This window comes from Lamprobacter modestohalophilus (genome assembly GCF_016583905.1).
Classification (GTDB): domain Bacteria; phylum Pseudomonadota; class Gammaproteobacteria; order Chromatiales; family Chromatiaceae; genus Lamprobacter; species Lamprobacter modestohalophilus.
Genome location: NZ_NRRY01000010.1, coordinates 56,414 through 113,010, shown reverse-complemented (window position 1 = coordinate 113,010; position 56,597 = coordinate 56,414). Strand labels below are relative to the sequence as shown.

Here is a 56,597-nt window from a genome sequence, read left to right as displayed (position 1 = left end):
GCGTTGTACTCTGGGAAGGCGGCGACTTCGACCCGAATGCCACGTCGGCGCAGTTCCAGGATGACGGGAATGAAGTCCTTGTCACCCGATATCAGCACGATGATGTCGGGCTTGGCGATCTCAGCGGTGCGCATGAGTTCCAAGGTGATCTCCACATCCAAGTTGCACCGGTAGCCATCGCCGACGAGGTTGCCGATCTTGTCGTGCACCAAGTAACCGAGTTGCCAAAGACGCTCAATCACGGCGGCGCGCGCATGCGGATTGCGCGGATCGATGGGAACAAACGCGTGTGCCTCGACCAAGAAGCGTCCTTCGCTCAGGTAATCGAGCAGATCCTGCTCGTCGAGCGCGACGTCAAGTTGCCCGAAGGCAGCCTCAATGTTGGCGTAGTCGTTGAAGATGATGAGCCGTTCCATGATCGTTCTCCGGGGGCAAAGGTGCGCTTGGTCGGTGCGAGTCGAATCGGGCCTGATGAGTGCTCTGCGGCGCCTTCGCCGCAGAATGAATCCAGCCTTGCTAAGAGCTGAGCAGCCACACCAAGCTGATGCCGCCGATCACGGCCGCCCAGGGGCCTCCGACGAGGTAGAGCACGCCAAGCCCGGCCAAGGTCGCAGCGACAAACCAGCCAGAGCCGGTTGCCGTCGCATCTTGCTGAGCCGGTTGTGCTGTCGCAGACCCTGTTGTCCTGCGACCTCTTTTGTGGCTGCCTCTGTCGTAACGTCTCGCGTTGGGAATGCTCGCCATCTGTCGTCTCCTTCGGGTTGGTGAGTGGTTAACGCTGACTGGTTTTGACTTGCTGTGGACTTCCTTGTCCCTTGTGGCTGCCGACCATCCTTGCCTGCGCCTTCTTCACGGCATCAACGCTACGCTGCTGCCAATTTTCAATGCCATCCTTGGCAGGCCTGCCTTGGCCAATGTTCCTGCGGGCCATCCTGGCTTTCCGCTTTCTACTGAAGTCAACGTCATGCTGCTGTCGATTTTCAATGCCTTCCTTGGCCAGTGTTCCCTCAGACCATCCTGGTTTATCGCTCTCTACTACATCAACGCTAGGCCGTGGCTGGTTTTTAATGCGATCCAAAATTTGGTGGTGTTCTAGATCTGGATGTCTTCCGAAGTCATGGCGCGATGATCCAGTCACTGGAACAGTGTCATCTACTCGAGACCAACATATCTGTAGCACTACTTGCACCTGCTCAGTGCGCTCAGGCGCGCGGGGACTCCATTGCCGTCGTCTGCGCCGCGAACAAAACAAGCCATTCACGCACCCGCAAGATCGTCCGCTGCCGCGTATCGGCGTTTTGTTGTTGCGCCTGTTGGGCATCACGCAACGGTGCGAGCAGCTGCGTATCGACCTCGGCGAGGGCCTGCTTCAGTGCATCCTGTACGGCTTCGATGAGGGAGCTGGCGATCTCCTCAATCCATTGTTGACGCTGCATGGCAACACGCCGGCGCTCGGTATTTTCCTTGTGTTGCTCATACTCGGCTAAGCCGATCTCCAGAACCAATCTACCGACCTGAATCCAGGGCATGGCTTTCCCAGCCCAGTTGTTCAGCGTGCGTTCCCAGCGGCCTTTGAGCCAGGGGATCTTGGCCGCCCGGCCGGCTTTCAGCAACATCAAAATATGGTCCTTGTCGATGGCTTGGATGCCGTTGCTGGCTATCTGACCGACGGCGGCGGTGAATGAATGGCCGGACGCTTGTTGCCGGTGTTTGAACGCGTCACCCATCCATGGATTCGGGCGATAGCGCTCCAGTAAGACATCCGCGTCGGCATACAGAGGGGCAAGCTCCTCTGCGAGCCAGCCCGACAGTTCGTCCGCCACGTTCGTGCCTAACTCGGTTAAGCTTGCGCTCAGGACATCGGCTTGCCCCTGGCTCTGATCCAATGCCGCGCCAATGTCCGGAAGTAAGGCGGTCACCCTGGCAACCAGTCGATGATATGCGCGTTCGGACAGCCAACGCAGGCGCTGTTGCAGTTGCGTCAGTGCTTCAGCCTCGTGGGCCAAGCCATCGTGAAACGCGTCCTGTGTATCATCAAGCTGCTCAAGTAATGGCTGCAGCAGTTCACGCGCGATTGCGCCCTGGAGTTGCTCCAGCTGTGAATGTTGCTGTTCGCAGCGGTTCAGCCACTGCTCCAAGCGCGCGCTGACATCCTCGAAACCGGATTCGCGCAAACAGGCCGGACTTGGCTGCAAGCGACCACGCAGCGCCAGGTTCGCATTCAGCAGGAGCACCGGTAATGCCTCAACGAGCGTCTCGGCGAGACCCCGCTCGGTCGCTTGGCTTAACAGGAGATCTAACACACGTTGGCGTAAGGCCTCGGCCTCTTCGATCTTGGTGTACTGATGATTGATCAGCAACATCACCGGACGCTGTTCGCTCAGCAGTGCGAACAGCCGCGTATAGACATCGGCACAGTCTTGGTCGCCTTCGCGCACCACCAAGAGGATGTTCTGAGCCGCACGCAGCGTCTCGGTGGCGACCGCCTCATGTTGGTCGGGTGCATTCACGCCAGGGGTATCGACCAGTATCCGCGCGCCCCAGTCATATTCGGCGCTACGCTGCGTCGTGGGTGAATCACCCATCGCAGCGCTAACGCGCCCGAGCAGCGCATTCACGAACGTACTCTTACCCGCGTTGTAGGCACCAAAGACCAGCACACGTGCACGCTGATCCTGTACTGCTTGGTTGAGTTGCTCCCAGGTTTGCAAGCGCTGCGGTAAAAACGCCTGTAACAGCGGTTTCAGTTCAGTCAGTACGCTGTCCATTAAGACGGTGTTCATACGGCCAAGTCTCTCTTATGGGTTAGGGTAACGGCCGTCTTACCGGCGGTTGTAAAGGCCTTGATGAGCGATGCCAGGCGCTCTAAGCGCTGATCGAGATCCTTCAAGCCACGACAGACACGGGTGACCTGGTTCCCTATGATCTTGCGGATGTCGGTCTGCAGTGAATCCTCGATCCGTGTCTGCAACTCGGAGTAATCGATACCGACGGGTATCCTGACCGACTCTTCACTTAAGGCCAGACTCCCAACGGCCGATCCCACCAAGCCGCCGATGAGACCGCCAATCGCTATACCTAGCGGACCAGCGAGGGCACCACCGGCACTTCCCAAGGCTGTCCCTCCGGAAGTGGCGGCCGCCATCAGGCCCGCGCCCCGTGTCTTCGTGATATCCACGAACCGCTTCGAATAAGCACCGAATTGCGCCGCGTCGAGATCGATCAGAATGGCCTGTGTTTGTGTCTCGTAATCAGCGAGGGCTGCGTGCAAGTGTGCTTCGCTGGTCTGTTTGAGCAGTTGCGAGAGATCCCTCGCCACCGTCTGCACATCCTGGTGTTCTTGATGGCGACGCAACAGTGCGGGCAGGGCCTCGATCATCTCTGCAAGCACCTGTTCGCTGATCACCTGCGTTTGCTGCGTCAACGCTGTTACGGCTTGCCGCCCCGCCTCACGGAATGCCTCGAGGGGTGGGAGCACCTGCGCATGCAGTCGGGGATAGAGCACGTTGTTGAGGTAGTCTTGGTAGATGGTCAGCGGCTTTTCGCGTTTGTACTCCAATGCGCGTTGCGCCAACTGAGACAGGTGTTGGTAGAGGCGTTCAAACCCACTTTCCTCCAAGCTTTTAGACGTGCTACCGGCCTCACGCGCACACTTCACCGAGATCGAGACCGGCGCCCATAGACGCTCTGAGGGGGTTTCGTCACCCAGCGTCTGACGTGCCCGTTTCAAGACGTCTTCCTCCTGTCCCTGGCGCCGTGCTGGGTCCTTGTTCACCCAACAATCGCGGATCTCGTCGTCCTCTTCCACGGGTTCGTTGACATCGCTTTGCGTCAACACGATCTGAATCGGCTTGCCACTCTCAGTGGCAGTACGCAGTAGATCCAGTTCCTGTGTTTGGCCAGGTGCGCCTGAGTTGGTTAATAGAAGCGCACCATCGGCCGCCACTTTGAACCGCTCGGTCAGCGCATGGTTTTCGTGCGTCACCGACAACAAACCAGGGGTATCGAGGACAACCAAAGTGTCGCCCAGCGTCACCCCCTGGACATGCGCTGTGTTTTCCGTGCAAGCCGTTGCGAAGGGCGTCTCGAGCGGGACTTCTTGGCCGTTTTCCAAGCGGAAGCGCTGCGTGGGCAGGCCATGCGCGGCAAAACGCTCAACGAGAAAGTTGAGCAAAGTGCTTTTGCCAGCATTGACCTTGCCATAGATGAGCAGAATCAATTGATCAGACTTGGATGCGCTGAACTGTCGTCCCAGTTCACCGTCTTTCCAGGTTTGGGCCGCTTGCGCAATCGCCGTGGCAAGTGCGGCTTCAAGTTGCTGGATGCCGTCCGTGAGCATCCGGCCGTTGCGTGGAAGTGTTGAGATGTCCTGGTGCAATTGCTGTTGCAACGTGTCGGTTCGATGACAAAGCGCATCGAGCTGTGCCTGCATCGCTTCGCTGACACAGACAAAGCCTCCGGTCGCATCGATAAAACGGGTTTCTGCCGTGGATTCCATCGTGTTCATATCCTGATAATGCTATTTGCCGTGGGCACCTGAGTGCGTGCTGTGAATCTGTGCGTGCAAGACATCGAGCAGTGCTGTGTACTCGTCAATCTGCCTCGCTTCAGTGGTCTGCGCGGTCTGCGCGCGCTGAATGGTCGGTGCGGCATGCTGGAGAGCCTCCCATACCGACGCATCCGGCGTTTCACCCGCTTGCAACTGCTGCAGCAGCCTGTCATCCATCTCTGGAACAAGATGGATCTGCTGGCCTTTCAACCAGGCGTCCATTTCTGCCTTAATCTGCTTGCGAATGAACGCGTCTTGCGCTTGACGCTGGTGGCGCTGCGCATCCTGATCGTCACTGGATGAGGACGCTTGTTCGTTGTTGAACTGGCTAAGGCCGTAAGCGGTCACAGCGGAGGCAACCACCGTGCCAGCGGCGATACCTGCCCAAATCAGAATAGGAATTGGCATTCGAAAATCTCCTAGCGGTCAGCATCAGTAAAAAGCGCGCCCTTCCTTTTTATCACCGAATCTCGCTTTCAATCCGATGTTGCAAGGTTGCAAAGCGATCTCTTAATGTTTGTTGTGCAGCCTGTTTTTGGTTTTTTGCCCGCTGGTATCGGGCACGCGCCTGTTGCATTTTAAGATTGACTTCCTGCGCCAGTGTGTTCATGATCAGTCGGCGTTCATCCTGTCGAACTTGGTCGACATTGAACACCGCCTTACGAATAAAAAGATGCAGTTCATTGAGGTTACCAAGCCGAACCAGTGCGGGCCGTTTATGCTCAAGGCCACGTTGATGACTGCTGGCAGAGACGGCGATACATGCTGCATCTGGAACCTGCTGAGCAATCACTTTCAACATCTGTTCACGCTCGGTTGAACTACGGTTAGTGATACGGGTGACGACGAGAAGCGTCTGGCGGCCTGTTGCAGACTGCTCATCAAGCAGGGTGCGCAGCAAAGAGACTTCGCGGGCATCCAATTCGCCCATGTCGAGTGCATGCACGAACAGGCGAACATCGCACTGATGGTGCGCTGCTTGCATGGCGCATCGATCATCATCGCCCGCCACATCGGCATTGAGCCCGAGTGTATCCATCCATTGCAGGCCATGATGGATCTGTACAGAGGTCTGCCGCGTCTCACGGTGATCCGAGACCGCGAAACACTCCTTTCCGATAAGGGCATTGAGCAGTGAACTCTTACCATGATTGTAATGACCTAACACCGCAACCGTGGGCAGTGAGGTTTTATCCAATTCACCAAGACGCTCCAGCTCCATGCGGCACTGTGGTGCAAAGGTGTGCAGACGGGCAACGGTTGCAGGTGTCAGTGTTTGCATGTGAGTCCAATTCCTATTTGTAATGTTACGAGCTGATCAAAAATCGGTAGTGCTACAGATATGTTGGTATCGGGCAGATGACGCTATCCCAGTAACCTGATCACTGTTCAATGATTTTGGAAGACATCCAGATCTAGAACACCACCGAGTTCTGCAATGGTGTCTGAGGTGTTTGGTTATACCAACAGTGCAGGTGGAGCAGTTTCGCACTGGCTTTTCGTGACTGACGTTGGCGATCACACGAGTCTTGAGTCCATCCTTGGCCGCCATCCCTGGCGAGATATCCGTTTCCCTCACACAGCCAACGCGCTGTCGAGCAAATTTTTTAAACACTTTGATGAGGAGAACGAATCTGCATGCCGGCATGCCGGTCAGTTCGTATTCGATGCCACTTGGGCCGAGAAACGCGATCGGAGAGAATGAATACAGATCGAGTTCTTAGGAGGTCGGATGAGCAGCGTGAGCCGTTTACGATAGGAGTCGGTATATGGAGAAGAGCTGGACGGGATCTCGCGCGAGGGTGGGAGAGTCAGCTCAAGACGACCGACAAGGGGTAGGCGATCCTGCTGCAGAAGCCCAACCCGCAGGTGTATAAGAAGAACCGTAGCTTGGCGACGGACTGACTCCGACGCCTGAGCCTGCTCAAGCCTCCTGCGCCACCCGTGCCGTCCCCACCCGCAAGCGCCCGAACAAGACCGACTTTACCCCGACAAATTAGCCCATTTTTCGCCGCCAGGCCGCGTGGTTGCTGACTTTCTCGCCGAGGGATTTTTCCAAATTGTAGCCATGCATTTGAAACATCAGTGCTTGCCATTTCAGGGTTAATGAGCCTAGACTGAGCCATGCAGACCGCGCATGGTAAGTTGCACCTGGAAATCCAAACCACCCGCAAGAGCCCGGTGGGCCTCTTGCGCACCTCCTTTCGCGACAACGGCAAGATGTGCCACACCCAGCACGGGCGCATCACCGGCTGCTCACTGGAGCAACTCAAACTCCTGCAGTTGGCGTTCCGCGAGCGCGTGGTTCCCGTCGATGACCCGCAGGCTTTCCAGATTCTCAACAGCCGCGAATACGGTGCCAGCCATGCGATCCTGGCCGTTGCCAAGCAACTGGGCTTGCCTCGCATCCTCTACTCGCGGGCCGAACCCTGGGTCAGCAGCGCACTGGCGATGATCGTCGGTCGCTTGGTCTATGCCGGCAGCAAGCTCGCCTTATGCAACCATCGTCCCAATACCTGTCTGTGGGAGCTGTGCGGAATCGATGGAACCCCCGAGGTTGAGGCGCACTGCTATGCGCCCATGGATAGGCTGTTACAGCGTCAAAAGGCGATCCAGAAAGCCCTGGCCGGGCGTCATTTGCGCAATGGCCAGGTGATCCTCTATGACATCACCAGTGTCTATTTTGAAGGCGATTACAAAGACAGCGAGTTGGTCGCCTTCGGCTATAACCGCGACGGCAAGAAAAGCCGTGAGCAAGTGGTCGTCGGGCTGATCTGCAATGCCGAAGGTTGTCCGGTCGGTGTGGAGGTCTATGCGGGCAACACCAAGGACGAGACCACCGTGGTCGATAAGGTGCATGAGATCAAGCAAGACTATGGCGTTGAGCAGCTCATCTTTGTCGGTGATCGCGGGATGGTCACCCGAAGCACCATTGACGCCCTGAAAGACGAGGCGGACTTGCAGACCATCGGCGCCCTGACCCATGGCGAGATGATGACCTTGCTGAAGAACAAGGTGATCAGCCTCGACCTGTTCGACGAGCGCAACATCCATGAAGTCAGCGACCCTGACGACCCAACCCGCCGCTATTGCCTCTGTCGCAACCCACAGACGACCGTGCGTGAGTCGCAGACGCGCCAACGGCTGCTTGATCTCACCACCAAGGCCCTGGCTGAGATCGCGGCCTACAAGCGCGCGACGACCGTTGAGAAGCTCGGTGCGCGTGTCGGCAAGGTGTTGGCCAAGTACAAGATGGGCAAATTCATCCAATGGGCGATCGAGGCCGATCCGCAACGGCAAACCTCTGGCCAGCATCGTCTCCTCTGGTCGATTGATGCCGAGAAGCTAGAGCACGAGAAGCGCTTCGATGGCTGCTATGTCATCACCAGCGATGTTGACCAGGAGCAGATGAAGACCTTGGATGTGGTGCGTGCCTATAAAAGTCTGGCCTTTGTTGAGCGCGCCTTTCGTAATCTTAAGACCGTGCAACTGGAGATCCGTCCGGTTTATCACAAGACCGATGACCGGATTCGCAGCCACGTCTTTCTCTGTCTGCTGGCCTATTACCTGCAATGGCAGATGGAACAACGGCTCGCCCCCTTGTTTGCCAACGATGGCAAGGGCGAAGATCGACGCTGGACCTTCCGCGGGGTGATCGATTGCTTGGCGCAGATCACGCGCAACAGAGTCGCGGTCAACGGCGCTGAGTTCGATCAGAACAGCACCCCAACACCGGAGCAAGAACAGATACTGGACCTCCTGCAAGTCACCATGTTGCCACCCGCGTGAAATCCGAAATTGCCCGCCAGCCCAGTCGTGGCGGGGGATTTCGGCGGTTCCGTCAAGGGAAAATCAGCCTTGCCTGCGGATCGGCCCAGACCAGCTGACGAAAGCGCGGCCAGAAGGCGCCCGCGCAGACCTGCTCGGCGGCCTCGCGCAGCCGCTCATTGCGTGGCTCCTGACCCATAGTGGCGATCATCGAGAGGATCATGGCCAGCAGTGCCAGGATCAGCACCACCAGCACCAGGCGCTCAGCACTGTACGGACGGGATAGATGCCACAGAAGCCATGGCTGATCCTGACAATCGCGCTGATCCTCGGCCTCAGCAGCATGGAACCGGCCCAGGCGAGCCTGTGGACGCCGGTCAAGGCCGCCGGCGGGTGAAGTCCGTGCTGGTGCAGACCCCTGCTGTCGCACAGTCCGCCAAGTCGATGCGGCGTCAGCACTACAGCCTGCAGTTGCGCAAGAACATGACCTCCGCGAACAAGGCCTGCGCCGTTGCTTGGCAGGCCCATCACATCATCCCGGTCGCGCTCGCCTCGCATCGTGCCATCAGAAGTGCGGCGTCGATATCAACGCGGCGGCCAATGGGCTGTGCATGCCTGGAGCCAAGGCGAAGGCCCAGGGCCGCATCCAGCCGCATCATGGTTACCATGCCGGCTACAACCGTGCGGTGCAACAGGCCCTCGATGGCATCCCCCGCGTGCTGTCGAAGGCGAAAACCTGTCAACGCATCGAGCAGATCCAAACCTACTTCTGACGGGGACTCCAACGCGGCACGCCTCTGTACGGTGAGAACGTCGCCAAGGCCTGGGGCCAGTGCCAACGCTAAGACTCCACGCCAAGGCGGACTCGTGGACAGGCTCGCCAGGCCTCGACTTGACGCTCCTAGATGGACGCTCTAACCTTCGCTTCCGGGCTCCTCCGTGATCGGCGTCGGTTCCGCAAAGCTGGGGCCGAAAAAGTTATCCATAGATGTGTTCCGGACTTTGACCCGACTTAAGGGGATTGAGACGAGAGTTGAGTTTTCTTCAGGAAGAAATTTTGGCATCCAGTGATTTTCGGCGTTGGGCTTCAGAACAGAGTACACTTCTATGAATATTATACAAAGCCTTCGACCTGTTCATCGAGAAGATGATATGGAGTGGCAAGAGTTGGTTCGTGACATCAATGGGAGTACACCGCCTTTGTTTTGGTATGGAGGGGCGGCCTTCGACAGTAAACCTATTGTCGCACTGTTCAATGGTTCGCTGCCTAAAAATGCTCAGGAATTTATGTCCCCGGATATTTTCCCTGTGCTCACCGACTATGATTTAAACATTTTAAAGGCAATCAAATACATATACGAAAATTTCAACAAGGAAGACTTTTCTTTTGACAGCCAAAGTGAAAATTGGTTTACTTACCAATTTTCAGACATTAAAATATTGCAGATGATTCCGCTGACTTTATTTGATTACAGTACATTAGTTAGAATCAGGAAGGAATACCAAAATTCTCATCCAAGTGCTACCTCTTCGGTTGTTCCGGACGATGAATGGCATTTTGTGTTTATCAACACAGAATTAAATGGGAAAGAATTTAGTTTCGTGTATGGGCTAATCGAAAATCTGACTTTCTGGAAAGAAGTGATAGAGGTATATGCTCTCAATATCGAGGCATTTTGTGCCCTGAGAGTCGGTGGTAAATCTGGAAGCTGGGATCACACCCATAATCCAAAGAAAGGAAAGATATTCGATTCCATTCGTACAAGTAAGTTAAACAAGCCGAGATTGTGGATTGCTGATGACTGTTCGGAATTGAGAAATATTTGGCGAGAAATCAATCCTCATGAGGACGGTTTTTATGGTCAAATGCATTTTTTTGAGGCGATTTGGAACAAGTAATAGATTAAGCCTCCTTAACAGGCTCAGACTCAACCTGAACCCGCAGCGCATCAAGCTCCCGCCGGAGTGCCTTCTCTGCATCCACAGCCGTCTGCACCTGCTGCAGCGCCTGATCCCGCTGCGCCACCGCCACCTGCTCCCTGACCCGCACCTCAGCCAAGCTCCGCGCGCCCTTCGCGACCTCCCCGCGCAAGCGCGCCTGCTCAGCCTGCGCCACCTCGAGCTCGGCCTCCGTGCGCATGGTCTGACGCTGCTGCTCGGCCAACGCCTTGTTCAGTGCCTGCAGCCGCTGTTCATATTCTCGTGCCTGGGCCTCGAGCCGCTGCTTCAGCGCATCGCGCTCGCTGCGCACCTCCTCGATCACCCGCAGACACTGCTGCTCTTGGCCGGCCTGGTAGTCCCGCTCACGGGCTAACTCCACGCGCAGGTCCTCCGCTTGCCCCCGGCTCTCCTCGAGCTGTTGGCGCAGGCCGTTGCGCTCGGCGCCATGGGCGGACTGCAGGGTCTGGCGTAGGGTCTCCTGAGCGCGTTGGGCCTCGCGGATCTCCTCGCGTGCCTGATCCCGCTCCCCGCGCAGGGTCTCGTTCAAGACGCGGCGCTCCTCCGCGACGGCGGTGATCTGATCGCGTGCCTGTGCGGCCTGACGGGCCTGTTGCTCGGCGGCGGCTTGCGCCCTCTGCGCGTCGCTGATCTGGCGCTGGGCCTCGGTCCGCTCCTCGCCCAGGCGGGCAAAGGCGACTTCCTGGGCCGTCTGCCACAAGCTCGCCATCGGCGCCTGCAAGGCCTCCGGCATCCCGGTGGGGAGCGACGAGCCCTTCAACTGATCGCGGATCTCCTCGATCACCGCATCGCGCAGCCGCAGGATGGTGGTGTTGGAGCCTCGCCCCAGGTGGCTACGCAAGCGATCGACCGAGGGCGCTTCGCACTGACTCAGACACTCGTAGATGGCGGCGCGGACATCCTCCGCTGAAATCGAGCTGGGACGGGGCATTCAGTCTGTTTCCATGGGGTAACGTGACGGTTGTACAGTATAAAGCAGAACGAAATCACAAAAGATTGCAACAGAACCCCCCCTCTGTTGCAATCTTTTGCAAAACCGCCGTTTTGACCGTGAGCAGACCCCGCTGGGCCGTGGAACAGGCTCCAGAAAACGCCGGGGAAATTGCGATAAACGGTGTTTTGTCAGAGACTTAATCGATCGTCACGAAGCCCTTGAGACATCCGTGGAACATGCTAAAGATGGTGACAACGTCGTGGCGGCCCCGATGCTGAGGACCAGCACCTTCCTGGCGACCTGTCTGCTCATGGGATGTGCCATCGATGGCCCCCAGCACCTCAACCCCTACACCACGCCTGCTGTGCCCGCTTGGGAGCGTTCTGCAGGTCGGGTGATGTCGGCTTCTGGGGTTCCTGTCAGCCACAATTTCTCGTGGACTGAGGAGGTTGGCCTCGAGCGGGGTCTGCCCATTGGTCCAGTGATGGCACCCCACCCGTGACGAGGGCGCGCCCTGACGGCCTGGCGTCTGCGCATCTTCAGCGCGTTCCCGGCGCGTGCTGCAGGCAGGCGCTCCTTGAGGCCAGTCATCATTGTAAAAATCACATCATGATGCTAATTTTACAAGGATGTTAGACCGTCGCCTGACTGCTATCCTGTACGAACGCCTCGAGCAGTTTCCAGCGGTGGCCCTGCTCGGCCCTCGGCAGGTGGGCAAGACCACCCTGGCACAGGCGGTTGGGGATCAGCGCCCGAGTCTGTATCTGGATCTCGAATCGCCGCCCGATCGCGACAAACTCTCCGACCCGATCGATTACCTCTCCAGCCATGCCGGTAAGCTCGTCATCCTCGATGAGATTCAGCGGGTGCCGGCGCTCTTCCAATCGCTGCGTGGATTGATCGATCAGGGGCGACGCCAGGGGCGTACGGCCGGACAGTTTCTGCTGCTCGGCTCGGCCTCGATCGATCTGCTCGCCCAGTCCAGCGAGACGCTGGCCGGGCGGATCGCTTATGTTGAGCTGGCTCCCTTTGACGTGTTGGAGGTCGCCGCGGAGTCCAGCGAGACGCTCTGGGTCCGTGGCGGTCTCCCGGAGAGCTTCCTCGCCCGCAGCGATCGGGCGAGCATGATCTGGCGCGAGCAGTTCATTCGCACCTATCTGGAGCGGGACATCCCGCAGTTCGACGCCCGCACGCCGGCCGAAACCTTGCGCCGGTTGTGGACCATGCTGGCCCATCATCAAGGCGGCTTGCTCAATACCGCGCAGCTGGCCCGCGGGCTCGCGCTGGACGGTCGCACGGTGAATCGGTATCTCGATCTGTTGGTGGATCTGTTGCTGGTGCGGCGTTTGGCGCCCTACCACGTCAATGTCGGCAAACGCCTGGTGCGCTCGCCTAAGCTCTATCTCCGTGACGCCGGTTTGGTCCATGCGCTGCTGCGCTTGCCTACCCGCGAAGCGCTGCTCGGCCATCCGGTAGTCGGTGCCAGTTGGGAAGGGTTTGTGATCGAGAACCTGATCGGCTGCGCCCCGGATGGCACACAGGCGAGCTTCTATCGCACCGCCGTCGGTGCCGAGATCGATCTGCTGCTGGAGCTGCCGAACGGCGAGACCTGGGCGGTCGAGATCAAGCGCGGTCTCGCACCAACTCCGGACCGCGGCTTCCATCAGGCACTGGAGGATCTCAGGCCAGATCAGGCCTGGATCGTCTACAGTGGCGAGGAGCGTTACCGCAAACCGGGGGGGATCACGGTCATTGGTCTGCGCGAACTCTGTTCGACCCTCCAGGCGTGCGCCTGAATCAGGACGCTGTTGCTGATGAAGCCTGACCCCCTGCTTCCCGTCTCTGAACCGCCCCCGATCGACTGGCTGCCCTGGTGCCTGAGCGACGCAGCGGACACATCTCCGCATCCCGGCGCCCTGCCCCCGGTCCCGGCCGGTGGCTCGGGTTGGCTGATCGCCCCTGAGCGTGGCCATCTGGCCGACTGCCAAACCGATCTGGAAGCGGTTAGCCGCTGGCTTGCGCGGCAGAAGGACAACCCGCTGACGCTCGAGGCCTACCGCCATGAGCTCGAGCGCTTCTTGCTCTGGCTTGGTCTTGAGCGCGGCAAGGCGCTGTCGGAGGCCACCGGCGAGGACATCAGTCTGTTCGATGATCTGCTGCAGTACCCCGAACGTTGGCCGCAGTGGTACGGCGAGCGCCATCCGCGCGCTGATCCGCGCTGGCGGCCTTGGACCCGCAAGCTCAGTGCGCGCTCGCGCCATGAGGCGTTGACCACGGTCGAGCGCTGCTATGCCTGGCTGCTCAAACAGGGCTATCTGCGCTACAACCCATTCGAGGCCGCGGCCGTGCGCTTACGCGCGCCGCGCCTGGCGGCGGTGCAGGCGCGCTATCTGGATGAGCGATTGTGGCAGGCCGTCTTGGCTCAGGTGCAGGCGATGCCGCAGACCACGGCCACCCAGCGCGCGCGGTATGAGCGCACGCGCTGGGTGGTGATGGCGCTCTATGCGCTGCTCGCCCGGGCCTCGGAGTTCTGCAACGCGCGCATGGGCGATCTGGTGCCGCTGCGCCGGCCCTCCGGGGTGCAATGGTGGTGGCAGGTGCGCGGCAAGCATCGCACCGAGGCCGATGCCCCGGATGAGGTACCGATCCCGCCAGCGCTGATCGAGGCGTTGAGTCGGTACCGCAGCCATCTCGGCCTGAATCCACTACCAGAGCCCGGTGAGCCGACGCCGATGGTGTTGAGCCTCTATCCCAAGCGCGACGGCTGGGCGCCGGTGAATCGCTCGACCCTGTGGCGGCTGATCAAGCAGGTGTTCACCGCCACCGCGGATCAACTCGAGGCCGATGATCCCGATGGTGCTGCCCATCTGCGCGCCGCTTCGCCGCATTGGCTGCGCCATACCGGTATCACCCATCGGCTCGATGATGGCCTGGGGCTGAAGGAGGCGCAGGCGCTCTCAAGGCATCGCTCGCTGAAGGATCTGGGCACCTATGCGCATGCCGATCGCGATGCCTTGTATGCGCGGGTCGCGGGTTGGCGGGGGTTGGAGACCTCACCCTGAACGGGAATTGCGGCAACGGGCTCAGCGCAGACGGGGCTCGGCCGGCGTCGGCTCCGCTCGGGCCTCAATCCGCAGTCGCCATTCGCCCCGGACCTGCCTGAGACGGCAGTCGCCGACCAACCAGTTCGTGGTCTTGAAGCGGGTCCGCTTGCGCTCGACCAGCCAATCGACGATGACCCGGGTTGCAGGATTGAGGTTGGACGGATCGCGGAGTTGCTCCAGGTAGTGGGGCTGGCCACCAATATCGGCAAACACGACGGCATTCCAGACCATCCAGCAGGTCTTCAGCAACGTTTCCCCCTCCCGGCTATTTGGCTCGATGCCCATACGATCAAACGCGGGTTTTGCAAAGTCGAGGAAGGTGGCGGAGAATTTTTTTGGTGGCTTCTTGCGCAGTGCCATGGTGGTTGATGGGCGTTCGTCTTTAGCGGTTGGTGTTACGAGGTCGTTGGCCCCTGTTGGCGGCGATGGCGCGGATCTCAGCTAAAGCTCATCCGCATCCAGGCGACGCAGACCGATCAGGGTGCCGATCGCATTGCCCAGATGGAGATCCCCACTCATCAGCAGCCGCGTTGAGAGCGAGGCGACGAAGGCCTGGGCGCGGGCGTCGTCACTCGGCGCAAAGGCCGCCTCGGCAAAGGCCTGGTGAATGAGTTGCTCGAGGCCGGCTGGATCATCTGGCCCGTTTCGATGGCGCAGGTGCTGAGTGGTCATCTCGCTACCTCCTGATCGGCCTGGTCCCAGCGCATCTGTGCCCCGTTCCGAGCCTGGCTGTCGGATCGATGGGGCCATGATTACGCTATGATGACGCCCTATCCTGTCTGTCTTGCCGCGCCTTGTCCATGATCCGCTCCGAGCTCATCACCGTCCTCGCCCTTCACCAGAGGCACCTCGCGTCCGAAGACATCGACTTGGCGGTCAAGGCGCTGATCAACCTGCTGCGCGAGACCCTCGCTGCCGGTGAGCGCATCGAGATCCGTGGCTTTGGCAGCTTCGATCTGCGCCACTATCCACCTCGAGTGGGCCGCAATCCGAAGACCGGGGAGTCCGTGACCTTGCCGGTACGCCATCGGGTGCATTTCAAGCCGGGCAAGGAGCTACGCGAGCGGGTCGATACGGGGATGGCCGACAATGCCGATAACGGAGCAGCGAATGACTGAGCCGCGCATGTCGATCCGGCGTGGTGAGCAGCTCGGCTGGCTCTTCGGCTGGGCCGGCGGTTTCCTGTGGATCGTTGCCCTGGCGCTGTTGTTTCTATGGCGCGGGCAGGGGCTGGTTGGACTCTTGGGACTGGCCTTGGCGGGGCTGGGCTATGCCGCGGTAGTCTTCTTTCGACCCTGGCGCTCTCCGCGAACGCGCTACTGGCGGCTGATGTTGCTGCCCTATGTGGCGATGCTCGGTGGCGTGCCCTGGGCGATCTGGGGCTTTGGTCCCGATCAGGCCGAGTCGTTGAACGCCTGGCAAGCGCTGATCATCTTGCCGGTGCTCTCACCCTTCATCTCCATCGGCTGGCGTTGCTGGCAGGTCGGCGACTGCCGGTGAGCCATCCCGTGCTGCAGGGTCCTCCCGCAGGCGCTCGACATCGAGACCGCGCGCTTGCAGATGTGCGATCAGGCTGTCGAAGCCGCTGTCCTTGGAGAGGATGCGGTAGCGGGCCTGTGGATCAGCCGCCGCAAGTTCGCCGAGGTAGAACGCCAGATGGAAGTCGAGCGCATTCTTGCCAGCGCGCTCGATCTTGACATAGCGACCGCGCTCGCCGAGCGCCTGCATCCGCATCACCAGATCGATCGGTAGCCGATGCTGTTGGGGACCAACGAACAGCGTGATGCTCGTCTCGTTCGCGAGCCAGCCCTCCAGTTGCTTAGGCTGGATGCTTTCATAGTCGATCAGGTAATGTGTTGTCATTGCATCTTGTTCCGAGTGGCTGTCCCAACCGGCGGCTCAGATGATCGACAAGGAGGCCATCATGAGCTTTCGTTTCTGGCGCCGGGTTCAGCTCTTCCCTGGCGTGAGCCTGAACCTGAGCAAATCCGGTGCTTCCCTCTCGTTGGGACCCCGCGGCGCCAAGTACACCATCGGCTCACGCGGCACCCGCGCTACCGTCGGGCTGCCCGGTACCGGCCTGTTCTACAGCGTCCAGAACCCCGGTCAAACCCATCGCACGGCATCACACGCCCCCGTGCCTCCCGCCCCCTTGCCGGTGGCGGTCAAGGACCGGCTCTCGCTCGGCTTCTTCCAGCGTCTGGTCACCCCCGCCGATGAGCAAGCCTTCGTCGCTGGGCTGCGCGCCCTGCACAGTGGTGACGAGACCGAGGCCCTGGCGCAGCTGGAGTCGGCGTCTGAGCAGGCCGATGCCGCTTGGACCGCCGGTCTGCTGCGGCTCAAGCGCCACGAGCTCGAGGCGGCGCATGTACTGCTGAATAGCGCCCTGCAGCGCCAGGCGACCTTGGGTCAGCTCTACGCCAAGTATGAGGTCAATGCGACCACCAGCTTTTCGGTCACCCCGGAGGTCACCGCCCACATCGGCCCGCGCGAGCGCGGTACCCGGTTGGCCCTGGCCGAGCTGCATCAGCTGCGCGATGAGCACGCGCTGGCCGCCGAGCATCTGCGCCTGATCCTCGTCGAGACCTCGGAGGATGTGGTGGTCAAGGCGGCGCTGGCCGAGCTGCTGCTCGATGTCGAGCCGATCCCACGCGCGAACGCTGATCAGGTGGTGCAGCTGAGTGCGGGACTGGAGAACGAGACCCCGGTGCATGCCGCGCTGCTGCTCTACAAGGCGCGGGCGTTGCGGGCGCTGGGGTTGGATGAGGTGGCGGTGAGCACGCTGACCCAAGCCTATCGGCGCAAGAAGGATCGGCCCGAGGCGCTGCTGCGCCAGATCCGTTATGAGCGGGCGCTGGCCTATGCGGATGTGGGACGGCGCGGGGATAGCCGACGGGAGTTGTCGGCGATCTATGCCGAAGATCCGGGGTTTGAGGATGTGGCGGAGCGGTTGGGGGTGCGGTGAGTTTGGCTGAGGCCGGATAAACGCGTCGAGCAAGTCCAAAACTTGTGAACGAGTTCACGGTTCAGCTGAGCCGATAGCCTGTTTGGCAGCAGATTGCTAACACTGTCAGTGATACGCGCTAAACTCGGCCACGGGTGTGCGTGCGCTCAGGGGGCTGGAAACTGGTGGAGGATCACCGACAACCGTGGACGTATCGATATCTCTGATCGGTGGGCGCCGATCGGATTTCTACTTACCACCAATGACGAGAACCGTTCTGCGTTTGCAGTTTGTAACGGGGTTTTCGTGTGGGCGTGTGTTTTTTTGTCGACGCGTTGAGAGCGCTAGGCGGATTCCACCTATTCTCCCTTAGCGCAGAATCTGCCTAGCACACTCGACCGACATTCTGTCTACTTAACTGCTAGAGAAGGGAAACGGAGACAATTTATGGCCATAGCGGTCAGTTTCATCAACATGAAGGGCGGGGTCGGCAAGACAACGCTTTCTGCCCAGGTTGCCCACGCCGCCGACAAGAAAGGGTTTCGGACGCTTGTCGTAGACCTCGATCCCCAGGCGAACCTTAGTCAAACTCTCCTTAGCCCAGAAAAGTATGTCCAGCACCTTCGCTACAAGAAGCCAACGGTTGTCCAAGTTTTTGATCGGTACTTTCCAGCATCGGATGGTAACGCAGCCCCTCAACAGGTTGATATTCACAGCGTAATAATTGAAAAGGTCGGCTATTGGCATAATACGTCGTTGGATTTGATTCCCAGCCGCCTTGAACTATCGCATTCGCTAAAAAATCCAACAGGATAAGAAAGGCGCCTTGCGAAGGCATTGGCACAAATTTCTGATGAATACGACTTAATTATTATCGATTGTGCGCCAACAGAATCGATTCTTACAGAAGCCGCATATTTTTCTAGCCGCTACGTCTTGGTCCCGGTTAAGCCCGAATTCATGGCAACAATCGGTTTGCCGCTTCTGGCGCGTTCCGTCGATGAGTTCAATCTCGAAAATGACGACCACAGCCTAGATATTTGCGGCATAGTGTTCAACCATTCATCTGCCTACTCCGAAGGACCTGAAGGGCAGCAGTCGATAGAGGAGGTGGAAGAGGAAGCGCGGCGTAGAGGCTGGCACATTTTTGAAACTCACGTTCGTTATTCCGCATCCTACCCAAAGTCAGCACGAGAAGGGGCGCCACTCAGTAGTACCAGTTACGTTCGATGGAGCGTCACTACCGAACTGGAGAGATTCTGCGGCGAGTTTTTTGATTGCATTGGCCTAAAGGCAGCAGATGACGATGAAGACTGAACTTCTAGAGCTTGAAATGCAGCTTCTACTTCTGAGGTATTCAGAAGATCAAGTTCTTAGGGCGCTTGCGGAAGCTCAAAGTAAACCTCTGGAGGAGATTCAGAGAAAGGTCACCTCACTACGGGAGAAAAAGCATACAGCCAAGACTACAAAGCCAGCAAAGAAAAGCATTTCGGAAACGGTGGAAGAGCTAGCCGCCGAATCACCAAATAGGGACCTTTTGATCGAGCTTGCTGCGAAGTACGAAAACAAGCGATTTCTCCCTGAACTGAAAGATGTAAAGCGCTTTGCGGAGAAAAGCGGCATCAGTGGATCAATGCCCACGCGAGAATCAAGCGCTAAACGCTTGTTCACTGCGCTGCTGGGTTTCGAGCGGAACCAACTTGAAGGTATCCTCAGTGAGTCACCAGGAAGCGGGGAATCAGCATTTTCTCAGCTCTCAAGGCAGCTTATTGAAGGCAGTAGCGAATAATTCTCTAACGACTGCACCAGCCCGAGCGCATGCTGCCGAGCTGTGCTTAACGTTGGGCGGCAATGCGAGCAAGTGCCGCCTGATCATTTTAGGCTACATGAGATAATCGCTCTAGTTGAGTTACGTTCTGGGAGGCAAGTGTGAGTTACGACGATGATTACTTCCGGAAATTTCTGGAAGAACAAAGACGCATAGATAGATTGGTAAACGACGCTTTTGGCGTCGGCGCAGTTCGAAACTTGTTAGCTGACTTAGATCCTATTCGGCGATATGAGGATCAGATTTCGAAATCAATTTTTACGGACGCCGCTAATTCGTCAGCCGTCCAAGCGGCAATCGATGCTGCAAACGGATTTGGCGCATCAGCACTCGACCAGGTCCGTCGAGATATAGAGAATCAACAAAGTTTGATCGATCAAGCTCGTGGGGTATGGCCAGAGCAGCTTGAACATTTTGGAATCACCGACCGGGCGGTTCAAAGGTATTTAGAACAAGAGAGCTTGCTGATAACTTCACAGGCGAGCGCAATTCAGGATTATTTCGAGCCCTACAGTGCAATCCAGGATTCAATAAAAGAAGCGATAAATTTCGCGCGGAACATCGATGTTGATTCGTTGCTGGGGCTAAACGTCGATGCCCTGATGCAAAAGCTCGATCCGTTGCGGCAACACTTAGATTTGCTGGAGGAAACGTTTCAAGAAGCAGACATTCCAGTAGAGGAAAGTGGAGCTGCGCGAGAGCCGACATTTGATCGTGCCAGGATCATTGTGGGGCTGAAGATTCTCGATGCGCTTATATTTGATCGCATATACAAAATTGTAATTCTCTGGATTGCACTCAACAGCACAAGCAGCATCGACCCGGATCAGCTAAACCGAGTTGAGGCAGCCGTTGTTCAATTGGCCGAGCAACAGCAGTCTGTGTCGGCGCTGCACGTCGACTTGTCTGAGGGGTATGAATTAGTTGAAGCTCTGACTACTACCAAGGTTTACCTGCGTACCGGGCCATCGCAGGAGAACGATGACATCCTCTTGCTACCGCCGGGCAGCCGCTTTTTAATCACTCGTGAACGAGATGGGTGGTCAGCAGGTTTGGCTTACGTTGAAGAATCCAATCCAATTCCCGGCTGGGTTAGTTCCGACTTTCTTGTCCCATCGCCGGTGGATAATGGCGAGTAGAAATAATTGGTGTTCAGCCGTGTTGCCGCCCAACAAATCGTTAAACTACAAATCCCGTTATCTCGTCACATACGAATTCTTCACCCCCTGCAGCCGCACAATCCGCCAATCCGCCCCTGCCGCTCCTAAGCATCCACCGGATCAAGCCGATCCCAAGCCGCAAACAACCGCGTATCCTGCCGCGACAACCGAAACCCATAGGTATCGCGCATGTACAGCATGATCCGCGCGATATCACCCCGCCGCAGCGCATGGGAGCCGGGACCGGCTCGCTGGATCTGGATCTCTATCTGCTTATGGACCACGCCGAGATCCACAGCGAAGAAGACATGGCGCTGTTACAAGCGGCGGTGGCTGTGTGGGCGGATGTGATTCCATGAACGAGCGTGACCAACAGATCCGCTTAACCGCCTTCCATCACTGCGGACAATTGCTGAAGGTGCATACGGGCGCCGTGCCTTGGGCGGCGATTCAGCCGGGATTCCGCTTTGAGGGCGAGCAGGTCTTTCTCGGCAGCACACCGCGCGGTATCCACCGCCCGGCGCAGATGCAGCGTGGCATCCTCAGCATCAAGACCACCAAGCCCAAGCAAGGCCGCACCGCCCGCTACGACGACGCGCTGGGCGATGACGGAGACTTCAGCTATGCCTTCCAGGGCACGGACCCCGGCAACCGCGACAACACCGCCTTGCGCCAAGCGTTCGAGGACCAGACGCCTTTCCTGTACTTCTACGGCTTAGTACCAGGCGTCTACGAGATCCTGTTTCCCTGCTACCTCACTGACTGGGATGCGCAAGCACTGCGCTGCACTGTGGCAGTCGGCAATGCTCGTGAGCTTGCGAGGCCGACAAAGCCAGCAGATGACCCAGTATTGGCGATGCCGATCGATCGCCGGTACTCGACGGTGGAGGCCAAGGTCCGGCTGCATCAGGCAGAGTTTCGGGAGCTGGTGCTCGGCGCCTATGAGCGGCGCTGTGCGATTACGGGGCTGCCGGTGCTGGGGCTGCTGGAGGCGGCGCACATCATCCCGGATCGCGACGAGCGCGGCCGGCCCGAGGTCAGTAACGGGCTCTGTCTATCAGCGCTGCATCACACCGCCTACGATCACAACCTGCTGGGGATCGATCCGGACGGGAAGGTCCATATCGCTGATGCGGTGCTTGAGCAGCACGATGGACCGACGCTGGAGCAGGCGATCAAGGGATACAACGGGCAGCGTATCCGGTTGCCTCGGCATCTGGAGGATCGGCCGGACCGGGAGGCGTTGGAAGTGCGGTTTGGGGAGTTTTTGGGAGTCTGAGCAAGCGCTCGCTGAAATGCTATCCCTGTGCAGCGCTAACACCTACAGTGGTGGGCACGCGTTATACTGGCTGCAGACTTCAAGTGCCGCCTTGGCTCAAGGAGAACTGATTCAGGAACATGGCTTGATGGTTAGGATCGCAAGGACAAAGACCGACATAAGTGATGTCATGCTCGGCTGCTTGTTGCAGCGCGTCTATCTGCAACGGAGCGCAGCCTGATGACCGACGCCATCGGCCGCAGCGTCCGCCTGTTCCTCGTCGAGGGCAAATCCACCGGTCTGATCACCGCCGAGATCATGAACTGGACCGGCCACGTCCTGACCGGTCCACGCACCGAACTGCTGAATCCTTGTTCATCGGTCCTTAGATCGCAGTCGGTAAGGCCGGGACCGCCCGTCGCCTGCAGCACGCCATGACGACGGCCTACCACGCCAAATACTACGCCCACGAGTTGACCCGCCAAGCCGCCGGCGGTGACGTGGACCGCCTCTCCACGTCGCTGTTCGATGCCAGTGTTGATCTCAATCCGCACCAGATCGAAGCGGCGCTGTTCGCGTTGCGCTCGCCACTCTCCAAAGGCGTCGTCCTCGCTGATGAGGTGGGACTCGGCAAGACCATCGAAGCCGGGCTTGTACTCTGTCAATACTGGGCTGAGCGCAAACGGCGCTTGATCGTGATTTGCCCGGCCTCGCTGCGCCGTCAATGGGCCGCCGAGCTGTCCGAAAAGTTCAACCTACCGACCCTGGTCCTAGACGCCCAAGCCGTTCGCAAGCTTCGCAAGGAGGGAACCCATCGGCCCTTCGAGCAGCGCGCCGTCGTCATGCTCTCCTATCACTACGCCAATCGCGTCGAAGACGACCTGCGCGCGGTAGCCTGGGATCTGGTCGTCATGGACGAAGCGCACAAGCTGCGCAATGCCCATCAACCCAGCAATCGCATGGGGAAGACTCTAAGACGGACCTTCGATGGCCGGCGCAAGCTGCTGCTGACCGCAACCCCCCTGCAGAACAGCTTGATGGAGCTCTTTGGGCTGTCCAGCCTCATCGACGAACACCTTTTCGGTGACGACAAAGCCTTCCGCAAGCAGTACATGCAGGCCGGCGCCGACCTCCCCGAGCTGCGGGCGCGGCTCACCGGCTTCGTTAAGCGCACCCTGCGCAAGCAGGTTCTGGAATACGTCCGCTACACAGCGCGCCGTGCAATCACACAACCGTTCACGCCGAGCGAAGACGAGCAGCGCCTCTATGAAGCCGTGTCCGCCTACATGCTGCGTGATGATGCCTTCGCGCTCCCCAGCAGCCAGCGTCACCTGACAACGCTGATCCTGCGCAAGCTCCTCGCCTCCAGCTCAACTGCGGTTGCCGGAACGCTTGAGCGCATGCACAAGCGCTTGGTCGCCTTGCGCGAGGGGCAGCAGGCCGACGAAAACATCATCGACGCACTGATCGACGAAGATGATCTCGATGACGACTATCGCGAGGCCATGGAAGAGGAGTCCGAAGAGGCCGAGGACGCGGGTTCCAACAACGCAGAGGCCCTCGAGCGCGAACGTCTCGAGACCGAGATCGCCGAGCTTGCTCAATATATCGACTGGGCCAAAGCGATCAAAACCGACGGCAAGACCACCCAGCTGCTCACCGCCCTTGAGACCGGCTTCAGCTCCATGGCCGAAACCGGCGCCGCGCGCAAAGCACTCATCTTTACCGAGTCGCGCCGCACGCAGGCCTATCTGCGCCAGTTCCTGAGCGCCAACGGCTTTGCAGGTAAGCTCGTCACCTTCAACGGCTCAAACACTGATCCCGAGTCCACTGCCATCTACCAAGACTGGCTCGCCGCAAACCAGGGTGCCGACAAGGTCACCGGCTCCAAGCCCGTCGACCGCCGCACCGCGCTCATCGACCACTTTCGCGACACCGCCGAGATCATGATCGCCACTGAGGCTGCGGCCGAAGGCGTCAACCTGCAATTCTGCTCCCTCGTCGTCAACTACGACCTCCCCTGGAATCCTCAGCGCATCGAACAGCGCATCGGCCGCTGTCATCGCTACGGCCAAAAGCACGATGTTGTCGTGGTCAACTTCGTCAACACCCGCAATCACGCCGATCAGCGCGTGCTGGAGTTGCTGACGGACAAGTTCCGCCTATTCGATGGGATCTTCGGCGCCTCCGACGAAGTGCTTGGCCGCATTGAAAGCGGCATCGACTTTGAGAAGCGAATTCTTGACATCGTCCAGTCCTGCCGCACCGAAGCCGAGATTCAACAAGCCTTCACCAAGCTGCAACAGGATCTCGAGGCCGACATCGCCACGCGTATGGACGAGACCCAGCAGTTGCTGATCGAGCACTTCGACGAAGACATTCACGATCTGCTACGCATCCAGCTTGACCGCGCGCGCGAACGGCTCGATCACGTCGGCCGACTATTCTGGACGCTGACGCGTTTCGTGCTGGCCGACCATGCCGCTTTCGACACCGAGGCACCGCGCTTCACACTACACAACCCACCAGCTTCGTCCATCCCGGGCGGACGTTATCGGCTCGTGCGGGATGTCTCGAACACCGCAGTTGTTGGATCAGAGCATATTTATCGGTTGACGCACCCACTCGGTGAGCGCGTGCTGGACGCTGGAAAAACCGCTGAGACGCCGCTCGCCGAGCTCCGGTTCGACATCACCCATCACCCAACCAGGCTCTCGATCGTCGAGGCCCTCAAGGGCGAGCGCGGCTGGCTGACCCTCGATCTACTGGCCGTCGAGACCCTGCAGCTGGAGGAGCACCTGATCTTCACCGCTTTATCGGATGATGGTAGATCCCTCGACCAGGAAACCTGCGAGAAACTGTTCCTCTGCCAAGCGGATCGTGCCCCAACCCCGTCGACGGGCATTGAGCCACCGATCGAGCTGAACGCGAACGCCCAACGTCACTGTGAGGCCGCCATCAGCCGCATCGTCGAGGCCAACAACCGGTTCTTCCAAGACGAGCGCGAGAAGCTGGAGAAATGGGCCGAGGACAAGATCCTCGCGGCCGAGCAGGCTCTTCATGACACCAAGGCCAAGCTGCGCGCCCTCAAGCGCGAATCCCGCCAAGCAACATCAACGAACGAGCAGCACAAACTGCAAGTCCGCATTCGCGAAGTTGAGCGTGATCAGCGCAGGCAGCGCCAGGCTATCTTCGACGTTGAAGACGAGATCATCGAGAAGCGCGATACCTTGATCGACGCACTCGAGCAGCGCCTACAACAGCACACCGCGATACAGCGCCTTTTTTCCATACGCTGGACAATCGTCTAACGGAAAGAACACCCTCACTTAGGAAACACCCATGAGCGAAGCCTACAAGAAACTGATCAAGACTCTGCGCACCCTGTTCGAGATGGACAAGGCCGACCTGGACTTCGGCATCTATCGCATCCTCAACCAGAAGCGCGACGAGATCGACCGGTTCCTTGAGCACGACTTGCTGCCCCAGGTGAAGGAGGCCTTCGCCGACTATGCCGGGGGGACCAAGACCGAAATCCTGGCCGAACTCGATACGCTCATCAAGACCTTGGCCGACGCTGGCATGGACCCCGAGCAGTCACCCAAGGTCGCCGATCTCAGGGCGAAAGCAGCGGGCTCGGTCGACATGACAGCCGTTGAGAACGAGATTTACTCCCACCTACATACCTTCTTCAGTCGCTATTACGACAAGGGTGACTTCATCTCCCAGCGCCGCTACAAGGCGGACACCTACGCGATCCCTTACGAAGGCGAGGAGGTCAAGCTCTACTGGGCCAACCATGACCAGTACTACGTCAAGTCCTCCGAGCACCTGCGCGACTACGCCTTCACGGTGCAAGGCGAAGACGGCAAGACAGTGCGGATCAAGCTTGTCGAAGCCGACATGGAGAAGGACAACGTCAAGGCCTCAGTAGACCAGGAGCGCCGCTTTGTGCTGGACACCGACCAACCGCTTGTTCTGGATATCGACGAGTTGCAAATCCGCTTCCATTACGTGCCCGCTGGCAAGAAGAAGCAGGACAAGCTGAACGCTGAGGCCGTCACGGCGATCTTCGCACAGCAAGGCTACGATGACTGGCTAGACCTGCTGCGTAAGCCCGCGCCGACTGAGGCAAATCCTAAGCGCACTCTGCTCGAAAAGCATCTCAACGACTACACAGCACGCAACACATTTGATTACTTCATTCACAAAGACCTAGGCGGCTTTCTGCGTCGCGAGCTGGATTTCTACATCAAGAACGAGGTGTTCTATCTCGATGACATTGATGAAGCCAGCTTAAATATCACTCAAACGCATCTGCGCAAGATTAAGATCCTTCGTTCTATCGCCAAAAAGATCATCCGCATGTTGGCGCAGGTTGAGGATTTTCAGAAGAAGCTGTGGCTGAAGAAGAAGTTTGTAGTGGAAGTTGGTTACTGCATAACCTTGGATCAGGTGCCAGAGTCTCTGTATCCAAAAATAGCAGAAAACGAGATGCAAATAGAAAACTGGATCAATCTAGGTCTTGCCGAACCTAAAGACTTTTGTGCCCCTGGAGGTCTTGAGCAGGTTAAATCATCTAAAGTAGATTTTCTAAAAGAAAACCAAAAGCTTGCATTGGATACGCGTTTCTTTGATGCATCTTTTCAAGAAGAGTTGCTTGCGTCTATCGTTAGCGTTGATAATCAATGCGATGGATTGCTAATAAACTCAGACAACATGCAAGCATTAAATTTAATCGGTACTAAATATCAAAATAATATTGATTGCGTTTATATTGACCCTCCTTACAACTCAAAGTCAACAGAAATTCTCTATAAGAACGAATATAAGCATTCTTCTTGGATGAGTCTGGTTGCAAACAGGATTGGCGCGTCAAAATGTTTGCTTTCAGAAGATTATGTATATTCTATAGCTATAGATGAAAACGAGCAGGAGCGTCTCGGGCTTATATTATCGGATATGTTTCCCGGCGCTCATCAATCATTAATAACCGTTATACACAATCATAAAGGTATTCAAAGTTCGAATTTCAGCAATATTAGCGAGTACTGCTATTTCATGCTGCCGACAAATAGCAGGCAATGCATCGCAAGAAAAAAAAGAGAGAGCTATTCAACGGCAAACCTAAACTTAAGGGATAAAGGTAATGAATCGCTTCGTTCAGATGCGCGAACCTGCTTCTATCCGTTTATAGTAGATAATGGAGAAATTGTTGATGTCGGAGATGTTCCTGAAGATTCTTTTCATCCCGCGTCGCGGAATGTCAAGGTTGGGAAAAGTCAGCTAGAGGTTTGGCCAGTCGATAATAATGGAATTGAGAGGAAATGGCGCTACTCACGAAATAGATTTACTGATATAAAGCACATGCTTCGTGCAGAAGAGGGAAGAAACGGACTTGAAATCAATATATATAAAGAGGAAGAAAACTACAAAACCGTTTGGGATGATAAAAAATTTAATGCAGGCCTCCACGGAACTCGCATTTTAAACAGCATGCTTAAAAACAATCCTTTTGATTTTCCCAAGTCGGTGCATCTTGTTACCGCGTGCTGCAAAGCGGGTTTAAACGGAAATAGCAAGGGGATAGTATTAGATTTCTTTGCCGGATCAGGCACTACTGGTCATGCTGTAATTAATTTGAATCGTGAGGACGGGGGCAGCAGAAAATTTATTCTTATAGAAATGGCAGACTATTTTGATAGCGTACTAAAGCCTCGTATTTTGAAGGCCGCTTATTCAGATGAATGGCGTGAAGGAAAGGTGGTAAATCATAACGGGTTGTCTATCTTCTTGAAGTATTTGCGACTCGAGTCGTACGAAGATACTCTCAACAATCTACTGATCAGTTCCCGCAGAAAAGAACAAGGGGATCTACTCGACAATAACCCATCCCTCCGGGAAGACTATATGCTCGGTTACTGGTTGGACGTTGAAACAGCGGATAGCCCATCCTTGCTCAACATCGAGCAGTTTGAAGATCCCTTCAATTACAAGCTCAACATCGCGACAGGCAGCGTGAGTGCATACAAGCCCACGGTCGTCGATCTGGTCGAGACTTTCAACTATCTGCTCGGCCTTCGAATCAATACGCTTGATCGCATCCGGGGATTCAAGGTCGTGATCGGCACCAATCCACAGGAGGAAAAGGTGCTCGTGATCTGGCGCAAGCTCAAAGAGCAAAACAACGCGGCATTAGAAGCCTTTATGCAGAAGCAGAGCTACCACCCACGCGATACAGAATTCGATCACATCTACGTCAATGGCGACCACACGCTGGAGGACCCACACTCGAAGGTCAAGATGATCGAGATCGAGTTCAGACGGCTCATGTTCGACGTGCAGGACGTGTGAGGGAAACCGTCATGGTGCATTTCACCGATAAGCTTGTTCTTGGCCGCTGGATGTTAGAGCAGTTCGGCGTCGAGACGCTCGAGACCTTCAAGGGATTGCTCGCCGATGCGAACCTCGTTGGGTTCGATGAGGAAAACACCTCGCTCTTCCATCACGAGTTGATCAACAAACCCTTCCGCCAGCGAGCGATGAGCGACGACACCCTGCGGCGCTACGACGAGAACATCGTCCGCCACTGGCGCCAGATCACCGAGCGACGCAACCGCTCAGGCAGCACACTGTATCCGTTGTACTTCCAGTACCTGGTCTTGCTGTTCACTGAGCATTACCTGGACCGCTACTTTACCGATCGTGCGGCGCTGTGCGCGGACCTCAATACCTTCCGTGAGCAGTTCAACGGCGATCTGCCGGAGAAAGAGCGGATCGAGCCCTTCCGCGAGCAGGACATCAACAAGCTCGCGATCTGGATCGCAACCGGTGGCGGCAAGACGCTAATCATGCAGGTCAACATCCTGCAGTTTCAGCACTACCTCAGCCGCGCAAACCGCCTGCGTGAGTTCAACCGCACCATTCTGCTGACGCCGAACGATGGGCTCTCGCTGCAGCATAAGGAGGAGTTGGATCTCGCCGGCCTGCACGGTGATCTGTTCCAAAAAGACGGCGGCTCGTTGCTCTCGGCCGGTGCGGTCGAGATCATCGACATCCACAAGCTCAAGGCGAAGGCCGGCGATGTGACGGTGGCCGTCGATGCCTTCGAGTCCAACAATTTGGTGTTGGTGGACGAGGGCCATCGCGGCGCTGGCGGTGAGGACTGGATGGCCAAACGCAACCAGCTCTGCGAGAACGGTTTCTCGTTCGAGTACTCGGCCACGTTCGGACAAGCCATCAAGGCGGCCGGCACCGCAACACCGCCGAAGGCCGGCAAGTCACCAACAAAAGGTTATCGACTGGTGCAGCAGTACGCCCGCTGCATCCTCTTCGACTACTCCTACAAGTTCTTCCATGCCGACGGTTACGGGAAGGAGCACCAGATCCTGAATCTGACGCAGGAAAAACTGGACAGTCAGCGGCAACTCTACCTGACCGCTTGCCTTCTCGCCTTTTACCAACAGAAGCGCCTGTTTGCCGACAAGATCAAAGAACTGAAGCCCTACCTGCTCGCCGATCCGCTGTGGATCTTTGTCGGTGGGAAGGTGACGGCGAAGAACGAGGCCAACGATGCAACCGTCAGCGACATCCACGCCATTCTGCAATTCTTGGCCCGGTTCCTCGCCAACAGCGGCGGTGAATCCGTCGAGTTTCTCGAGCTGCTCTTGACCCAGCAGGACGATCTACGGGACGAGCGCAACCGGCGCATCTTCGGCAAGGCATTTCCCTATGTTCAAACGGCCTGGGAGACCACTCAGGCCCGGGAGCTATTCGCCGATCTGCTCCGAGTCGTGTTCCGCGCCGCTGCTTCCGGTTCGCTGCATGTGGTACATCTCAAAGGCGGTGGCACCGGCGAGATCGGCTTGCGCGTCGGCGAGAACGACTGGTTCGGCCTGATCAACGTCGGCGATGCCGCCAAGCTGATGAGGCAGCTCGGCGAAGGGCGCGAGGCTAACATGGTGGTCACGGATCAAACCTATGCTACCTCGTTGTTCGAGCGCATCAACAAACCGGACTCGACCATCAATCTGCTCGTTGGCGCCAAGAAGTTCACCGAAGGCTGGAGCTCCTGGCGTGTCTGCACCATGGGGCTGATGAACGTCGGCCGGACGGAAGGCTCCGAGATCATCCAACTGTTTGGCCGCGGCGTGCGGCTCAAGGGCTACGACTTCGGCCTCAAGCGCAGCGGTCACTTGCAAGCTATCAAGCACCCGGCGCACATCGAATTGCTCGAAACGCTGAATGTCTTCGGCATCCGTTCGGATTATATGAAGGAGTTCGAGGAGTACCTGGAGGAGGAGGGTGTTGGCGAGGAAACCACGGAACAGATCGTCCTGCCGGTCCTCAAGCGATTGACGCGCTCTGATCTGAAGCTGATTCGGCTCAAGCCCGACATCACGCCCTTCAAGAAGAAGGAACGGCCAACCTTGGAGACTCCGCCGTCCGCGATGACCGGGCGTGTCACCTTGAACTGGTACCCGAAGATCCAAGCCCGGCGCTCCGCCGGTGTGGCGGCAGCGGCGGCGGACGTGGAGTTGAACGAAGGCGTCCTTGACCATCGCCACCTGGCCTTTCTGGACATGAACGCGCTCTACTTCGCGCTTGCGGAGTACAAGAACGAGAAGGCTTGGTACAACCTTCAGCTCGAGCGCCAAACCATCCCGGCGCTGCTCACCGATCCAAGCTGGTACCGTCTCCTCATCCCCGCTGATCTGTTGGAGCCGCGCGACTTTGCCCGTGTCGCCATGTGGCAGGATATCGCGCTCGCACTGCTGAAGAAGTACGCCGAGCGCTACATCAACTTCCGCAAGAGCGAGTATGAAGGGCCGCACCTGGAATACTTCGACGTCAAGGGCACCGATGACAACTTCATCGATGCGTATCGTGCCACGGTGGAGCGTTCCGAGGAGGAATGGATCAACAAGCTCACCGAGCTGAAGACCAAGCTCGAAGATGGGACGTTCCGCGATAGCTGGAAGTTCGGCACCTTTGAGGCCTTCGACTTCTCACGGCATCTCTACCAGCCGTTGGTCTATCTCGGAAAAAACGAAGTGGTCAAAGTCTCGCCGGTCGCCCTGAACGAAGGCGAGCGCGATTTCGTTAACGACCTAAAGACCTACCACAGCAAAGCAACCGCCTTCTTCGAGGGCAAGGAGCTATACCTCCTCAGAAACCAGAGCCGAGGCAAAGGCGTTGGCTTCTTCGAGGCCGGTAACTTCTTCCCCGATTTCATCCTGTGGATGGTCACCGACGAGAAGCAGTATGTTGCCTTCGTTGACCCAAAGGGGCTGGGCCGGGTGCATGGCTTTGATGACCCGAAGATCCGGTTTCACGCCAAGATCAAGGAGATCGAAAGCCGCCTCGGTGATCCAGGCATCGTGTTGAACTCGTTCATCGTGTCAAACACACTCCGCGCTAACATTCGCTGGTGGAAAGAGGGTGAAGCGTCTGATCAGGACTTCGTGAGCAATCATGTGCTGTTTCAGAAGGATGACAAGGATGACTATATTGCCCAGTTACTGAGTGCTGTAGTAGCGCCATGACCATCAGGGCTTAGGTGGTAGCACTGTTACGATGGATGCGAGTGCCCTGTTGTTGTTGAGCCGTTCCTATGCGTGTGATGAAAATGGCAACGCCATTATCTTGGGACGGTCTCGTGTGTTTAACAGGGTTGCACTAGGTTCGACTTAACTTGCGGAAGATAAGGCGTCCGGGTGTAAATTGTTGCCTGGCTCTTTAGGGTGACTAGTAACTTCTCAATAAGTCATGGCACTCGTAAAAACAAAGACATAGAGGCTCCAGTAGCTGAATTTTTGTCCACATTGCTACTTGCGTGAAACGGGAATCCGCTATAAGGCATTGATTCTTCGTTCACGATCACTCTCAGAAAAAGGTCTAGGGTTCCGGTAGAGCCTCGTAATCCGCTGATTTGAAAGCTGCCATGGGTTATTGAGAAGTTACGGTGACTAAAGCCGACTCGTCGAAATCACTGATAAAATTCTGAAGTCTCATGAAATTTACTGTTGTCTTTCCTTCGCATGAGTCGTCTGACTTATCCATTGGTGCAGTCTTTAAACCATGTCTAGTGTGGGTCGAGGGGGAAAGAGAAATACTTAATCCCCACCCCAGCAATCCTCACTACCTTGCTGGAGATTTGCAAAACCTTTTTAAGAATACCGGGATAGGAAAAAGAATTGCAGGCTACATCAACCAAGTCACCGTAATTGTTCATTCAACTGGGCATGGAACGTACGAATACCTGGCGCTTTTAATGAAGGATCTTAGAGCTGAAGGCTTTCACGTTCAAATAGTTTATCAATAATGTGAATCCGTGAAGTGTTGCTATACAGTGTATAGGAAGATTTGGAAAAGCAGTGGCTTCGGAAATAGATTCAAGCTTTTGATCCTTCCGTTTTGCAGGCGGGCTTGGGCCGGCTCGAGTCCCTCTCGCTTATGGCGCAGCAGTCCGGCGGACTCCAGCTGCGACAGCGCCTTGAGCTAGCCGCCACTGTTCGGGGCGCGGAGTCCGGCCATGAAGGCCTGTTCATCGGCTAGCTCGACTAGGTGCTGCGAGCTGGACCCCTGTCTGCCGTCCAGTTCAGCTACTCGTCCTATCGCTCCGCAGCATCAAGCCGTCTTCGTGTTCCAAGCCTCAAACCGCCTCCCATCAAAGTGAAAGGCGACGAAATCTCCACGCCCCTGATCACGATCCCAGAACAGCCCCAACACCAGACTCAGCGGCTCGCGGAAATAGGTGCTGCCACTCTCGGTCTCCCCATCCGTGATCGGCTGATCGAGCACCTCAAGCACCACCGCTGGCGCCCCATAGGCCGGTACCCGCCGGTTCTTCAGCCCCGGCTTCCAGCACACCAGATCGCCTGGCTTGAAGGCCTGAGGCTGGTTGAGCAGGGCATAGCGCTCCAGCAGCACCGAGCCCAGATCCCCCTCGAGATCTCCCAACAGATCATCCAGCGACTCATTCAGAAGCAGACTGTTTGGCGTCTCCTCATTCAGGCCAATGCGGTTCAGCAGTTCGCGGGAGGAGAGGGGACGTTCGTTGCGGGACATGGGCGAGACCTCGGTGTGGTTGAAGGGCGCCATTGAACCGCATCGATGCGACAGCAGGTGTCCGACAACCTCGGCTATACTCGGCCCATGAGCGCCGCCTACCACGATCGCATCCAACGCCTGCGCCGGCTCGAGGCCGTGTTGCCGAAGCAGGGGACCAAGCCCGCCGACTGTCTCGACGGCGCCCGCCTACTCGACATCCTCGACCAAGCCTATGGCAAGGGCAGTCCCGCCAGCCGCCGCCGCGCGCTGCAACGTGACCTCGAGGTGCTGGTCCAGGATCAGCGCATCGAGATCGTCAACCCAGGTGGCAAGCCGCTGCGCTACCGGCGCATCGGCAATACCCTCGACGATGACGCCCTGATCTGGGACTTCACCCTGCGCCAGGTGCGCGACCTGATTGCCGAGGCCGTGCCCAAACGCCAGCTCGACCGGCTCTGGGAACGCCTGCTCTACGAGCGCGACCGCCCGCTGTTGACCGACCAGCAATTGCGCGTGGTGCCGGATAGCCTGCGCCTGCGCCCGGTTGAACTCTACCCGGAGGTGCTGCACAGCATCATCACCGCACTCGCCCAGCGTTGCTGCCTGGACGTGGTCTACGAAAACGCCAACGGTGAGCGCAGTACCCCGATCCTGCATCCGCAAGCCCTGGTACAGCGCGGTCCCATTCCCTACCTATTCGCACTCAAGAACGACGAGGACACTGTGCGCCTGTATGCGGTGCAGCGCTTCATCCGCGCCAAGCCGAAAGCGCAGATGCCCGCGCGCGCCGCCGACAACTTCGATCTGGATCGAGCCTTAGCCGAAGGCAAAGTCGACTTCGGTCGTGGCCAACAGATCACCTTAGTGATCCGCGTGCGCGGCTACCTTGCGGATCTGCTGCTGGATTGTCCACTCACCGATCAACAAATCTGCGAAGACGAGCCGGAGGACTCGGATTTTGCTCTGCGCATCCAGGCCAGCCTGCCGCAGACCGGGCAACTGCTGCGCTGGCTGCTCGGCGCCGGCGATAAGCTCGAAGTGCTGGAGCCGGAGGGACTGCGTCATACTGTGGCCGAGCAGTCGCGCAAGATGGCGGCTATCTATCCGCCGGTGCCTGAGCCGTTGCCAGAATTGGCTCAGGCACCGGTGGTCACCGTCTCCACCACTGCCGCTGACGATGCATGAGGCCAGTCACCGCTCGGCAAGCACGGGCTGCTGAACCCATCAGGGATTCAAACGGCCTCCAAGCGACAAGGCCTGTCTGATCAATCGGGTCTGATAGCGGCCACGGCTATCGAGGCCGCTATCAGACCCGTCGTTACAAGGAGTCCACCCATGCCCAACTATCTCTACCCCGAAGCTGCACGCGCCTGGGCGCGCCGCGAATTGGCCGGCCTACGGCTCACAGAGGACCTCCGCGAGGCGCTGGAGATCCAGCTCGCCAGCTGGGCGAGCCAGCGCGAGGACAACGCGCAGATCATTCAGGCACTCACTGAAGGCGCACCCGACTGGGCGGTCAAACGGCACGCCCAAGGGCAGGCACTGCATCATTTCGTTCCCTCGGACGCGACCCGACAGACCCTGCACCAAGTGCTTGGACTGGTCACCGAGGCCGGTGCAGTCGTCGCCTTCAGCGAGCACGAGGCACTCGTGCGCCGCGCCCGCAAGCTCCGCAAGAGCCTCACCCGCCGCCAGATCGGGGTGCCGGAGTTGCTCGAGCAACGCCAACGCTGGGTCGCAGATCCGGCCCGGCTTCAAGCACTGCAGGCGCTCGGCGAGCTCGATCGCGGCGACCTGCCCAACACCCTGCATGGTCAATGGCGCGAGTGCGAGACCCTGGAACAGGTCCACTGGGTCGGCCGGCAGCTCGACAACTGCCTTGCCGATGGCGACTACGACGACGACTTCGAGGACCGCGCCAACAGCGGTCTGCAGCTGTACTATCTGCACGACGATCTCGAGCCTACCGGCCAGGCCGTGGCCGCAGCCTCCTTCTACTTCGGCGAACTCGATGACTTCGAGGCCGAAGGCTCAAACCGCTCCGCGCGCCAGGAGGCCGCCAAACAGTACAAGGAGGATCTGCTCGATCTGCTCAACGACCGCGGGTTCGAGGTCAGTCCGCTCAATCGCCGCTCCGATACCCATCTCGGCGACCGCGCCGAGCTGATCGAGCGGGTCGGCATCTGCGGCAGGATCGACCTGGACGAGTACGAGTTCGCCGAGGTCGACGGCTTTCGGTTCTGGTATGAGTGGGCGTCCGACGTGCTCATCGTGCGCCCCTTGGGGCGCGCCTGCGTCATTCAGATCGATATCGATTTTGAGGCTGATCGCGGCTTCGTCATGGCCGACGATGAGGCGGACTGTGATTGGCCCGCCGGTGTCTTCGGGCTGGTGTCGCTGCGCCGCCAAATCGATCCCGCCCTGCTCGATGGGCCGGGTTTCGATCGCTTCTGCCGCGCGCTCAGCCGTGCGGTCAAGTCCGGCGCACTCGATCTGTCCCTGACGTGTTTTCACGAGTTTGCCGATGATGGCTTCTACTGGCGCGATGGGCTAGACAGCGCGATCACCACCCGCATGGGGCGCTTGCTCGTCCACGAGGAACGAGCCTGGTGGCTACCAGCCCCGGGCCGACTCGCCTATGTCTGGTACGACACCGAGGCCGACGACCGCCCCATCGATCCAACCTTGCGTGAGCGCATGCTCAAGCGCGTTGCGAAAACCTATGAACGCCCGGCCTTCTTCTGGAGCGCACTGGCCGATCTGGGGCTGGCGTACCCGGATCTGCATCACGACGTGGTTGGCGCGCCGTTACTCGAACCAACCGTTGCCCAAGGCCAGCGCGTCGCAGCCGATGCCGGTTGGCGAACGCGAGGCCGCTCCGAGGATGGCCTCTATACCTATCAATCGCGCTTGGTCGACGACTATCAGGACGTGGTCAAGCCCAGCGAGCAGTGGCTCTGCCGGCATCGCGATCATGGCCCGGTCGCCGGCCTACTCGTGCGTCACGAAGGACCCCGGAAACGCTGGTTCCATCTCCAGGCGCCTGGTCAGGACCCGCGAGGACTCTATCTGCTCAAAGCCGCCCTTGCATCCGCTGGGCTGATCAACCGCTTCTCGGAGTTCACCCCCGATCACCACCTTGTCCTGTTCGATCAGCATCAGGAAGACCTCCTCCTGACCAAGCGAGGCCATCCTGTCGCCTCCAAGGAGTCCATCGGCACGACCGGATATCGGCTCGGCGGCAGCCAGCGCCGACTCCTCATCTTCGACGCCCACGAGCGCCTGGTGCTGATCCTGCGTCTGGCCAAGGACGAGCAGCTGCGCGATGCCGGTCTGATCGGCGATCCAGAGGCACTGCGGACCGATTTGCCCGGACTGCTGGCGGCGCTCGGCGTCACACCGAATGACAGGCTCGCGTGGATCGCTGACAGGCTGGGTTATCGCGTCATCGCCGGTGCCCTGCAACCGGTGCAGCCAGCGCCAACCCTAGATGATCCGCGCGTCAGCTTGAGCGTCACTGAGGACCAGGTCGAGATCCTCTTTGAGCCGGAGGATCGTGACCTCCTCGCGGATGCGCAGTGCGAGCAGGATGCGCTCGGGAACAACCTGGATGACTTGCAAATCAGCTTGCCGCCGGTGCGCATGACGCTGTTCAAAACCGGTGCTCTAACCCTGGATGGCGCAATCCAACCCGACGCCGATGATCCAGACTATGGTGTCCTGCAGGAGGCCGTTCGCCAGGCAGCCAGTTACCTCAGCGTCTCACTGGAACCGGAGATCGAGCGCCTGTTCGGCCTGCAACGCCAGCCCAATGGCCAGTACCGCCGCGTCACCACGACGCCACCCCCGATCGACTGGACCTTCGTCGGCGATGGCCAGCAGGCGCGCTGGATGCTCGATGATGACATCGCCGCACCTGCGGTCTGGTACAACGAAGGGATCATAAGTTGCGCGGCCGAGGACTGCGAGCGGCTCATCGCGGCCTGCGACAGCGTCCGGAAGTTCCTCGCCTGGCGGGATGCGCCGGCGGCTGCGAGCAGCCAAGACAGCCGCATCTGATTCGCCATTGCGGCCATGAGACTGCAGCTGCGGTGCTTGGGCGTTGCTCAACGCACCGCACGCGCGATCACCAGCGGACATCGATCAGCCGTCAGCGACCTACCCTTGGAGCACCATGAGCCAGTTGACCTTTCTTCCCTGTACGGATTCACCCGCGCACGCCAGGCAGTGTCGCGACGCCCTCAACCTTCCGCGTGAGCAGACCGCCGCACTTGGACACAGCGCGCTTGAGGCCATCGAGCAGGGGCATTACCGCACGGCTGCCGGCGAGCAAGTGGACTGGGCAGCGGCCGTCGCCGCCGCAGTGGCCGCTAAGCGCAGCTTACCACCGGATGACGCATTGCCAGCCCCGAGTCTATCGCGTTTCGATAGGACCCGCGTGCAGGTCATCAACGAGACCACGCTGATGGCCGCCCGTCGCTTGGTCGATGCCGGCGAACGGGTGCTGGCCCTGAACTTTGCCAACGGCATTCACCCCGGCGGCGGCTTCCTCAATGGCGCCCGCGCGCAAGAGGAGGTGCTCTGCCGCTCCAGCGCCCTGTTCGCGACCTTACGTGGCGATCCGATGTACGCCGCCCATGCCCAGCGGCCACAGCCGGATTCCAGCGACTGGGCGATCCTCTCGCCAACGGTACCTGTGTTCCGCACTGATAAGGGCACGTCGTTGGACGCGCCTTGGACGGTCGACGTTCTGACCGGTGCCGCGCCCTACGCACCGGCGATCGGTCAACCCGCAGCCGGTGATCTGTTGCAACAGCGCATTGAGCGCGTGCTCGAGATCGCCCGTGCCTTCGACTACAGCGCCCTGGTGCTTGGCGCCTGGGGTTGTGGCGCCTTCGGCAATGATCCCACCCGCACCGCCCGCGATTTCAAGCAGGCGCTCGAACGCCATGCTGGCGCCTTTTCTGAGGTGGTGTTTGCGATCGTCGACTGGTCAGCAGAACGGCGCTTCCTGGCACCGTTCTGCGCTGGGTTGGCTCAAGACGATCCGGCCTGAGGCAAGGGTCAACAGGCCGCAAAGCGTGCCTGTCCATCGCACGCTTTGGCGGCTAGTCTGCGCGTCTTGCGCATGGCCTCAGCTCCCGTTAGCAGGCACGCTTGGCGGCGATGAAGCCATCACCGGTCGTGGCGAGCCGGCGAATCTGCGCGCGCAGGTGTTTGATGATCCGATGTTCGGAGGGTGAGAACGGGATCGGGATGAAGTCCTGAGTTCTTTGGCTGCGCAGCCGCCAGTGCTTGCTGCCAGGCTCCGTCGTCAGCCAGGGGTATTGTTTCATCGCGCCGCGAACAAGCGTGCGAACATCGGTGTTGCTTGAAACCATGGCGAGTCCCTCTCTTGTGTGACGCGATGCCGAATCGACGTCAGATCGCCGTTCGGCAGTGCGAGAAGCCTGCAGTACACCAAAGGAACACGACAGGCTTTGTCTGACAGGGGCTAGGCCGCCTCGACCTGCCCCGTCGCCTTCAACCGACACTCCACCACTAATCGTCGGAGGAACTGCTCTGGCCCGAGATCCTCACCCAGCAACGCCCGCTGGCGGCAGACCGTCGCCACATCCCCGGCGGTCAGCTGCTCCAACGCATCCAGATGCCGCGCGATTAGGGCCGGCACCTCGGTCTCAGTATCCCCGAACACCTCGCGCGCGAACAACGCCCGCCGCTGCTGGCGATTGAGCGGCCGAAACTGCAGCTTGATCTCGAAGCGTCGCAGCGCCGCCTGATCCAGACTCCGCATCCGATTGGTCGCGGCGATGAAGATGCCCGGATAGCGCTCCATCTGCTGCAGCAATTCGTTGACCTGGGTCCGCTCCCAACTATGGCGCGCCTGGCTGCGATCGGTGAGGAAGCTATCGACCTCATCGAGCAGCAGCACGCTGTGCAGCGGATCAGCGTCCTGGAACAACCGTGCCAGGTTCTGCTCGGTCTCGCCGACATAGGCCGACACCAGCTCGGAGGCCTGCCGCACGATCAACTCGCGATCTAGCGCCTCGGCGAGCACCTCGGCGAACTGGGTCTTGCCGGTCCCAGGTGGACCATAGAAGCAGAGGTTGCCTTGACCGCGTCGTTCGAGCGCCTGCAACAGCTGCGCGGGGCTCAGCTCGCCCTCCAGGTTCAGGAACGCGGGATCGAAGCGGGTCGCCGGCGTGCGCCGACGGGCGACCGGCGCGCCCTGCAAGAGCCTGCGCTGTGCCGAGATCCCGGCGCGGGTGACCGCATCCGGGTCGGCAGCGGTGCGCAGCGTCACCAAGCGTCGCGCCGCCCCGAATTGCGCAGGGGTCAGTGCCGCATCGGCCGCGAGATCATCCAACAGCTGCGGCGACACGCCGAGGTGGCCCAACTGCCGTTCGGCCATCTGCCGACGCACCGAGCGCGGCGGCGAGCGAAACCCCAGCGGCAACAAGAACCGACGCAGAAAGGCCGGGTCCATCGCTTCGGCATCATTGGTGATCCAGATCGCCGGCACCGCATTCTCCTCCAGGATGCGGTTCATCCAACCCTTCTGCTGGCCGGTCCGCTGCCCGCGCAACAGGGCAAGCAGATTGTCGCTGGACTCGAACGCATCCTCGACCTCATCGAACAGCAACACCGCATCGGTCCGGCGTTCGAGCAGACGTTGGCCCAGCAGATAGGCCGAGAGCCGTCCGCGGCGATTGAGCCCATCGCCGTCCTCGTCGCTGCTACGCACCTGATAGAGCGCCAGTCCTTGATCCGCGGCCAGTGCCCGGGCGAACTCGGTCTTGCCGGTCCCGGGCGGGCCGTAGAGCAGCGCGTTGACCCCCTCGCTTCGGCTCGACAAGGCTTGCGCCAGGGTCTCTGCGATCGCACCACTCTCGCTCGCCAGGTGCGGGAAATCCGCCAGCGTCCAGTCGGCGGCCGGCGCCGGCTCGATCAGCAGCGCGAGCAACGCCTCGCGGCTGGTCGGCGCTGCATCCAGCACCGACTTCAGCAGGTCACTCGCGCTGAGGAAATCTTCCAGATCGGCCTCTGGCTCATAATCCAGCAATCCCAGCCGACGCAAGGGCGCGTTGGTCTTGAGGACCTCGGCCAGTGTCGGCTCGGGGATCGCGAGCAACCGGCTCAGTCGCGAGCGGTTGATCGGGCTGGTCGCGCGTGCGGAGCAGCGCAGCAGCGTTCGCAGCGGCTCGGAGCGCGCATGGTGATCGAGATAATCGAGCAGTTGCGCCTCGATTGCATCCAAGCTCAACACCTCGGCGAGGAGCTGCACGGTCGGGCTGACCGGAGTCGTGCCGTCGGCGCTTCGCAGACGGGCCTGGAGGGCGGTGGTGCGCTTCGCGAACAGGCTGCGCAGGAGTCGGTGACCATCCGTCTCGTCGAGCTCGAGGCTGTCGGCGGCGAGGGCATCGGCGGTGAAGGCCGCGAGCGTCTCGGGCTCGAGGTCGTCTTCATGCACGGCGGCCCAGTTGGCCAACGCGGTTGGCTCGAGCAGCGGCAGTAGCAGGCTCAGCAGGGCGGCGCTCTCGACACGGCGTGAGAATCCACTGCGATCCGCACCGAGCAGGGCGCGCAGTTCGACAGCCAGGCGCGCCAGTCGTCGTGGTGCGGCGGGGATGTCAGTGAAATCGGTGCGCCAGAAGGTCAGGCGGCCAGCGCCTTGTGCCGGCGACTGTGGGCGCGCGGAGGCGGTTGATGTGGATGGGCGTTGGACTCGGGTGCGGCTCGGCATGGTTCGTCTCCGTGGTGTGTTTCGGCGATTGAACCAAAGCCGTGCGACAAGAGGTGTCTGACAAGCTGCGGTAGACTCTGATCCGTGAACCGGCTGGGTGATGACTTCAGGCGTCGAGTTCTCTGAGACGACGACAACGCCCATCAACGTCGCCGCCGAGCACGGCGAGCGCCTGCTTGAGGCAAACGTGCATATTCCGTGCGTTCGTTGCCCTTCTATCGATTCGATCAGGTTTCAGCGTATGACCATCAACCTCAATCGCCGCAGATTGCTGCAAGCCTGTGGGCTTGGCGTCGCTGCTCCGTTCTTGCAGCCGCAGACGCTGTCGGCAATCGGGCTCGCAGCAGATGCGTCACCCGTACCGCTGCAGCCAGTGCTGCCACCGTCTCCAGTGGCCCCGCGGCTGTTCCGGCTCAACCCAAGCCGGCATTACCAGCTCCACGATGATCTGCACGCGAGCTGTCTCGCCTTCGGACCCCGCAGCCAGCGTGTCGTCGATCTGCTCGTCGATGCGCCCGTGTTCGGCGACACGGGTCCTGTGGCAGCGCAGGCTTTAGAAGCCGAGGGGTTCGATGGTTGGGACTGGCTGGCCCTGATCATCGATGCCGCTGATCCGCAGGCGCTCGCCGATGCCAACGCGGTAGCAGTCCGGCTGGAGCGACAGGACATCTACTTGCGTTTCGCGCTGGTGCTGGAAGACGACACCCCGCCGGAGTCGGCAGCTCTGGTAACGTTGAATCAAGCGCTCGACGGGGTCGTGCTCTTCGGCCCGGCAGCCGATGGGCCAGTCCAGCGCACCGCGCCTGAGGCCACCGCCATGGCCCTGCTCGAGCATTTCCTCATCCCCTGCGGCCTGATCGGCATCGATATCTCCGATGTGCGCTACATGCTGCGCCAGGGACTCGGGATGCATCGTGCCGTTGGCGCTAATTGTCTATCCGCCACCGAAGTGGCGTTTTCCTCTCCGTTCGGTCTGGTCGAGACGCTGAATGCGCTCGCAACCGATGAGCCGCTCGAGCAGGCCCAGGTGGCCATGGTTTGGCTGGCCGGGTGGATGGATGTTCAGATCGAGGAGTTTGATGCGGTCAGTAACGCGCTCGTAGACCTCATGATGTTGGATGCGAACACCATGGTTGGCATGGGTGTCAGTCCGCAGATGGCGGAAGGTCAAAGGAACCTGGTGTTGCTGTATGGGTAGACGCCTGCCTCGAAGGTGCTCTGTTTTTTGAAGCCCTCTCTGCGAGAGTGACTGCGTTCTGGCTCAATGTCGTTGCTCCTTTCCTGCTGCTCTATCCTCGAGCCATCGCCAATAGGCTGCCCGACACGCCCCTTGCTAGCTGCTCCCTGCAGCTGCAAGGGGCGCCCCAGGCTATGCCCTTCCACCCTCGACCGAAATCGCCGATCAACACCCGCCTCGCAGGCCTCGCATCGCACAACCTATCGACACCGCACGCCAAATTGCCGCCCCTCAACCTTCCCGCATCCACCCCAACCCGCTAGAGTAGCCAACCCGATTCAGCCCCAACCCCACCCGAGCAACCTCCCCCGATGACTGACCATGCCTTCTCAGAAGCCGAGCGCGCGGCGGTCTACAAGGCCATCCTCAGTCGTCGTGATGTGCGTCGTGAGTTCCTGCCCGATCCCATCCCAGAGGACGTGCTGACCCGCATTCTCAGCGCTGCGCACCATGCGCCGAGCGTTGGCTTCATGCAGCCCTGGGATTTCATCCTGGTGCGCGATCTCGGTATCCGGCAGCAGATCAAGGCCGCGTTCGAGCAGGCGCATGCGGAAGCCGCCGCGCAGTTCGAGGGTGAGCAGCGCGAGACTTACCGCAGTCTGAAGCTCGAGGGCATTCTTGAGGCACCGCTCGGGATCTGCGTCACCTGTGATCGCGCGCGCCATGGTCCGGTGGTGATCGGTCGCAGCCAGAATCCGGAGATGGACCTCTACAGCAGCGTCTGCGCGGTGCAAAACCTGTGGCTAGCTGCCCGTGCTGAGGGCTTGGGCGTTGGCTGGGTCAGCATCATCGATCATGCCGCCTTGGCCGCTATTCTCGGCCTGCCTGAGAGGGTGCAGCCGGTGGCCTATCTCTGCGTTGGCGCTGTCGCCTTCTTCCGTGAGCGCCCGGAACTCGAGGACGCGGGCTGGCTGGAACGCACGGACCTCAAGTCACTGATTCATCACGATCGTTGGGGGGAGCGCGATTGAGACGTTCTGCGATGAATACTCTAAGCCGTGTGACTCATCCTCTCACCACTCGATTACGCCCGCCGCGCTTGGCCGCGTAAAGCAGTCCGTCAGCGCGGTTGATGGCGCACTCTAACGCCTCGTCGCCGTGCATCTCGGTGACACCCACGCTGACGGTGACTCGAATCTCGGCGTCTGGCTGATCAATAGGGATGCGTAGCGCGCTCACGGCCGCGTGAATACGCGTTGCCACGGCTTCCAACGTACTGCTGGCCTCTAGGGCCTCGTCCCTCGCAACCGGATGCTGCAAGAGCAAGAGGAACTCCTCGCCACCGTAGCGACAGACCAAGTCACCGTCGCGCACAGTGGCGCGCAACGTCTGAGCAATCGCCCTGATGACCTGATCCCCAATAACATGCCCATAGTGATCATTGATGCGCTTGAAGTGATCGATATCGATCATCGCAACGCTGAGTCCCTGTGCCTGTTGTTGGACCCGGTGGCGCGTCTCCTCGGCGATCGCGTAGAACGTCGTACGATTGAGCAGACCAGTCAGACTATCGGTCTCGGCGCGTACTTTGAGCGCTGAGTTCAGGTCGCGAATCGATTGCGTCGCGGCCTCGACACGCCGCTGGAGATGGCGGGTGCCGTTTCGAATCGCAAAGTACAGGACGATCTCCAAGGCGAGAAAGGCGACGATGGCATAGATCACGCTGGTGGCCAGGCGGCGCTGGTAAGCATCCATCTCTCCGGTGACATCGTCACAGACGGCGACAAAGCCGGGCGTGCCACCCTGACTGCGTGTGCGGCTTAGATAATCTTCAAGCGGCCAGGTGGCGACGACGATCCAACGATCATCCGCACGCTGGAAATGGGCGATCTGCAGCTGGTCTTGTGATCGACCCTCAAACAGGTTTGATGGCACCTCATTGATCACCCGAGCGATGCACTTACTGGTGGTGGCCTCGACCACCAGATCATCGCGTTCGAGTGTCACGAGATCCTTGCGAAACTGATCCCACATCGCGCGATCGACCCGATCGGCCTTCAGCAGCACCGCGAAATCACTTCCCGTATGGTATTCAAGTATCTCCAGCAATGGCTGGTAGGAGGTGCCAACCTCCAAGGCGCCGATTGCTGCGCCCCGGTGTTTGCCAATGGTCGGGAAGATCGGTACCACACCGCGCAAACCGGAGTAGATACGGCCCAGCTCGAATCCGGAGCGGCGCTGCCCGTCTGCGGTGGCATCAACGATGATGTGACGCAGGTTGTCCATCCGGTCACCATAATGATCCGGCTGATGCACCCGCAGAAACGACAAGGAGGCCGGTCCGATGTGGAAATGCAGTTGGCGCAGCTTGAAATCGCGACGTGCGACGGTCCAGGCTGGCTGTAGGCGCTTGAGCAGCGCCGTGCGAAAGATCGCAGCCTCTTCCCCACCGGGACCACCGCCCTCGCTAATCACCGCGTCGCGACCCTCGATAAACAATGCATGCAGTTGCGGGTCCCTTGAGAAGATCTCGGCGAGGACCTGCATGGTATCGAGCGTCTGATCGCGCAAAATAGAGTAGGTCGCGCGTCGATCGTCCCCCCAAGAGTCGAAGTGCTGCTGCAGCGCCTCGCGCGCGAAAAAAGCATTGAGGACGACGAACAGGCTATCGATGATGATAATAAAGACCGAAACAGCCAGAAAGATTCGCGTACTTGTTGACACCCTATTTGACACACTCAACTGTCCATTTTGTTCTTAAAAGTCTCCCTTCTCAGCGAGGGCGATTTTGGATGGCGGGGCAGTAAATCACATCGTCCTTTCCACCGTCTATGAGCCTATTTCCACCGGCCTGCATACCTGTGCTCAGCTGCTAACAAATCCGCTGCATCCGCGCCCAGACCCGCAGCCTGGGCCAAATAACTAGGCCATATCTGCGCCTGAAGCAGCCTATCATGACAGGCATGTTAGGCTTTTCAAGCTTCACAATCCCCTCTGCTGCCTTGTGTCCTGTTTTGATGGCTCGTCGTACCCAAACCTCCAGAACCTCCACTAAATCCCGCTCGAAGCAACTCAAGCACAAAGCATCCGCGCTGCCGAGCTTACCCAAAGGCTTGCGCGCCTGGATACGTTTGATCACTCGGAAGTTTCGTGATCTTGCGATCGGCTTCGGGCTGATCTCGGCCCTGTCGTTCGTGCCGCCTACCGTGACTGACCAGTGGGGCGAGAACGGACAGCGGGCGGTTGCGGTTGCTGGGGATATCCGCAGCCTCGTCGTCGATGTCGCGCTCGATACCGGCACAGTCGTCCTCGATACCGGTGCCAAACTGTTCAACTCTGTCGCTTTGGATGGCGACTGGCCTGACATTGCCTCTTGGTCACTGGACATCGACTGGTTACTGCCTGATCTCGACGAGCTGCGTCCTGATCCAAATGCACTACCCCATCCTGACCCGCCGAATGCTGCTGGTGACCTACCGCAGGTGGCAGGCAGCTTCTCGCGCGCCAAGGATCTCCTGTACGACAAGATCTACCGGGGTCAGCGGGTGACCGCCTACTGCGGCTGCCGCTATGACAGACGGAGACGTACCGATCTCGGGAGCTGCGGGATGGAGCAGTACGCGGGTGATACGCGCGCGGATCGGGTGGAGGCCGAGCATGTGTTTCCGGCCTCGCAGTTCGGCAACTTCCGCAAGTGCTGGCGCGAGCCGGAGACGTTCGATGCGTGCTATACCTCAAGCGGCAAAGCGCTTTCGGGCCGTGACTGCTGTCAGCGGGTCGATGTCGTGTTCACCGCGGCGCACAACGATTTGCACAACCTGATTCCCGCAGTCGGTCTGGTCAACGGACGCCGGTCGGACTACAACTGGGGCATGGTCCCGGGTGGTGATCGGTACGGCGATTGCGACATCCGCATCGATTCGAGCATCCGCCGTGTGCAGCCACCGGATCATCTGCGCGGCGACATCGCCCGGACCATGCTCTATATGGCGGATACTTACGGTTTCAGGTTGAGCCGTCAGGATCAGCAGCTGTATCGGGCCTGGAACAACAGCGATCCGCCGGATGCTTGGGAGATCGAGCGCAACCAGCGGATTGCCAAGTTGCAAAAAATCGAAAACCGCTATGTGTCGCAGTATTCCGAGCAGGGTGACACCAGAACGCACCGCGGGCCAGATGATGATTAGAACCAGCCATCGAAATAGGAGGCACTCTATGCTGTTAGTCAGCCCCCAACTTCGCGGCGTTGCCGCAGTCTTTTCCCTGAGTCTACTGATGGCCCCAGCGGTCGCCGACATGCCCGACATCGCCTTAAACGGCAATGTTGACGCCGGCAAAGAGGTCGCCATGACGCGCGCCAAAGGTAATTGCATCGCCTGCCACTTGATCCCCGGCGGTGACTCGCCCGGCGCCATTGGCCCGGCACTGATTGCCATGCAGACCCGCTACTCCAGTAAGGCTGACCTCGCCAAGCAGATCTGGGACCCCACCGTAAAGAACCCAGATGTCGTGATGCCTCCGTTTGGTAAACACGGCATCCTGAGCAACCAGGAGTTCGTCGACGTCGTCGAATACGTCTGGTCACTCTGACCGCTTGGCTTGGCCCGGCTGCGATGGTCCGCGAGGCTTGCGCCTGCGGCGGCCTAATCCCCGTATCGATGCATTGTTCGGAGGCAAACTCACAATGAATAAGACGCTAACCACCATCACTGCGCTTGGCATCGGCTGCCTCGTCGCAGCCCCTCTCATCGCCAGCACACCGGCCGAGGATCAGGCCGCGTGGCAAGCCTATTTCCAAGAACGCTTCCCGCAGGTGCCGAAGGACGATTTCGTCAACGGCGTCTACTGTATCGACCCGGTCGGACGTGAAAACTGGGAGGCAATCGAGGAGTTTCCTCCTTACGAGACGGCCCTCTCTGAAGGCGAGGAGATGTGGAACACCCCCTTTGCCAACGGCAAGAGCTATGCAGATTGCTTTCCCGACGGCCCCGGGATCGAGAGCAAATATCCACACTGGGATAAAGAGCGCGGCATGGTCGTGACCCTGCCGTTGGCCATCAACGAGTGCCGTGAGGCGAACGGGGAGAAACCCCTGAAATACAAGAAGGGTCCCATTGCGAATCTGCTCGCCTACATGGCCTACGAGTCTCGCGGCCAAGTGGTCAATGTCGAGATCCCGGCGGACGACCCGCGCGCCCTCGCCGCTTATGAGGCTGGCAAGCAGTTCTACTTCGCCCGTCGCGGTCAGCTCAACTTCTCTTGTGCTAGCTGCCATGTCGCCAACTCTGGCACCACGCTGCGCACTGAGATCCTGAGCCCAGCGCTCGGCCATACCACCCACTTCCCGGTTTATCGATCAAAGTGGGGCGAGATGGGCACGCTGCACCGCCGCTTCTCTGGTTGCAACAGCCAAGTCCGCGCCAAGCCATTCGAGGCTCAAAGCGAAGAGTTCCGCAACCTTGAATACTTCCTCACTTACATGAACAACGGCCTCGAGCTGAATGGCCCCGGCGCACGTAAGTAAGCGAAGCACAGCAACATAACGAAGTGATGGCCTCGCCGGCAGCCTGTCGGCACCGCTCGGCAATCGTCGGCGAGACCATTTAGGAGCACGAATGGAGTTTATCCCGTATGAAGATGCGTCCTTTTTCAACCGGCCTTATCGCCGTTGCACTGATGGTACTGATCCCAGCAACAACCTCTTGGGCAACCACCCGCGACGAGGCTGAAGCCACGATCGCTGAAGCCAAGGATCTGCGCGAGAAGGCCGTCGCCGCTGGCGTCAGCGACAGTCTTGCGGCAGAAATGATCGATCAGGCCGAATCCCTGCTGCCGTCGCGCCAGTACACCCTTGCCCAGCAATACGCCTACTGGGCGATGCGACAGGATCAGTTCGCGATGAAGGTCGCCTCTGGCGAGGTTGAGGCCGTGGACGATAAGGCAGCCATTGCGGAGTCCATGATTGCCGCCGCCGAAGTGGCCCGCGAAAAGGCTGATGCCGTCGGTGGCGAGTGGCGCGATGTGGCTGACATGATCAAGAGCGCAAAGACCTTCCTCGGTGCGGGCGAGTTTGATCAAGCGATCCAAGCCGCCAGTGCGGCGAAGTTCCAGGCGGTGCGTGGTTACGAACAGGCCATGGCTGAGCAGGATGCCGACATGCCTGTTTACATGCGTGAAGCGGCCAACTAGCCGATCAAGTCCCAAGCCCCAGGGCCAGGCTTCAACCATCCCTATTCCGCCCGAGAGGACAGTCATCCATGAACATACGTACTACCCTGATCGCCGTCCCCCTGCTACTGATCGGCACCACCGCGTTCGCCGCTGACAATAAGATCGCGCCGATGATCGAGAGCGTCGACGTCACCCACAACGGCGAAACAGTGACCGTGACCCGCGGCCACGACGGTAACGCCACGCTTCCCGATATCTTCCAGAAGACCGACCGCGGCTGCCCTCCCTTCTGCGTGCAGCCGATACAGGCTGTTCCCGGGGTTGATACCGTGGGTGAGCTCGAGGTGCTCGACTATCTGCACCGCATCCATCAAGGCGACGAATCGATCATGGTCATCGATTCACGCACCCCAGATTGGGTCATGCGCGGCACCATTCCTGGCTCAATGAATATTCCCTGGACCAAGATCAACACCGACACCGCCGGCACTTTTGAGACCCCCGGCGAAGCCGACACCTTCGTGCATATCCTGGCCGATGAGTTCGGTGCCAACCAGAACCCGCAGACCGGTGCATGGACCTTCGAGGAGGCCAAGACCCTGGTGCTCTTCTGCAACGGCATCTGGTGCCCGCAGTCGACTACCAACATCAATACCCTGGTCGAGTACGGATATCCGGTCTACAAGCTCAAGTGGTACCGCGGCGGCATGCAGGACTGGGCTAGTGTTGGCTTGACCACCGTCAAACCCTAGCTCGGCTATCGCTGAGGCCGCGTGGACCTGGCCCCGTTCAAAGCGCCGACGTCTTCGTCGGCGTTTTTTTATTTCCACACAGCTACCAGAACATCGTTGGAACCTATGCAGTCATTGGTCCCGGTCGACTGCCGACTTAATCCTCGACCTGATTAGACGTCTTGGGATAGACCCAACAGTTACGTCAACAGGTTGAGACAGACCCGCAAAAATGTTCAGAATCGAGGGTCAGTTCCTCTTAGGCAGTTCGATCAGAGTCAGAACGGTTTCGTCCTGGTATTCGGAGCTGTGAGACGAGGTTGATCCCTACTCGACGACTCGGCGGACAGAAAGATCACGGCTCGCTCAGCATCTCCAGTTCCTTGGCGCGCTCGGCGGTTTCCCTGAGCATGCACTCGTTGGCCATGACGCGCTGGTAGCTGCCGCCCTCGGGATCGTTGTAGAAGTCGCAGTTGGCGTCACGGTACTTGATCCACAGGCGTTGCGCGGTGAGCAGTGCTTGTTTGCGTTCCGCCGAGAGTGACTTTTGCAGCTTCTGATAGGCCCCGTTGAGCCGGGCATCCTGAGTCGTGAGCTCTTCCGAGATACAGTCCAGCATCGAGTAGGTCACGCCGCCTGCTTGATCCAGGCAGGTTGAGTACCGCTGGGTGTAGAGCTGCTCGTCGGCCTGGGTGTTGAGGCTGGCGATCAGCAAACTGGCTAAGAGGATCTTCCGCATCGGTGGGCTCCGTTAATCATCGTCGACTGGTGGCTCGTCGGGTGACGCGGATTCTACAAGCACTGCATAACCGTGTTGGCGTCGACGCTTGGCCATCTTCGCGATCTCTCCCTCCCCTTCCTTTTGGCTCTCTACGGGGATCACCCGCATCCCGCCGCGCTTGGAGTTCGCCCCACCCCAGCAGACGACCAGGGTCCAGTCGCCGAAGAGGTCTTGGATGAGCCGGACGCTGTAGTAGCGTTGATTCTCTCGATTGATCCAGCGATGCGTCAGGGGTTCTTCAAAGTCTTGAACGAATTGTGCGCGCATTCCCCTTCTTAGGCGAAGCCAAGAGGGGGGTCAAGCACGCTGGGCGCGTGAGCGCCTTTGCTCCTTGGTGCCTTGGGCTTGCACGTAGTCACGCACCGTCTCCAGGGTCATACCACCGACGCTGCCAACGAAGTAGGCCCGATGCCAGAACAGCGGTTTGCTGTAGAAGGCGCCCAGGTGTTCGGCAAAGCGGTTGCGCGCGCGCCGTGCACTGGCCGTCTTGAGGTTGTTGATCAGCACCGAGAGATCGAGCGCCGGATGGATGTCGATGAGCAGGTGGACGTGATCGACCTCGCCGCCGAACTCGATCAACCGACAGCGCCAGGCGCTCAGGATCTCCGCAAAGGCCGTTTCCAGGTACGCCAGCAGCTCCGGGGTCAGTGTGGGGCGGCGGTACTTGGTCACGAAAACGATATGTAGCTTAATGTTGAAAACGGCGTGAGAACTTGATCTGTTTGAGTTATCCATCTTGCGGCCTAAATTTTTTTCGGGTAGTCTAGCAAACATGGACGGCTTTCGTTTTCGCTGCTACCCCACCGAGGCTCAGGCGCAGACCTTGCGCCAGTGGATCGGCTGCCAGCGCTTCATCTACAACGCCAAAGTGGGCGAGGATCGCTACTTCCGGCGCTTCGCCAAGTCGGCGCTGCAGCTCACCGGGACGCCGATCCCCATCGATCAGTGCTACGCCCAGTTCAAGACTGAGCAGACGCCGTTTCTGGCCGAGGTGCCGGGGGTGATCCTGCGCAACGGGGCGGTGCGCTGGAAGCAGGCTTATGGTCGCTACTTTGCTGGGCTTGGCGGTCGCCCGACGATCAAGACGCGCCATGGCCGCCAGTCGGTGTGGATCACGCGCGAGTTGTTCGAGCTCGAACCGATCGAGGATGCCCCCCGCGCCTACCGGCTGCGCATCGGGACGCGCAAGTTCCCCGTCGGCGAGCTGGCCTTCACCGCGCACCGTGATTTTGAGCCGCCGGCCTCGCTGCACATCAGCCTCGAGGCCGGGCGCTGGCATGTCAGCTTCTCCAACGAGACCGCCACCGAGATCCTGAGCGAGAAGGCGATCGCCGAGCGCCTGCAGCAGCTGCCGATCGAGCAGCTCGAGGCAGCGACCCTGGGCCTGGATCGCGGTGTCGCCACGCCGGTGATGACCAGCGACGGGCAGCGCATCGTCGCCTCCCCGGTGCAGCAGCAGCGCCTGGCCCAGAAGGAACGCCGCCGCAAGCGCTGGCAGCGCAAGCTCGCCCGGCGCTGCAAGGGCGGAAAGAACCGCGCCAAGGCGCGGGAGCAGGTCGCGCGGACCTATCGCTACGCCTCAGACGTGCGCCGGGATCTGGCCCACAAGGCCGCGCGCATCCTGGTCGATGAGCCGCGCCATCAGGTCTACGCCCTCGAGGCGCTGCAGGTCCAGCAGATGACCAAGCGGGCCAAGGCCAAGCCCGATCCCGAGCGCCCCGGGCACTACCTGCCCAACAACGCCAAGGCCAAATCCGGCCTCAACAAATCGATCCTCGCCTCCGGCTGGGGTCAGTTCAAGACGATCCTTCGCAACAAGGCGGCCCGTGCGGGCAAGCTCGTGGTGGAGGTTCCGGCCGCCTATTCCTCGCAGGAATGCGCCCGCTGTGGGCACATTCACCCGGACAACCGCCCCAGTCAGGCGCGGTTTGTCTGCCAAGCCTGCGGTCACCAGGCCCACGCCGACATCAACGCCGCGCAGGTCATTGCGGCGCGCGGCGCACGCTGGGTGGCAGACGGACACGTGGTCGCGAAGCCCAAGAAACGCTGTGCGCTCCGGCGCACGACGGTAGGCCCGGGAGAGGCCGAACCGGCGGGATTCACCCCGCGAACGCCTGTGGAGAACGCTATCAGACGCTGCCGTGGCAACACGTCAGCGCATCGTTCGATGAAGCAGGAACCCCCCGCCACAAGCCAGCGGCTTTCGCGGTAAGACTTCATACGACATCAGCCATCCGGCCATCAGCGACGTGGGTATAGATCTGGGTGGTGGCGATATTGCTATGGCCGAGCAGGGCCTGGATGTAGACCAGCTGGGCGCCTGACTCGAGCAACCGGGTCGCGTAGGTGTGTCGGAGCTTGTGCGGCGTGACCGGCTTGTTGATCTCGGCGCGCTCGACCAGCTGGCGCAGATAGAGCCGGGCCGCGCGGGCGCTCGGTGGTCGGTCGCCGGGTGCCTTGGCGAAGATATAGCCATCGTCGGTGGGCTGTTCGCTGATCCAGGTGGCGAGCGAGGGACCGAAGCTCAGGGGCAGCGGTACACAACGCTCCTTGTTGCCCTTGCCGATGACACGCACTGAGCGGGCAACGCCATTGACCATCTTCACATCCTGCACCTGCACGGCCAGTGCTTCTGAGATCCTCAGTCCCGAATTCTGGATCAATCCAAACAGGCAGTCATAGCGCCGCCGGGCTTGGAGCACCTGCTCGCGTTTGCGTCCGGTGATGGATTCGGCCATATCCTCGATGTCCTCAGATGCACGCTGCAGACGTGCCTGCTCATCGCGTTCGAGCCAGATCGGCATGCGCTGCGAGCGTTTTGGCTTGTCGGCCAGATAGACAGGGTCGGACTCGCTCAGCCCGTGCTTCTTGGCCCACTTGTAAAACGAGGACAGACAGGAGAGCCGTCGAGCGATGATGTGCGCACTCACGCCCCGCTCGCGCATCTGCCAACTGATCCACTGCTCGACCTGCATGTGGGTGCATTGTCTCCAGTCACGCTCAGCCTCGGTCAGCCATTGGCCCCAAAGTCCTAGGTCGGATCGATAGCCGACACAGGTTCCAACAGCCGCGCCACGGATGTAGCGGAGGTTGTCGAGGAAATCCTTCCGGGCGATCCAGAAATCTGCATGTTCTTTCACGGCATCCACCTGTTGGACGGGTTAGGGTGTTCTAACCTGAGTTGACTCAGAACGACTCAGAACGACTTGACTCAGTCTGACTCAACTTGACCTGGAATGACTTTTAAGTCTTTGTTTTTCAGCCTCTCTGCTTGAAATATGTATTTCAGGAAGGATGGACGCGTCCCGTTGAAGTGCCCATTTCGGGCGCCGCCCTGGAACCGCTTGAACCAGCGGATAGTGGCCGATGGACAGACGGCGGTCTATCCGCAGTACTGAACAGACAGAGGCTACTAAAGGCTGCAGGATAAGCCCAAGGCCCAAGACGCACGGGCTTGGCATCTGGTCCCAGCCAGGCTTACACCAGACGCCTTGGACGTATCGACAGGCAAATCGCTAGAACGACTGGGAGCAACTCAGAACGAGTCAAGTCAGAATGACTCAAAGTAAGTCAGCATGACTCACATTGACTCATGTCGCCCAGAGGCTTGATCGACCTGGCATCGCGGCACGGGAAACCTGAACCGGACGCTGCTGATCAGCGCACCGGATAGATCCAGCCGGCGATCTGGCCACCATCGGAATTGCGGGTCTCGCCCTCGCTCAGATCGAGCATGGTGTAGCGGCCATTGATCTCAAAGAGGCGAACCTGACGAGCGAAGACTTCCGGGTTCTGCCAGGGATGGTTGTCGTAGTTCTCTTCCGCCACCGAGACCAGGCTCCGCTCCAGGTCCACCCCGACGATCACCGCCACATGGCCAAAGCGCCACTCGGGATCATCTCGATCGGCGGCATACACCAGAAGATCCCCCCGCTGTGGTGGTCGCTCGGCCGAGCCGTTCACCGAGCGCCCGAGCGCGAAGGTCTCGCCAGTGCGGGGATCAGTCGCCTCGGTCAGATAGAGGATCTGGTGTGCATCATCGACATCGCCGAAGGTCAGCGACAGGTTTTTCATCCACCAGTACCGCGCATAGCCGACGCACTGATAGGTGATGCCAACGTAGACCAAGGCCGTATCCTCTGGCGCTTCCTCCAACACGGCATAAGCCCCACTCTCCAGATCCAGGAAGCCACGCTTGGGAAGCACGCAGCGCGAGGTGCAATTCGAGCGCGCTTCGGCACCGTCTGCGATCCCGAGGATCTCGCCAAAGGGCGTGATGCAGGGACCCTCACAGGCCTTGCGGCTGTCGGCGAACAACGCTGCGGCTTCGGTCGGCGAGAAGTTCCGCGGTGGTCCGATCAGACCAACGCCATCGGTCAGCGGCAGGGTTGCCCCGCCGTCCTGCTGAGGATTGGACGCGCTCCACCAGAAGCCAGCGAGTAGCGCGAGGAGGCCGAGCAGCACGAAGCTCAGCGATTTGAGGCGGGCGGTCAGGATCATGATGGAATCGAGCAAAAGGCAAAAGAACTCTACGAGAGCTGATCCACATGGACGAGGATGCACAGCTCAATGTTTGGTTTGATCGTGGCTGGGATGTCTACGAGCAGGGGCTGCAGGACGACCATCACTTTCCACCGCTGGACGACATCGAGGCGCAACGTTGGTGGCTCGGTGGGTTCGGTGCGGCCTGGGCTGTTGCACCATTCGAGATGCCCCAAGACAGACTGATTGATGGCGATCTGTTGAATCTCGGCGATGTGGATAAGGCCCTGATCGTAGCGCTGCAGGGAAGGGCGGAACTGCTGCGTCAACTACGCGCACACGGATCGTTGAGCACCAGCAGCCAGCGCCTGCACTGAGCCACGGGCATCCCTGCCCGAGGAAGGCCCGATCAGACCGAGACCGTACCGACTGCGGTTGCCTCTGGCACCTCGATCAGCTTCCCGCTGCGCACATCGTAGATGTACCCGTAGATCGGAATATTGCCAGGGACCAACGGATGTTGCCGGATACGCTGAACGTCATCGACCACACTTTGCGCGTTGTCCTTGATCGTCAGCCAATCGATGTAACGCCCCTCGCTCGACCCCGGACCCTCGCCTGAATCATGCCAGCCCGAGGCGTCGACGCTCGAGGTCTTCAGGCTGCTGGCCAACAGATCGCGCATGATCTCATCGGTGAAGGTCTCCATCCCGCAATCAGTGTGGTGGATCACGAACCACTCACGTGTGCCCAGCAACTTGTACGAGATCACCAGCGAACGGATCGCATCATCGCTTGCGCGTCCACCGGCGTTACGGATCACATGCGCATCGCCCTCCGCGAGTCCGGCATATTTAGCCGGGTCCAATCGCGCATCCATACAGGTCAAGATCGCAAAGTGGCGACCTGGTGGCATCGGCAGATCGCCCTTATTGAAGCTCGCCGCATAGGCTGTATTCGCGGACAGGACTTCTTCTCGTATCTGGCTCATATCAACATCCTCATTCTTGGTGGCGCCTTTGTCCGGCGGTGCGTCGGCGCTATCAGATTCGCCCGCCTAGATTGGATGTTGGGCTGCAACTGCCTACTCACCACTCGACCGCACCGCCGAAGCACTTGATTGATCGCCCGCCCGTGCCTCCCTCCAACATCCTCGCTAACCTCACGCGCCGTGGACCCAAACGGCGAGTTCGATACCTGCCAACAGCCGACATCGCCAGCAGCCCGCGCCGTCGCTAGGCCGCAGACCGACCACCCTCGACGCCCGCGCTGCTGCTGATCTGCCACCGCTCGACGGCCATCCTGCTGCTCCTGCTCCTGATGAGGCTGCCACGCCGACACTGGATCGCTCTCCTGCTGCTCTGCTCCCTGCTGCTGTTCTGCCGCAGGACCCTCGATCGCAACCCATCGCACGCCAGCGAGTACCGCATCTGCTACAGATTTATGGTTGATGGATGCCGTCACAGCGGCCCGCTCGACGCCAGACAATCCGCGCCGCCGCCTGCTGCCCGATGCTGCCGCACCCGGGGTTCAATCGCGTCTTGCTCCTGAGACGTTGTGCCGTCCTGGCAATCGGCGCGCTCCCGGCGCGCACGAGGCCGCAGAAGAGCCCATCGCCCAGACCGTGCCCAGCCTGGACTGACCTCTGCCTGGCGCTGCCTAAACCGCGTCCAGGTTAAGCAGCCTTTACCATAGCCTGTTACGACCTCTCATCGACGCCAGTGCCATGCCAACGCTTTTCATCCAGCGTCTCAGTCAGACGCGCATCACTCACACCTCCGAGTGGATCGACCCTGGCACAGCATCCATGACCGCACTCCCACTCATGGGACGCGTCAGCGCTGGACGGCCGCTCGAGGCCATCGAAGACCCGAACTGGATCGAGGTTCCCGAACAGCTCGCCCAGAACGCACAATTCGCGCTACGCGTGCGAGGTGATTCGATGACCGAGGATCAGATCGAAGATGGTGATCTGATCCTCATTCAGCCACGACCCAATGTCTCAGACGGTGAGGTCGTCGTCGCGTTGATCGATGGCAACGAGGCAACGCTGAAACGCTTCTTTCGCGAGTCCAATCACATCCGTCTGCAGCCGGCAAAAACTGGCATGGCCCCGTTGCGTTACCGGCTCGATCAGGTCGAGGTCATTGGCACGGTGACAGCGATCATGCGTGTGGTGACCAGCGGCCAACACGATTTGGATGACTGATCCAGGCTCCACCGATGCGCGCTAAGCTTGATAAAGAAATGTAAAGACCTCATGCAGTCGTTCCGACTGATCCATTAAACTTGAAAGTCAGCCGGCAAAAAGCATACATTGAGAAGAGGGTTGCGTTTGAACGATGCAACCCGTGTTTGACAACAACAGAGAACGAACGAGGTCTTCGATGGAACACCACAGCGCAGAAGAGATCCAGGCCCAGATCGAACAGGTCAAACAAGAGCAATACGCTCTTGAGCGTGCCTTCGAGGCGCGCCTGAAGGAAGAGAAAAAGGCATTCGTTGAAGAGCTCAAGCAAATCATTGCCGAGCGAGGCTATCAACAGGACGATATCGCCGAACAACTCGGTGGCCGGCAACGCAAACAACGCGGGAAACGCCCAGGCGCGGGAAGCGGCAACTACACCCAGTATGTCGATCCGGACAACCCGGAGAATGTCTATATCCGCGGACGTATGCCGTACTGGCTCATCGAGAAGATGGCGGCCAACGGATACGACCCGGAAAACGCCGAGCAGCGCCAACAGTTCAAGGAAGAGCACTTGCAGAAAATCGCTGCTTGATCAATGACTAGGCTGTCATCGACAAAGCGCGGTTGACAGCCTGATCGCTGCTCATCGTGATCCGCAAGTTGTCCACGCTCCCTGTGGATAACCTTGTGGAGAAGCCTATCTCAACGCCAATCCTAGGCGTGTTTTGATTACAGTTTCGTGGCCGCAGGGTTAGATTGGTCAA

At 59.4% G+C, this 56,597-nt stretch carries 54 protein-coding genes and 1 pseudogene (1 of these 55 cut by a window edge); 35 read left to right on the top strand and 20 right to left on the bottom strand.

Annotated features, from left to right (window positions below; genetic code table 11):
* Positions 1-416: the 5' portion of an NYN domain-containing protein gene (locus CKO42_RS08620; RefSeq protein WP_200242160.1), read on the bottom strand. Its footprint begins 235 nt before the window's first position; the window shows 416 of its 651 coding nt (coding positions 1-416); the start codon lies at positions 414-416; its stop codon lies off the left edge, out of view.
* Positions 417-733: 317 nt separating this feature from the next.
* Between CKO42_RS08620 and CKO42_RS08615 the strand changes: the two genes are divergently transcribed.
* Complete coding sequence (locus tag CKO42_RS08615) at positions 734-1,096, top strand: hypothetical protein (RefSeq protein ID WP_200242157.1); 363 nt, start codon at positions 734-736, stop codon at positions 1,094-1,096.
* A gap of 106 nt (positions 1,097-1,202) precedes the next feature.
* On the opposite strand, the gene CKO42_RS08610 is transcribed toward CKO42_RS08615, so the two are convergent.
* The 4 genes from CKO42_RS08610 to CKO42_RS08595 all read right to left on the bottom strand — a co-directional run bounded on the left by CKO42_RS08610 (position 1,203) and on the right by CKO42_RS08595 (position 5,831).
* Positions 1,203-2,783 (bottom strand): GTPase, encoded by a 1,581-nt coding sequence (locus tag CKO42_RS08610; RefSeq protein ID WP_200242155.1) that lies wholly within the window; start codon positions 2,781-2,783, stop codon positions 1,203-1,205.
* Positions 2,780-4,498: a GTPase gene (locus tag CKO42_RS08605; RefSeq protein ID WP_200242143.1), complete on the bottom strand. Its 1,719-nt coding sequence runs from the start codon at positions 4,496-4,498 to the stop codon at positions 2,780-2,782. Before CKO42_RS08605 ends, CKO42_RS08610 begins: the two co-directional genes overlap by 4 nt.
* A gap of 21 nt (positions 4,499-4,519) precedes the next feature.
* Complete coding sequence (locus CKO42_RS08600) at positions 4,520-4,897, bottom strand: hypothetical protein (protein WP_200242133.1); 378 nt, start codon at positions 4,895-4,897, stop codon at positions 4,520-4,522.
* 112 nt (positions 4,898-5,009) lie between these two features.
* Complete coding sequence (locus tag CKO42_RS08595; protein ID WP_200242130.1) at positions 5,010-5,831, bottom strand: GTPase; 822 nt, start codon at positions 5,829-5,831, stop codon at positions 5,010-5,012.
* Positions 5,832-5,990: 159 nt separating this feature from the next.
* Between CKO42_RS08595 and CKO42_RS08590 the strand changes: the two genes are divergently transcribed.
* Both CKO42_RS08590 and CKO42_RS08585 read left to right on the top strand, forming a co-directional pair.
* On the top strand, positions 5,991-6,254 hold the full coding sequence (locus CKO42_RS08590; protein WP_200242126.1) for a hypothetical protein: 264 nt from the start codon (positions 5,991-5,993) through the stop codon (positions 6,252-6,254).
* 419 nt (positions 6,255-6,673) lie between these two features.
* Positions 6,674-8,338, top strand: coding sequence for an IS1634 family transposase (locus tag CKO42_RS08585; protein ID WP_200242122.1), 1,665 nt, complete (start codon positions 6,674-6,676; stop codon positions 8,336-8,338).
* 52 nt (positions 8,339-8,390) lie between these two features.
* Here the strand turns inward: CKO42_RS08585 and CKO42_RS08580 are convergent, their stop codons facing one another.
* Positions 8,391-8,573 (bottom strand): hypothetical protein, encoded by a 183-nt coding sequence (locus CKO42_RS08580; protein WP_200242119.1) that lies wholly within the window; start codon positions 8,571-8,573, stop codon positions 8,391-8,393.
* Positions 8,574-8,832: 259 nt separating this feature from the next.
* Here CKO42_RS08580 and CKO42_RS27930 point away from each other — a divergent pair, with 259 nt between their 5' ends.
* Positions 8,833-9,090, top strand: a complete 258-nt coding sequence (locus CKO42_RS27930) for an AHH domain-containing protein (RefSeq protein ID WP_200242117.1) — start codon at positions 8,833-8,835, stop codon at positions 9,088-9,090.
* 334 nt (positions 9,091-9,424) lie between these two features.
* Entirely contained in the window at positions 9,425-10,216 is a 792-nt protein-coding gene (locus CKO42_RS08570; RefSeq protein ID WP_200242115.1) for a hypothetical protein, read from the top strand.
* Between the two features lie 4 nt (positions 10,217-10,220).
* On the opposite strand, the gene CKO42_RS08565 is transcribed toward CKO42_RS08570, so the two are convergent.
* Positions 10,221-11,207, bottom strand: a complete 987-nt coding sequence (locus CKO42_RS08565) for a DNA-binding protein (RefSeq protein WP_200242113.1) — start codon at positions 11,205-11,207, stop codon at positions 10,221-10,223.
* 632 nt (positions 11,208-11,839) lie between these two features.
* Between CKO42_RS08565 and CKO42_RS08560 the strand changes: the two genes are divergently transcribed.
* On the top strand, positions 11,840-13,006 hold the full coding sequence (locus CKO42_RS08560) for an ATP-binding protein (protein ID WP_200242112.1): 1,167 nt from the start codon (positions 11,840-11,842) through the stop codon (positions 13,004-13,006).
* A gap of 18 nt (positions 13,007-13,024) precedes the next feature.
* Positions 13,025-14,272: a tyrosine-type recombinase/integrase gene (locus CKO42_RS08555; RefSeq protein ID WP_200242111.1), complete on the top strand. Its 1,248-nt coding sequence runs from the start codon at positions 13,025-13,027 to the stop codon at positions 14,270-14,272.
* 21 nt (positions 14,273-14,293) lie between these two features.
* Here the strand turns inward: CKO42_RS08555 and CKO42_RS08550 are convergent, their stop codons facing one another.
* Positions 14,294-14,674: a hypothetical protein gene (locus CKO42_RS08550; RefSeq protein ID WP_200242105.1), complete on the bottom strand. Its 381-nt coding sequence runs from the start codon at positions 14,672-14,674 to the stop codon at positions 14,294-14,296.
* An 81-nt stretch (positions 14,675-14,755) separates the two neighbouring features.
* On the bottom strand, positions 14,756-14,986 hold the full coding sequence (locus CKO42_RS08545) for a hypothetical protein (RefSeq protein ID WP_200242103.1): 231 nt from the start codon (positions 14,984-14,986) through the stop codon (positions 14,756-14,758).
* A 128-nt stretch (positions 14,987-15,114) separates the two neighbouring features.
* Here CKO42_RS08545 and CKO42_RS08540 point away from each other — a divergent pair, with 128 nt between their 5' ends.
* Entirely contained in the window at positions 15,115-15,432 is a 318-nt protein-coding gene (locus tag CKO42_RS08540; protein ID WP_200242102.1) for an integration host factor subunit beta, read from the top strand.
* Positions 15,425-15,814 (top strand): hypothetical protein, encoded by a 390-nt coding sequence (locus tag CKO42_RS08535; protein WP_200242099.1) that lies wholly within the window; start codon positions 15,425-15,427, stop codon positions 15,812-15,814. Before CKO42_RS08540 ends, CKO42_RS08535 begins: the two co-directional genes overlap by 8 nt.
* Here the strand turns inward: CKO42_RS08535 and CKO42_RS08530 are convergent.
* Positions 15,761-16,177 (bottom strand): PIN domain-containing protein, encoded by a 417-nt coding sequence (locus tag CKO42_RS08530; protein ID WP_200242096.1) that lies wholly within the window; start codon positions 16,175-16,177, stop codon positions 15,761-15,763. The genes CKO42_RS08535 and CKO42_RS08530 overlap by 54 nt on opposite strands.
* A 61-nt stretch (positions 16,178-16,238) precedes the next feature.
* On the opposite strand from CKO42_RS08530, the gene CKO42_RS08525 reads away from it, so the two are divergent.
* The 11 genes and pseudogenes from CKO42_RS08525 to CKO42_RS08475 all read left to right on the top strand — a co-directional run bounded on the left by CKO42_RS08525 (position 16,239) and on the right by CKO42_RS08475 (position 31,828).
* A complete protein-coding gene (locus tag CKO42_RS08525; RefSeq protein ID WP_200242093.1) occupies positions 16,239-17,279 on the top strand; it encodes a DUF4236 domain-containing protein in 1,041 nt (346 codons plus the stop codon).
* Positions 17,280-17,705: 426 nt separating this feature from the next.
* A pseudogene (locus tag CKO42_RS27235) lies at positions 17,706-18,575 on the top strand (ParA family protein).
* On the top strand, positions 18,565-19,047 hold the full coding sequence (locus CKO42_RS08510) for a hypothetical protein (RefSeq protein ID WP_200242085.1): 483 nt from the start codon (positions 18,565-18,567) through the stop codon (positions 19,045-19,047). Before CKO42_RS27235 ends, CKO42_RS08510 begins: the two are co-directional and overlap by 11 nt.
* A 140-nt stretch (positions 19,048-19,187) precedes the next feature.
* Complete coding sequence (locus CKO42_RS08505) at positions 19,188-20,225, top strand: SH3 domain-containing protein (protein ID WP_200242082.1); 1,038 nt, start codon at positions 19,188-19,190, stop codon at positions 20,223-20,225.
* A gap of 251 nt (positions 20,226-20,476) precedes the next feature.
* A complete protein-coding gene (locus CKO42_RS27925) occupies positions 20,477-20,605 on the top strand; it encodes a hypothetical protein (RefSeq protein WP_274608897.1) in 129 nt (42 codons plus the stop codon).
* Complete coding sequence (locus CKO42_RS08500) at positions 20,602-21,525, top strand: HNH endonuclease (RefSeq protein ID WP_200242079.1); 924 nt, start codon at positions 20,602-20,604, stop codon at positions 21,523-21,525. The genes CKO42_RS27925 and CKO42_RS08500 overlap by 4 nt, the downstream gene beginning before the upstream one ends.
* A 219-nt stretch (positions 21,526-21,744) precedes the next feature.
* Positions 21,745-21,942 carry a hypothetical protein gene (locus tag CKO42_RS08495; RefSeq protein WP_200242192.1) on the top strand — a complete coding sequence of 66 codons (198 nt, stop codon included), beginning with the start codon at positions 21,745-21,747 and terminating at the stop codon, positions 21,940-21,942.
* Positions 21,939-24,815, top strand: coding sequence for an SNF2-related protein (locus CKO42_RS08490; RefSeq protein WP_200242076.1), 2,877 nt, complete (start codon positions 21,939-21,941; stop codon positions 24,813-24,815). The genes CKO42_RS08495 and CKO42_RS08490 overlap by 4 nt, the downstream gene beginning before the upstream one ends.
* Positions 24,816-24,846: 31 nt before the next feature.
* Complete coding sequence (locus CKO42_RS08485; protein WP_200242073.1) at positions 24,847-27,858, top strand: DNA methyltransferase; 3,012 nt, start codon at positions 24,847-24,849, stop codon at positions 27,856-27,858.
* Positions 27,859-27,869: 11 nt separating this feature from the next.
* Positions 27,870-31,049: a DEAD/DEAH box helicase family protein gene (locus tag CKO42_RS08480; protein WP_200242070.1), complete on the top strand. Its 3,180-nt coding sequence runs from the start codon at positions 27,870-27,872 to the stop codon at positions 31,047-31,049.
* Between the two features lie 467 nt (positions 31,050-31,516).
* The gene (locus tag CKO42_RS08475) at positions 31,517-31,828 is read left to right on the top strand and encodes a hypothetical protein (RefSeq protein ID WP_200242067.1); all 312 of its coding nucleotides are present in this window, start codon (positions 31,517-31,519) and stop codon (positions 31,826-31,828) included.
* Positions 31,829-32,133: 305 nt separating this feature from the next.
* On the opposite strand, the gene CKO42_RS08470 is transcribed toward CKO42_RS08475, so the two are convergent.
* Positions 32,134-32,574, bottom strand: coding sequence for a hypothetical protein (locus CKO42_RS08470; RefSeq protein WP_200242064.1), 441 nt, complete (start codon positions 32,572-32,574; stop codon positions 32,134-32,136).
* A 57-nt stretch (positions 32,575-32,631) separates the two neighbouring features.
* Here CKO42_RS08470 and CKO42_RS08465 point away from each other — a divergent pair, with 57 nt between their 5' ends.
* From CKO42_RS08465 to CKO42_RS08455, 3 genes are all read left to right on the top strand, one after another.
* Positions 32,632-33,741 carry a helix-turn-helix transcriptional regulator gene (locus CKO42_RS08465; RefSeq protein ID WP_338034879.1) on the top strand — a complete coding sequence of 370 codons (1,110 nt, stop codon included), beginning with the start codon at positions 32,632-32,634 and terminating at the stop codon, positions 33,739-33,741.
* Positions 33,742-33,891: 150 nt separating this feature from the next.
* Positions 33,892-36,615 (top strand): hypothetical protein, encoded by a 2,724-nt coding sequence (locus CKO42_RS08460; RefSeq protein WP_200242061.1) that lies wholly within the window; start codon positions 33,892-33,894, stop codon positions 36,613-36,615.
* Positions 36,616-36,730: 115 nt separating this feature from the next.
* On the top strand, positions 36,731-37,612 hold the full coding sequence (locus tag CKO42_RS08455) for a TIGR02452 family protein (RefSeq protein ID WP_200242058.1): 882 nt from the start codon (positions 36,731-36,733) through the stop codon (positions 37,610-37,612).
* An 88-nt stretch (positions 37,613-37,700) separates the two neighbouring features.
* On the opposite strand, the gene CKO42_RS08450 is transcribed toward CKO42_RS08455, so the two are convergent.
* Together CKO42_RS08450 and CKO42_RS08445 are read right to left on the bottom strand one after the other, a co-directional pair.
* The gene (locus CKO42_RS08450) at positions 37,701-37,937 is read right to left on the bottom strand and encodes a hypothetical protein (RefSeq protein ID WP_200242055.1); all 237 of its coding nucleotides are present in this window, start codon (positions 37,935-37,937) and stop codon (positions 37,701-37,703) included.
* Between the two features lie 113 nt (positions 37,938-38,050).
* Positions 38,051-40,300 (bottom strand): AAA family ATPase, encoded by a 2,250-nt coding sequence (locus CKO42_RS08445; RefSeq protein WP_200242052.1) that lies wholly within the window; start codon positions 40,298-40,300, stop codon positions 38,051-38,053.
* A 241-nt stretch (positions 40,301-40,541) separates the two neighbouring features.
* On the opposite strand from CKO42_RS08445, the gene CKO42_RS08440 reads away from it, so the two are divergent.
* Positions 40,542-41,498 (top strand): FtsZ/tubulin family protein, encoded by a 957-nt coding sequence (locus CKO42_RS08440; RefSeq protein WP_200242048.1) that lies wholly within the window; start codon positions 40,542-40,544, stop codon positions 41,496-41,498.
* A gap of 350 nt (positions 41,499-41,848) precedes the next feature.
* On the top strand, positions 41,849-42,508 hold the full coding sequence (gene bluB, locus CKO42_RS08435) for a 5,6-dimethylbenzimidazole synthase (protein ID WP_200242046.1): 660 nt from the start codon (positions 41,849-41,851) through the stop codon (positions 42,506-42,508).
* 34 nt (positions 42,509-42,542) lie between these two features.
* Here bluB and CKO42_RS08430 read toward each other — a convergent pair whose 3' ends face one another.
* Entirely contained in the window at positions 42,543-44,201 is a 1,659-nt protein-coding gene (locus tag CKO42_RS08430) for a diguanylate cyclase (RefSeq protein ID WP_200242033.1), read from the bottom strand.
* 407 nt (positions 44,202-44,608) lie between these two features.
* Here CKO42_RS08430 and CKO42_RS08425 point away from each other — a divergent pair, with 407 nt between their 5' ends.
* The 5 genes from CKO42_RS08425 (at position 44,609) to CKO42_RS08405 (ending at position 48,400) form a co-directional block, all read left to right on the top strand.
* Positions 44,609-45,664 (top strand): endonuclease, encoded by a 1,056-nt coding sequence (locus tag CKO42_RS08425; RefSeq protein WP_242479229.1) that lies wholly within the window; start codon positions 44,609-44,611, stop codon positions 45,662-45,664.
* A gap of 28 nt (positions 45,665-45,692) precedes the next feature.
* Positions 45,693-46,067: a sulfur oxidation c-type cytochrome SoxX gene (gene soxX, locus CKO42_RS08420; RefSeq protein ID WP_242479228.1), complete on the top strand. Its 375-nt coding sequence runs from the start codon at positions 45,693-45,695 to the stop codon at positions 46,065-46,067.
* Positions 46,068-46,161: 94 nt separating this feature from the next.
* Entirely contained in the window at positions 46,162-47,001 is an 840-nt protein-coding gene (soxA, locus tag CKO42_RS08415; RefSeq protein WP_200242005.1) for a sulfur oxidation c-type cytochrome SoxA, read from the top strand.
* Between the two features lie 107 nt (positions 47,002-47,108).
* A complete protein-coding gene (locus CKO42_RS08410) occupies positions 47,109-47,666 on the top strand; it encodes a hypothetical protein (protein WP_200242003.1) in 558 nt (185 codons plus the stop codon).
* Positions 47,667-47,734: 68 nt separating this feature from the next.
* Positions 47,735-48,400 carry a rhodanese-like domain-containing protein gene (locus tag CKO42_RS08405; protein WP_200242000.1) on the top strand — a complete coding sequence of 222 codons (666 nt, stop codon included), beginning with the start codon at positions 47,735-47,737 and terminating at the stop codon, positions 48,398-48,400.
* A 334-nt stretch (positions 48,401-48,734) separates the two neighbouring features.
* Here CKO42_RS08405 and CKO42_RS08400 read toward each other — a convergent pair whose 3' ends face one another.
* From CKO42_RS08400 to tnpA, 3 genes are read right to left on the bottom strand one after another with little or no spacing between them, the layout of a single operon-like run.
* Positions 48,735-49,118: a lysozyme inhibitor LprI family protein gene (locus tag CKO42_RS08400; RefSeq protein WP_200241998.1), complete on the bottom strand. Its 384-nt coding sequence runs from the start codon at positions 49,116-49,118 to the stop codon at positions 48,735-48,737.
* A gap of 12 nt (positions 49,119-49,130) precedes the next feature.
* Positions 49,131-49,427, bottom strand: a complete 297-nt coding sequence (locus CKO42_RS08395) for a WGR domain-containing protein (RefSeq protein ID WP_200241992.1) — start codon at positions 49,425-49,427, stop codon at positions 49,131-49,133.
* A 30-nt stretch (positions 49,428-49,457) separates the two neighbouring features.
* Complete coding sequence (tnpA, locus tag CKO42_RS08390) at positions 49,458-49,895, bottom strand: IS200/IS605 family transposase (RefSeq protein WP_200241990.1); 438 nt, start codon at positions 49,893-49,895, stop codon at positions 49,458-49,460.
* Positions 49,896-49,932: 37 nt separating this feature from the next.
* On the opposite strand from tnpA, the gene CKO42_RS08385 reads away from it, so the two are divergent.
* The gene (locus CKO42_RS08385) at positions 49,933-51,372 is read left to right on the top strand and encodes an RNA-guided endonuclease InsQ/TnpB family protein (RefSeq protein WP_200242186.1); all 1,440 of its coding nucleotides are present in this window, start codon (positions 49,933-49,935) and stop codon (positions 51,370-51,372) included.
* A 4-nt stretch (positions 51,373-51,376) separates the two neighbouring features.
* Here CKO42_RS08385 and CKO42_RS28265 read toward each other — a convergent pair whose 3' ends face one another.
* A complete protein-coding gene (locus CKO42_RS28265) occupies positions 51,377-52,300 on the bottom strand; it encodes a tyrosine-type recombinase/integrase (RefSeq protein ID WP_200241987.1) in 924 nt (307 codons plus the stop codon).
* A 517-nt stretch (positions 52,301-52,817) separates the two neighbouring features.
* Positions 52,818-53,660 carry a CHAP domain-containing protein gene (locus CKO42_RS08375; protein WP_200241977.1) on the bottom strand — a complete coding sequence of 281 codons (843 nt, stop codon included), beginning with the start codon at positions 53,658-53,660 and terminating at the stop codon, positions 52,818-52,820.
* A 47-nt stretch (positions 53,661-53,707) separates the two neighbouring features.
* On the opposite strand from CKO42_RS08375, the gene CKO42_RS08370 reads away from it, so the two are divergent.
* Positions 53,708-54,019: a histidine kinase gene (locus CKO42_RS08370; protein ID WP_200241968.1), complete on the top strand. Its 312-nt coding sequence runs from the start codon at positions 53,708-53,710 to the stop codon at positions 54,017-54,019.
* Positions 54,020-54,051: 32 nt separating this feature from the next.
* Here CKO42_RS08370 and CKO42_RS08365 read toward each other — a convergent pair whose 3' ends face one another.
* On the bottom strand, positions 54,052-54,633 hold the full coding sequence (locus tag CKO42_RS08365; RefSeq protein WP_200241965.1) for a beta-class carbonic anhydrase: 582 nt from the start codon (positions 54,631-54,633) through the stop codon (positions 54,052-54,054).
* Positions 54,634-55,092: 459 nt separating this feature from the next.
* Between CKO42_RS08365 and CKO42_RS08360 the strand changes: the two genes are divergently transcribed.
* The 3 genes from CKO42_RS08360 (at position 55,093) to CKO42_RS08350 (ending at position 56,425) form a co-directional block, all read left to right on the top strand.
* Entirely contained in the window at positions 55,093-55,284 is a 192-nt protein-coding gene (locus CKO42_RS08360; RefSeq protein WP_200241963.1) for a hypothetical protein, read from the top strand.
* 84 nt (positions 55,285-55,368) lie between these two features.
* Complete coding sequence (locus CKO42_RS08355; RefSeq protein ID WP_200241961.1) at positions 55,369-55,851, top strand: LexA family protein; 483 nt, start codon at positions 55,369-55,371, stop codon at positions 55,849-55,851.
* A gap of 178 nt (positions 55,852-56,029) precedes the next feature.
* A complete protein-coding gene (locus CKO42_RS08350) occupies positions 56,030-56,425 on the top strand; it encodes an H-NS histone family protein (protein WP_200241959.1) in 396 nt (131 codons plus the stop codon).
* The last annotated feature ends 172 nt before the right edge of the window (positions 56,426-56,597 follow it).

Bases quoted from the DNA above. Each gene is read 5' to 3' on its own strand.
- CKO42_RS08610 (WP_200242155.1), bottom strand. From the start codon at position 2,783: ATGAACACCGTCTTAATGGACAGCGTACTGACTGAACTGAAACCGCTG.
- CKO42_RS08475 (WP_200242067.1), top strand. From the start codon at position 31,517: ATGAAATTTACTGTTGTCTTTCCTTCGCATGAGTCGTCTGACTTATCC.
- CKO42_RS08400 (WP_200241998.1), bottom strand. From the start codon at position 49,118: ATGCGGAAGATCCTCTTAGCCAGTTTGCTGATCGCCAGCCTCAACACC.
- CKO42_RS08450 (WP_200242055.1), bottom strand. From the start codon at position 37,937: ATGGTTTCAAGCAACACCGATGTTCGCACGCTTGTTCGCGGCGCGATG.
- CKO42_RS08595 (WP_200242130.1), bottom strand. From the start codon at position 5,831: ATGCAAACACTGACACCTGCAACCGTTGCCCGTCTGCACACCTTTGCA.
- CKO42_RS08530 (WP_200242096.1), bottom strand. From the start codon at position 16,177: ATGACAACACATTACCTGATCGACTATGAAAGCATCCAGCCTAAGCAA.
- CKO42_RS08410 (WP_200242003.1), top strand. From the start codon at position 47,109: ATGAAGATGCGTCCTTTTTCAACCGGCCTTATCGCCGTTGCACTGATG.
- tnpA (WP_200241990.1), bottom strand. From the start codon at position 49,895: ATGGATAACTCAAACAGATCAAGTTCTCACGCCGTTTTCAACATTAAG.
- CKO42_RS08370 (WP_200241968.1), top strand. From the start codon at position 53,708: ATGGACGAGGATGCACAGCTCAATGTTTGGTTTGATCGTGGCTGGGAT.
- CKO42_RS08545 (WP_200242103.1), bottom strand. From the start codon at position 14,986: ATGACCACTCAGCACCTGCGCCATCGAAACGGGCCAGATGATCCAGCC.
- CKO42_RS08365 (WP_200241965.1), bottom strand. From the start codon at position 54,633: ATGAGCCAGATACGAGAAGAAGTCCTGTCCGCGAATACAGCCTATGCG.
- CKO42_RS08560 (WP_200242112.1), top strand. From the start codon at position 11,840: ATGTTAGACCGTCGCCTGACTGCTATCCTGTACGAACGCCTCGAGCAG.
- CKO42_RS08375 (WP_200241977.1), bottom strand. From the start codon at position 53,660: ATGATCCTGACCGCCCGCCTCAAATCGCTGAGCTTCGTGCTGCTCGGC.
- CKO42_RS08360 (WP_200241963.1), top strand. From the start codon at position 55,093: ATGGATGCCGTCACAGCGGCCCGCTCGACGCCAGACAATCCGCGCCGC.
- CKO42_RS08510 (WP_200242085.1), top strand. From the start codon at position 18,565: ATGAAGACTGAACTTCTAGAGCTTGAAATGCAGCTTCTACTTCTGAGG.
- CKO42_RS08490 (WP_200242076.1), top strand. From the start codon at position 21,939: ATGACGACGGCCTACCACGCCAAATACTACGCCCACGAGTTGACCCGC.
- CKO42_RS08460 (WP_200242061.1), top strand. From the start codon at position 33,892: ATGCCCAACTATCTCTACCCCGAAGCTGCACGCGCCTGGGCGCGCCGC.
- CKO42_RS08480 (WP_200242070.1), top strand. From the start codon at position 27,870: ATGGTGCATTTCACCGATAAGCTTGTTCTTGGCCGCTGGATGTTAGAG.
- CKO42_RS08500 (WP_200242079.1), top strand. From the start codon at position 20,602: ATGAACGAGCGTGACCAACAGATCCGCTTAACCGCCTTCCATCACTGC.
- bluB (WP_200242046.1), top strand. From the start codon at position 41,849: ATGACTGACCATGCCTTCTCAGAAGCCGAGCGCGCGGCGGTCTACAAG.
- CKO42_RS08350 (WP_200241959.1), top strand. From the start codon at position 56,030: ATGGAACACCACAGCGCAGAAGAGATCCAGGCCCAGATCGAACAGGTC.
- soxX (WP_242479228.1), top strand. From the start codon at position 45,693: ATGCTGTTAGTCAGCCCCCAACTTCGCGGCGTTGCCGCAGTCTTTTCC.
- CKO42_RS08395 (WP_200241992.1), bottom strand. From the start codon at position 49,427: ATGCGCGCACAATTCGTTCAAGACTTTGAAGAACCCCTGACGCATCGC.
- CKO42_RS08495 (WP_200242192.1), top strand. From the start codon at position 21,745: ATGACCGACGCCATCGGCCGCAGCGTCCGCCTGTTCCTCGTCGAGGGC.
- CKO42_RS08550 (WP_200242105.1), bottom strand. From the start codon at position 14,674: ATGGCACTGCGCAAGAAGCCACCAAAAAAATTCTCCGCCACCTTCCTC.
- CKO42_RS08540 (WP_200242102.1), top strand. From the start codon at position 15,115: ATGATCCGCTCCGAGCTCATCACCGTCCTCGCCCTTCACCAGAGGCAC.
- CKO42_RS08615 (WP_200242157.1), top strand. From the start codon at position 734: ATGCTCGCCATCTGTCGTCTCCTTCGGGTTGGTGAGTGGTTAACGCTG.
- CKO42_RS08485 (WP_200242073.1), top strand. From the start codon at position 24,847: ATGAGCGAAGCCTACAAGAAACTGATCAAGACTCTGCGCACCCTGTTC.
- CKO42_RS08605 (WP_200242143.1), bottom strand. From the start codon at position 4,498: ATGGAATCCACGGCAGAAACCCGTTTTATCGATGCGACCGGAGGCTTT.
- CKO42_RS08555 (WP_200242111.1), top strand. From the start codon at position 13,025: ATGAAGCCTGACCCCCTGCTTCCCGTCTCTGAACCGCCCCCGATCGAC.
- CKO42_RS08405 (WP_200242000.1), top strand. From the start codon at position 47,735: ATGAACATACGTACTACCCTGATCGCCGTCCCCCTGCTACTGATCGGC.
- soxA (WP_200242005.1), top strand. From the start codon at position 46,162: ATGAATAAGACGCTAACCACCATCACTGCGCTTGGCATCGGCTGCCTC.
- CKO42_RS08355 (WP_200241961.1), top strand. From the start codon at position 55,369: ATGCCAACGCTTTTCATCCAGCGTCTCAGTCAGACGCGCATCACTCAC.
- CKO42_RS08535 (WP_200242099.1), top strand. From the start codon at position 15,425: ATGACTGAGCCGCGCATGTCGATCCGGCGTGGTGAGCAGCTCGGCTGG.
- CKO42_RS08585 (WP_200242122.1), top strand. From the start codon at position 6,674: ATGCAGACCGCGCATGGTAAGTTGCACCTGGAAATCCAAACCACCCGC.
- CKO42_RS08570 (WP_200242115.1), top strand. From the start codon at position 9,425: ATGAATATTATACAAAGCCTTCGACCTGTTCATCGAGAAGATGATATG.
- CKO42_RS08440 (WP_200242048.1), top strand. From the start codon at position 40,542: ATGACCATCAACCTCAATCGCCGCAGATTGCTGCAAGCCTGTGGGCTT.
- CKO42_RS08445 (WP_200242052.1), bottom strand. From the start codon at position 40,300: ATGCCGAGCCGCACCCGAGTCCAACGCCCATCCACATCAACCGCCTCC.
- CKO42_RS08525 (WP_200242093.1), top strand. From the start codon at position 16,239: ATGAGCTTTCGTTTCTGGCGCCGGGTTCAGCTCTTCCCTGGCGTGAGC.
- CKO42_RS08470 (WP_200242064.1), bottom strand. From the start codon at position 32,574: ATGTCCCGCAACGAACGTCCCCTCTCCTCCCGCGAACTGCTGAACCGC.
- CKO42_RS27925 (WP_274608897.1), top strand. From the start codon at position 20,477: ATGGGAGCCGGGACCGGCTCGCTGGATCTGGATCTCTATCTGCTTATG.
- CKO42_RS08565 (WP_200242113.1), bottom strand. From the start codon at position 11,207: ATGCCCCGTCCCAGCTCGATTTCAGCGGAGGATGTCCGCGCCGCCATC.
- CKO42_RS08385 (WP_200242186.1), top strand. From the start codon at position 49,933: ATGGACGGCTTTCGTTTTCGCTGCTACCCCACCGAGGCTCAGGCGCAG.
- CKO42_RS08455 (WP_200242058.1), top strand. From the start codon at position 36,731: ATGAGCCAGTTGACCTTTCTTCCCTGTACGGATTCACCCGCGCACGCC.